Source organism: Elusimicrobiota bacterium, from assembly GCA_016721625.1.
Taxonomy (GTDB): Bacteria; Elusimicrobiota; Elusimicrobia; order FEN-1173; family FEN-1173; genus JADKHR01.
Genome location: JADKHR010000001.1, coordinates 2,709,456 through 2,758,065 on the forward strand (window position 1 = coordinate 2,709,456; position 48,610 = coordinate 2,758,065).

The following is a 48,610-nucleotide window of genomic DNA, read 5'->3' on the forward strand; positions in this document are numbered from 1 at the left end:
TGAGGTAGACGCCCACCGGCAACCAGACCGCGGTCGCCCCGATGAAAGGGATGAGTGCCATAAACGCCGTGGCGAAGCCGAGAACCACGGAAAAGCTGACGCCCGCGAGGGCGAACCCGACCCCGGCCAGGAGACCCTGGACCGACGCGGTCACGAACATTCCACGCACCACGGCGGTGAGCGTTTGGTTTAACCGGTTCAGGATGTGGGTTTTGTAGGCGGTTTCCATGGGGATCAGGCCGACTATTTTCTCGGTCAATCGATTACCGTCTCGAAAGATAAAGAAAAGCGTGAAGACCATGATCAGGGTTTGAAAGACAAACAAGATCAAATTTTTGACGATGGACGCGCCCAGGGAAGACACCTTGTTTCCAATGCCTTCCATCGTGCGGAGGAGCGTGTCGCGGGGATTGACCCCCGCCTGGATCAGAAGTTCTTGCGAGCGTCTCCACACCTTCTTCACGGGCGCCGGAAGCCGTTCCTCCAGGGTGGCGCGGGGGTTCGTTCGAACCTCTTGAACCTGTTCTTGGGCCCATGGATAGATGGCCGCGGCTTGCCGGCCCAGGAGGGCGAGGAAAAACAAGGTCGGCACCACCACGATCAGAAAAAGAGTGGCGACGCTGGTCCCCGCCGCCAGGTTCGGCCGGCCGCGGCTCCAACGGAGAAAACGCGTGTGGAGGGGGTAAAAAACCAACGCCAAGGTGATGGCCAAGAGGATTCCTGAAAGGAAGGGGGCGACGATCCGGAGGAGCTGATACAAGAGAAACCCGAAGGCCGCGAAAAAAAAGACCCGAAACAAAATGGGACGAGCTTCACTTCTCCGGTCTGGGACGATTGGAATCACTGGGGTTCCCTCCATTTTCCATGCTCCTTTATCAATGAGACAAGCCGGTCTTCGGCCAGTGAGGCCGAGAGTCCTTTTTCCACGCACTCTTTGCCCACATACAAATTGATTTTCCCCGGGCCTCCTCCGACGTAGCCGAAATCCGCGTCGGCCATTTCGCCCGGCCCGTTGACGATGCATCCCATGATGGCGATCTTGACGTTCACCAGATGGCCCGTTTTTTTCTTGATTCGGTCCGTCGTGGTTTGGAGGTCGAACAGCGTCCGGCCGCAGGAGGGACAGGAGACAAACTCCGCTTTGGTGACCCGCGCCCCGGCTCCTTGGAGGATGTTCGCCGTGAGCTCCAGTTCCCGTTCCAGGCCCAAACCCGTTCGCAGGGTCAGGCTGTCGCCGATTCCGTCGGCCAACAGCGCACCGGCCAGGGTCGAGGCGGACAAGAGGGACGATTCTTCCTCCGCCGTCCAGGGGGCCACGATATGGAAGGGAAGTTTTGCTTCTTTTATCCAAGGTTGGGCGATTCCGTATCGGGCCTGATGCAAAAGTCGGGACACGTTCGTGTCTTCGAGCGCCAGGACCATGTTCGGGGTGTGTAAAAAAGCCGACCGAGCGGCTTTTAATAAATCCTCAACGGCCTCTCCAAAGAGCCAAAGGGGTTTCCCGGCCTTCGCGCAGGCTTTGGCGGTGTCCTCCGCCCCCTGGAGCCCCTTCGGGCTCAGGGCGATCCCGTCCGAAAGGGACAAGGCGCGGTCCAGATATTCTAACCCGTCGACGCGGGTCAAGAACCCCAAGCGGGCCGTTTCGAACCGCAGGGCCTTTCGGAAATGGTCCAGTGAAATGAGATCGTCCGTGGATCGGACGGGCCACTCGATGATCTCCGGAGGCAGGCCCCGGCCGGTCTTTAGGCGTTGTTCCAAAATGGTCAGAACGGCGGCGGGGTTCGCCGTGGCGGGGTTCAACCGCGCCACCGAGCGGGGCGGGTGGGCGCCGCCCACCCCCATCGGGCCCACTCGAACTTCGAGCGCCGGCCGCCGCGAGTAGTGAAAAGGATTGTCCGCCACGGCCTGGTTTCCGCTTTTGGCGTTCAAAAAACAGGTGGGGGGGCGGTGGTCGTAGGGGGCCGCCAAGCGGCGGGCCACGGGGATTTCCAGTTCGGGTTCTTCCGTCAGCGACACCCGTAGGGTGTCGCCGATCCCGTCTTCCAAAAGCGCTCCGATCCCCACGGCGGATTTAATTCGGCCGTCCTCTCCGTCGCCGGCTTCCGTGACGCCCAGGTGGAAGGGGTAGTCCATGTTTTCGTGGGCCATGCGGGCCGCGAGCAGTCGATAAGCGGCGATCATGACCTTGGGGTTGGAGGCTTTCATGGAAAGGATGATGTCGTGATACCCGTTCCGTTCGCAGATCCGGACGAATTCCAGAGCGCTTTCGACCATTCCCTCCGGGGTATCGCCGTAGCGGTTTAGGATGCGGTCGGACAGGGAGCCGTGGTTCGTGCCGATGCGGAGGGCTCGGCCCAGCCGCTTGAGTTTCAGAACCAGGGGGGTGAACCGTTCTTCGATGCGGGCGATCTCCTCGTCGTATTGGGTGTCCGTATACTCCCGGATTTTGAAGGCCTTGGCGTCGGTGAAGTTGCCGGGATTGATGCGAACTTTTTCCACGTGTTCGGCCGCCTCGAGCGCGGCCTCCGGCCGGAAATGGATATCGGCCACCAGGGGGACACGGAACCCCTTGGCGCGAAGGGCGGCCGCGATGTTTTTTAAGTTCGCGGCGTCGACTTCCGTGGGCGCGGTGACCCGGACGATCTCGCATCCGGCGCGAATGAGGCGCACCGCCTGGTCCACTGTCGCTTGGGTGTCCTGGGTGCGCGTCGTGGTCATGGATTGAATACGGAGGGGATTCTCCCCGCCGACGCCCACATCCCCCACGCGGACGACCCGGGTCTTCCGCCTATGGTAGGCGAAAAGATCAGGAGAAAAGGAAAGGTTTCCGGCTAGCTGCGCGACAGGGGTCATCGGTAAAATTATACCAAACCATGCGGGTGGGGCCTAACGGAGCCCCTAAGGCTTTGGTCATCCCGATAACAGCACGAACTTGTATTGGAAAAATTCCGGATCCTTCCGGATGGGGCCGACTATTGGATCCTCACGCCTAATGTAAAGTCCGGGGTAAACCTGCCTTTTCGTGAGATCACGAAAGTCGGCTCATGCCCGCTCACCCCTGATGGCATAGCCCTTTTTCGGCTGAGAGGGGGTGAGGTATTTGGCCGTACCATTGCATAAGTAATAATTCTAATTGAAATCGGCTTGGGTCTTGACAAGAGGGATGATTGAGCGCATATAACGATGGGAAGGAATATTGTAGTCTGAAGTGCCCTTCGTTTGGGGCCAACTTTTATGATAACTCTCGGCGATTTTAAATTTGTGGTGGCAACGACCCCGGAATTGTTGAACGGAGTCTTTCGGCTCCGTTACCAGGTCTATGTGGACGAATACGGTTTTGAGCACGCGGGGGACCATCCGGACGGGATGGAGAAAGACGAATGGGACCCCTGTTCCATTCACATGGCCGCACTAAACTCCGAGGGCGACGTGATCGGGACGATTCGTTTGGTTCTGAACTCTTCGGCCGGGTTGCCGACCTTGCAAGCCGTGGCTCCTTTTTATTTCGACCAGAACCCCCATTCCCAGCACATCGGCGAGGTGTCGAGGCTGGCGGTGGCGCGATCTTTCCGACGCCGGGTCGAAGATGGGTTCTACGGGGTTCAAGCCTTGGCTTCCCCGAAAGGGAGCATCGCTTTTCACCGGGCGGAGGACGGGGATTTCCCGAGCCAGGAGCGGCGTCGGCGGTTCGCGGTGGTGCTGGGGCTCTTTAAGATCATGTACCACGTGAGCAAGCGCATCAATCTCAAGGACTGGTATATGGTTTCGGAAAAACGGTTGTGGTACCTTCTGAAACGCTACCACATCCTTTTTAACCCGATCGGTCCGGAGATGGAATACCATGGGATCCGGATCCCTTACATCGGTCACATCAAAGACATCGAATCCCACATGATGAAGGCGAGCGCTTCCCTGGCCGAATCTTTTCAGGAGGGGCTCGATGCGACCGACGGGGCCGCCAGTGTGGCGCCGGAAGAATCGTCGGTCAAAAAAACCGACGTCAACCCGGTTCCGCCGGTCTCGTCGGTTTTTTCGGAAACGGAGGCCGAACAAAAAGCGCGTGCGGCGGCCCAGGCGGTGGCCGAGATTGTCTGGCCTCACCGGATCCCGCGGCGCCGGTCCTAATACCCCCCAAAAGCTCGCGTCCCCTATTCCCTCACCTTCCCCTCGCATCAGTGGCCCTGTCCCGTTCACCCCATCCGATATCGCCGGGACTGCACCGACAATCCGCAAAGGGCCGGACGGTGCGGCCGCTCCCGGTGGCGTGAACTCTGCGAACGGGCTCACCAGCGAAGAGGGAATTCTCTTTCAGAGAGTCAAAGAGACCCCGTTTTTTTTCGACGTCCTTTGTCGATGCTCGGAAACGCGAAGTCGGTTTTTTGTTTGAACGCGATCAATTGAGTTCGGGTGGGTTCGGGGCGGAGCCGCCGTGGAAAACCCGGGTCAGTTGTCCCACGGCGGCGGGGGAAGCGAGCACGGTGCCGATGAGACGGGAGGAGAGGCGGGGGAGGTTGAGGACGGACCGAGCGACCCACCCCAACCGTTGGCGCTTTCCGTACGTTTGGCGCCAGACGGATTCATAGGTCGCAACGGGGTCGGCGTTTTTTCCGGCGGCGCGGATCGCCCCGTGGATAAGAGGCCCGGCGCCCAGGGCCCGGCCGATGCCTTCGCCCATGAAGGGATCTCCGACGGCCGCGGCGTCCCCGGCCCGAAGGGTTCCGTCAGAGGGGCTGAGGCCGCGGGAAAAGGGCAACGGTCCGACCCCCGCCCAGGGACTCTCTCGGCGGGACCCTTCCATCAGGAAACGGAGAGCCTTGTTCAGGACCCAGGCCTCGGAGAACACTCTTTCCCAGTCCAGGGCCTCCCCGGTTCGCCGATGGAGACCGCAGAGGTTGGATGTCCCGTCCGCGAACGTGACGATCCCCACGTAGCCTCCGGGATAAAAGTGCAGGGACATCTCTCCTGAAGACTGGACCACTTTCGAAAAAGTCGCGTTCCATCCATACCAGCCCCGGCCATCCTTCCGGAGCCTTCCCCCTGAAAAACGTCCGTCCGCTCGGACCAGGAGATCGGCCCGGACCGTTTTTCGCAATCCCGGCAAATCCAACAGCCACCCCTCGCCTTCCCGGCGATGTTCGCCGACGCGAACCCCCCGTTGGACCTCTCCCCCTGCGGCCTCGGCGGCGGAGAGCAAAATTTCCTCCAGAACAGGCCGGGGGAGGGATAGGCCTGGGGCCGGAAGCGGTCCTCGGTGATCCGCGCCCCGGTTGGTGGTGACCCGGATGGTGTGGATGGGCACGGCCCGCTCTCTCACCTGGTTTTCCAACCCGAGCCAGGCCAGGTGGGCCAGGGCTTCGGCGTCCAGGAAGGCGCCGCAGACCCGATGCCCGATCGTGGTACGCTGTTCGACCAGCGTCACGGCGAAGCCGGAGCGGAGAAGCCCCAAGGCGGCGCTCGCTCCCGCTGGCCCCCCGCCGACCACGATGGCTTTTTTCAGGCCCGTTCTCCCGCCAAACTCACCCGGAACCACGATTCCCGACGCGCGGACAAATAGCCCAAACCGGCTTCCGCGGCCAGGGCCGCGAGTTCATTGACGCGAAAAGCCCGTCTCACCGAAAGGGGTCCGTCATGGCGGACCATACGGTCGCCCCAGACCCAACTGGAGAGACCGACCGCCCAATAGGACGGCAGGCTTCGCCGCAGGTCCGAAACCACCAACCCCCGCCGGGCGCGACGGTCCAGGCAGTGAAGCGTTTCAGCGCGGAGCGCGAGCGGCATGTGGTGGAGGAAAAGGGAGGCGGTCACATAATCAAAGGTCAATTCTTTCGGAATGTCTCGGAGGTCCCGGACGAGAACGGTGATCTCGGGGTAAGCGCGAACGGATTCTCGGGCCAGCTCAGCCACGGAGGGGTGCAGTTCCACGGCCGTGATTCGAAGCGAATGGCCAGCGGCCCGGCCCCAGCGGGCCAGGGCGACCGGTATATCGGCGCCGCCCGTCCCGACGTCCAAGATGCGCACGGGTTCCCCCGGGTGCCAGCGTTTGGACCATCTTCGAAAATGGCCCAGAACGGCCTCCGCTCCGCCGAAACGGCGGTTGGTGAGGGCGAGATAGGCCAGGGCGCGGCGTGCTTGGACGGGGTCAAAGGGACAAGTGTCCATCCATTCGTCTTCGTCCACGGGAAGGCGGAGGTCGGGGAATAAATTCATGGAAAACGCAGAAGAGCCGCGTGGGCTGAAAACCCCGCCCCGAACGAACCCATGAACGCCCACTCGCCCGGTCGGGGGGGGCGGCGCTTGAGGGACTCGGCCAGAGTGAAAAGAACGGCGGGGGAGGAGAGGTTTCCCGCGCGTTTCAATACCGCCCGCCCCGCTAAAAGGTCGGTGGGGGAAAGCCCCAGCTCTCGCTCCAGGGCCTCATGCACTCGGGCTCCGCCGGGGTGGAGAATCCACCGGCTTATGTCTGCTTTGGAGCCCCTGGCGGTGAAGGAGCTTTTGAAGGAGGGTGCGCGTGGCCCGGGCCGCCCGCATTGGAACTTCCGGAGAAAGGACGTTCCGGAGATGGCCCTTTTCGCTTCGAAACCGGAGGCCCTCCCTCCAGGCGGGGACGACGAGCGACGCCGTATCCACCAACGCGGGGCCTTTCCCTCCTCCGGACTGAAGCAGGACGGCGGCGGACCCATCTCCGAAAAGGGCGTTGGAGACGACGAGGTCCGGGGCGTCGTCGGACACCATGGCCGCCGAGCAGATTTCCGTGCAGACAACGGCGGCCAGCGCGCCGGGGTTCGCCAAGCAAAAGGAGTTCGCCGCCTGAAGGGCCGGCAGGGCCGCGCCGCATCCCATTCCAACCAGGTCCGCGAATGGAACGTCGTGCCGGAGCCCCGCCGCGTCGACCACGCGGGCCGCCAGCCCGGGACAAAGATACCCCGTGCAGGTGGCCGCGGCGAGGAAATCTACCTGGGAGGGGACTCTCCGCGCCAGCGACAGGACCCGTTTGAGAGATAGCGTTGAAAGGCGAAGAGCCTCGCGTTCGAACCGGGCATTTTTACGATCGAGATCCCGGTCTAGAATATCTTCTAGTTTCCGCACCGCGAAGTGCCGGGTCGCCACCGAATGGTGAGAGAACACGCGACGATAAAAAGCCCGGGTCCTGGCCCGAAGGTCGAAGTTTTTTAGGATGAACCGGAGGGCATCTTTTTGAGAAACCCGAAGCCGGGGCAACGCCGTGCCCACCGCAATCATTCGCGTCACGGGAGAACCGTTGCAAGCCGGAAGAGGACGGGGCATAGGGTGTGGGGAGAGCCTCTGGGAGATACTCTACCATTCCTTCCGGCGGTCGGGGGAGCAAAAAGAAAGGGGGCCCGACCGCGAAGGCCCGGGCCCCCCGCTTCCTGGGAGGGAAGAATTTATTGGATGAGGGTCACGCGGAAGGTACGACGGTCCCCGTCTTTTTCCGCCACGCCGAAATAAACGCCGGAGGACACCGAATGTCCGGATCCGTTGCGTCCGTCCCAGGAGGTGGCGCCGTTGGTCCCCGCAGGGTCCAGTTGCCGCACCAAGTCGCCGGCCGCCGTGTGGATCTTCACCAGGGTTCCTTCCGGCACGCCCCCGATCGTCACGGACGTTTGCCCGGTCCCCGGCCGAAACGGATTGGGATACACCCGCACCGTTTGAGGGGTCGCGGGCGGGGCTTGGAGCAGAGCCACTGTGCAAGGCTTCGACAGCGCGGCCGAGGGGCCCCACATTCGCCATTGACCCGTTTCCTCATCCAACGCGGCCACGGCAGACCGCAGGAGATCGGAACCGCGGTGGGCGTTGACCGTCACGGGCGTCCCATCCCCGTCGTCTCCCGAGATCCGCCAGATTCCGGCGCTTCTCCATGGGGACGGGGTGGGGGGAAGGGATTCCTCCACGGGATCCAGGTAAACCGCCGTCTTGTCCGTCCAGCCGCCCGGGGGCGGGGAGAAGGTCGGCAAAGCCGTGGGAGCGGAGGCGGGGGAATCACTGGTTTCGTAAATGGAAAGCGCCCCGAACCCGGATGTCTTCGGCCCTGTGGACACCGTCGCGTCAAAGGAGGTGACCACCCCGTTTCCATTTTGGGCGCGGACCTTAAAGGCATAGGGCGTTCCGGCGGCGATCCCGGTGAGGGGGGTGGACAGGCTAGGCCCAAAATAGACCCGTGCAAAAACGCCATTTCTAACGGAACGATAGGCTCCGTAAAGCGTGTTGGCCGGATTTCCGTTGGCGGACCAGGACAGGGTGAGCTGCCCGTTGACCTTGTTCAAGGTTGTCCCCATGGGCGGGTTGGCCAGCGTAAAGAACACGGACGAGTTTGGAGACGAGGCGGTTCCGTTTCCATTGAACGCTTCCACCCTCACTTGCTGGGGCGTGTTGACCCCGAGGCCGGATTGCGTCCAGGACACGGTATTGGCGGGCAAGTTGTCCACCAGGACCGCGATGTCGGCGGCCCTTCTCACTCGGTAGCCGGTTTCGTTTGTGGCGTTGTCTTTCCAAGACCAACGGAGGCTGTTGTTGCCGCGGGCCGCCAACGAGACTTGTGAAGGGGCCGCGGGCGCCTTGCCGCCCACAGAACTTTGGGCCGATGTGACCGATCCCCCCGCGTTTGAAGCGGCCACATACCGGAAAACCGTTTTACCTGGAAGAATACCGGTTTCCTTGAAGTTCGTCGCGTTCGCGGGAAGATTCGCGATGAGGGCAAAGGGGCCCTGGGCGCTGGTCGATCCATAGAGGCGGTAGGCCGTCTCGTTGGAGGCTCGATCGGTCCAGGTCCATGTTACCGCGCCGGAGGCTAAAACTCCGGTCAGGCCTGTGGGGCCTTGGACGCGGCTGTTGGGTCCTCCGCCCAGCGGGGGGGCCGCACCGGTCTCCAGCCGGATGAGCCGGATCCGTCCGTCCGTCGATAGGGTCACCAGATGGGACCGCCCGAGAGCGTCCAATGTCAACGAGGCGGGGGCGCTCCACCGTTCGTCCTCCGCCAGGGTGGTCTCCGTCCAGCCGGTCTCGGAACGGACGCCATAAACGGTCCGGGTCATCGGAGGATTGTAATTGTAATGCAGAACGTAGAGCGCGTGCGCGACCCCGGCTCCGTCCAGGGCGAATCCGGGCGCAGGGGTGTCGGTGTGGTCCCAATCCGGCGAATCGGAATGGGCGTATTCACTCGCCCATCCGGCGGCTGTTCGCGCGCTGTAACGAACCCGCCCATCCCGGTTGTTCAGACAATCCAAAATGCGAGGTTGACCCTCCCCGTCCATCAGGAGGGTGGGTTCCACCCGGTAGCGCCATTCCTCGATGGAATCCGCCTGTTCCGGCGCGGACCAGCCCGCGGTGTCCCGGACCGTGTAGAAGAGGGCGTGGGAGTCTCCTATCGAGCCGAACGCCACGTTAAGCCGCCCGGTCTCGTCCAGGGCGAGGTGGCTCGTGTTCGCGGCCACGCCTCTCGCCACCGTTTCGATCAACCAACCCGCGCTTGTTCGTCGACCGTAGCGGAGTTCGGTTTCGCCTCCGGGAACGGACCAGACGACATGGGGGATCCCGCTCGGATCCACCGTCAAATGGACCACCACGTTTGGGTTCACGCCGGCGACGACCTCATTTCTCCAGGCGCCGTTTTCCCGCAGGGCCCAGCGAATATTTCCGTCCCCGCTGTAATAGACGACCTGGGGCCGTCCAAAGGCGTCGACCGCCAGGTCCTGGGCGGAAAGAACAATATGTCCGTCCCCTGTGGGGATTCCCGAGGCCGTCGGATCGATCATTTCCCCCGCGGTCCAAGCCGTCCCATTCCAAAGGGCGTAGCGAAGTCCCTGCCGGGAGGGATCGTAAAACGCGACGTGCAGTTGTCCCGCTTCATCCATGACGCTTCGAATCGTCCCATCCGCCGCCAGGGGACCATAGGAGGTGAACACCGCGTCCGTGGTTTCGGAGGCCATGGGGGAGGACGTTTCGCCCGCATCGTTCACGGCCGCGACGGTGCGGTAGTAGGTTCGGCCTGGGACGAGCCCCGTTTCCGTGAAATGGGTGGTATCTGCGGGGATCTCGGCTTTCAGGGTGAAAGGCCCGGCGGCCGATGTGGCGCCATACAATCGATAACCGGTTTCGTTCGCGGCGTTGTCCTGCCAAGCCCACGCGATCCGGTCCATGGCATGTCCGGTCGGAGCCAGGCCGGAGGGGGCCACGGGGAGGGCCCCCAATACGTTCTCGAAACGGGTTTCCAGGATGGAATACCCCCAGATGTTGCCGTTAATACCACCCCGTTGGCGGCAGAAAATGCGGAAGTAGCGGGCCGTCACGGCGGGGAAATCGGCGATGTCTTCGCCGCCATCACCGGCCGTTGTCGTAAAGACCTCCGTCCAGCGGGCCCCGTCGTTAGAATACTGGATTCCGTAACTCTTCGCGTGGGCGGTTTCCCATTGGATCGTCACCCGGTTGACCTTTTTCGGCGCCAAGAAGTCCATGGCGAGGAACTGGGGATCGGCCCAGGCCGATTCCCAGCGGGTAGCCAAAGTCCCGTCCACGGCGTAGCGGGCCTGGTTGCCGTTCAAAATCGAGGAAGCGAAGGCGTAGGGCTCGGTGTAGGGACGAAGGCCCAGGAGATTCATTCCCCGTTGCATATGGGGGTTTTTCATGAAGCTCTCCGTCACCGTTAACGGCGCGAGTTCCGTGAGTTGGTTGGCCAGGGCGATGACGAGGGGTCCGTTGTTGATGCCGAGGGTGATATTGGAAACCCCGGGGTTGGGCCGGACGCGGAAGGAGTCGGTGAACCCGTGGCGGCCCCAAATGGCGCTCTTGTATTGGAAATACATATGACGAAGGGCGGCCAGGGTGTTTTCATAGTTGGTGGAATGATAATGAGTGAGCCCAATGGACGTCCCCGCCGCCGCCGGGGCGACGGTTCCGTCGTGGTCGTCCACTCCGTAGACGTGGTAGAGATCGTCCGCCCCATAGGCCGCGGTCAAGCCCCAGCGGTTGTCGTCATAGCGTTTTTGGGGATCGTTCAGGCAGGTGAGGCGATTGACCTCCGTGGCGAGCAGGAGTTCTTCGAGTAGTCGCCGAAATCGTCGTGAAGCCCCTGGTCGAGGAAGTCGTTGTGGACGCCGCGCATGTCAAAGTAGAGGTGATGGAATTGGTGGTAAAAGAGAGGAGCGGATCCAAACCCGTGCATGTAATCGATCCCCTGACGGTTCTCCCACCCGCGGTTAAGGTTGTTCCAGGCGGCGGTGCTGATGGCGTGGGTCGGGGACCCGAAGGCGAGCGGGTAAATGAAGATGGATTCGGAATAACCGTCCCACAATGCGGGCAAGTAACCCGATTCATCCGTCCAGCCCATGGAGAGGAAAGTGTCCCGGAATCCGTCGCCGGTATGGCCCGTGAACGCGGTCCAATCCATGCGGCGGTAAAGCCGATCCGCTTGGTCGGCGATGTCCGGGTAGGTGTCCCGGAAATACTCACCTGCTTGGAGGGCTCCCATGATGAAAAGAGATGAATCGACCGTGGAAATTTCCGACCGGTCGTCTCCATCCACCCAACGGGCCGCGTCCGGCCCGTTCAAGAACCGGTAAAAAAAACCGTGGAAATTCGGTGTTTGGGATTCGAAGACGTTCAAAACCTTGACGATCCGGTCGTGGGCTTCTTGATTGGTGATCCACCCATTGGCAGCGCCGATGGTGTAAACGCTGAGCCCGAACCCCGTCGCCCCAATGTGGGCCTTGCGGGAGTGTCCTTCTTTGAAGCTGAAGGCGGTATCGCTCACGAGGCCGGTGGTGGGATCCGCCTCGTTCCAGAAATACCAGAACATCTTTTTGGACATCCATTTAAGGAATTCCCGCGGATAAAAGGCTGTGTTGGTGATCTGGATTCCTGAAATGAAGGCGTTGTCGGGGTCTGAATCGTCCTGGAAGCATTCGATTTCAATGCCGTTGTTATAAATGGGAAGGTTGACTTCTATGGAATAGGGTTTGTTTTTTCCACCCGCGGCTTTCCAAACGTCCAGTTTGCTCTGAACGACGGTGCCGTTTACTTTCACGCTGAACACGCGCTGCCCCTCCGCGTCCCAATAGGTCTCGCAAAAGAGGAGTTTAATGTTGTAGCCCCCGCCCGGGACCTCGATCCGGTAACGAACATTCCTCCCGTAGCGGTGGGATCGATAGACTTCGTCCAGATTCCCGATTTGCGGGTCCGCGCTTTCCGCGGGTTGGCCGCCAAAATAACCCCACCGGTAAAGACCATCAAAGGGTTCGTCTTTCATCCAGAGTTTTCCATCCAGGACGAGGTCCGTCGTCGTTCCGCAATTGATGCGGTACACTTCTTCCCCTGTGTCGGAGGCGGGAATCAGGTCGGCCCGCAAGGCCGCCGGAAGCGCCGCCGAAGCGGCCGCCAGGACGCAGAGAACCTGCCGTATGGATCGATTCATTGGAAACCCCTTTAAGGTCGTTGTCTTCATCCCCGGGCGGTGTATTTGCCCGCGTGGGCAATTTAACCAAGAAAAAAAACCCACGTCAAGTTAAAAAATAGGCCGCCTCGTTCAGGGAGGGGGAAAAACGGCTTGAAACGGCTTTGGGGCAAAAACAGTGGCGTGGGGATTATTTGGGCTATTCGTGTTCGGCGAGCCAGCGTTCGGTTTGGATGGCGGCCATGCACCCCTGGCCCGCGGCGGTGATGGCTTGGCGGTAGACGTGGTCCACGCAATCGCCGGCGGCGAAGACCCCCGGGATGTTGGTGCGGGTGTGGCCGTCGGTTTTGACGTAACCGACCTCGTCGGTATGGATTTGACCTTTAAACAGGCCGGTGTTGGGGTCGTGGCCGATGGCGAGGAAAAGGCCCGCGGCGGAGAGGGTTTCCAGGGCGCCGGTCTTGACGTTCTTGATCCTCAACTGCTCGAGGGTTTTCTCCCCGTGGGTGTCTTCCAGCGTGTAGGGGACCTTGAAGGTGATTTTAGGGTTGGCCTTGGCTCGGTCCAGCATGACGCGGGAGGAGCGGAACTCTTCTCGCCGGTGGAGCAGGATGACCTGGGACCCGAATCGGGTCAGGTAGAGAGCTTCCTCCATGGCGGTGTCGCCGCCGCCGATGACGACGATGGGTTTGTTTCGGAAGAGGGGAAGCGCGCCGTCGCAGGTGGCGCAGGCGGAAATGCCGCGGTTCCAGAACTTGGCTTCGGCCTCGGTGTGCAGCCGTTTGGCGGCCGCGCCCGTGGCGATGATGACGGCTTTCGCCGTGTATTCGGTTTCGTCCGTCGTTATTTTGAATGGGTGTGAGGAAAAGTCCACCGACTCCACGTCTTTGTCCAACACCTCGGCGCCGAACCGTTCCACCTGTTGGCGCATCCGGTTCATGAGTTCGGGGCCCATGATCCCTTCCGGGAAACCTGGAAAGTTTTCCACCTCCGTGGTGGTCATCAGCTGGCCGCCCGGTTGGCCGCCTTTCAGGAAGCCCCCCAGAACCAGCGGTTGGAGGTCGGCGCGGGAGGCGTAGAGGGCCGCGGTGAACCCCGCGGGGCCGGAACCGATGATGATGACGTTTCGCGTTTTCATGGAATATCCTTTGTGAGAAAGTTGAGAGGAAAGGGGTGGCTCAGTAGCTCTTCTTTGAGGCGGACAGGTATCGGAGGACGTCTCGGATGAGAAGGATGCTCACAGGGGTTCCGTCGGCCCGAAGCACGGGGACGTGGCGGTGCCCGCCGATGGCCATTTTGTTGACCGCGAAAGCGATGGGGTCTTCCGGGCGCACGAAGCTGGGGTCCCGGGTCATGACGTCCTCGACCTTCACTTTGGACAGGTCCGGGTGGAGGCCGGCGACTCGCAGGGCCAGGTCCCGGTTGGAGAGGATGCCCACCATTTTCTTGTTTTGGTAGACCAGGACGCACCCCTTCTTCTCTTTTTGAAAGATTTTGACGATTTTCTCCACCGTGTCGTCGGGACTGCAGACCAGGAGGTCCAAACCCGTCAGAAGTTCCGAGACCGGTTCCTTCAGAAGGGCGTCTTGGAAAGCGTTGTCCCGCCGGCGGACGGAGGGGATGTCCCGCTTCATCAGCGAGTGGAGGCACTGGGCGCAATGGTCGGCTTCGGTTCGGTTTTCGTAACCGCAATGGGGCAGGAGTTTTTCATTGGACCGTCCAGGTGTCTTCGTCGTAGAGAAGCGAGGTGAGGTTCCCCCGCCCTTTCTTTTTGATCACGGCCTGAATCTGCTCGTTCATCAGGTCGTCATACGTCGGTTTTTCCACACACCGGAACACACCGAAGGGCACGGGAAAATCCGGATACACCAGCTGAGTGAGGAGGTAAGCGTGGTTGGGCCGCGGGTCGGCTTCGTCATGGATCAGGAGGTCCCGGGGGTTGGTGGGGTCGTAATCCACGATCTCGGGGTAAAGGCCGTTCAGCCGGATGGACCGCTTTTTGTCGGCCCGCCCGAAAATCAGGGGTTTGCCGTTTTCCAGGTAGACCATGCGGTCTTCCCGGGTGTCCCGCCCCGTCACGGGCGCGTGGGTTTTGTCGTTGAAAATGATGCAGTTTTGGTAAATTTCGATGAAGGAGACGCCTTTGTGCCGCATGGCGCGTTCGAACATGGCGCTCATGTGGCGGGGGTCGGAGTCCAGGGTGCGGGCGATGAAGGTGGCTTCCGAGGCGATGGCGATGCAGAGCGGGTTGATGGGGTGCTCAATGGACCCGTAGGGGGAAGACTTCGTCACTTTCCCCGTGGGCGAGGTGGGGGAATACTGCCCTTTGGTCAGTCCGTAGATTTGGTTGTTGACCAAGAGAACGTTGAAGTTCAGGTTCCGGCGCATGGCGTGGAGGATGTGGTTGCCGCCGATGGAGAGGCCGTCCCCGTCGCCGGTGATCACCCAGATGGACAGATCTTTGTTGACGCAACGGAGTCCCGTGGCGATGGTGGGGGCCCGGCCATGGATGGTGTGGAAGCCATAGGTGTTCATGTAATAGGGGAACCGGGAAGAACAGCCGATCCCCGAGATGAACACATAGTTCTCCCGAGGGACGTCGAACTTGGCGAGGGTTTGCTGGACGGCCCCCAGAATGGAGTAATCTCCGCACCCCGGGCACCAGCGGACCTCCGCGCCCGAGACGAAATCATTCTTGGTGAATTTTGGACGAGAGGCGGACAGCGGAAGATGGATTTCCATTAGAGGATTTCCTCGATGGCTTGCCTTACTTCGGAAACGAAGAACGGGATCCCCCGCACCCGGTTCAGCCCGATGAATCGCGGCGCTTTGGAGAGCTCGCCGTCGTTGAATTGGTGCCGGAGAAGCAGGATCAACTGCCCCAAGTTTAATTCGGGGACCAACACCTTGTCGAAATTCGAAAGAAGCTCCCGGGTGTTTTTCGGGAAGGGGTTCAAATAACGCAGATGCGCCTGGGACACGGGGCCCCGCTCGGAAGCGTTCACTTCGTCCACGGCGGCGTGGATGGCGCCGTAGGTGGACCCCCACCCCAGGACGAGGATCTTTCCCCGGGCGGGCCCGCGGACTTCCAGCGGCGGGAGGTCGTCGGCAATGCGGGCGACTTTTTCCGCCCGGAGCTTCACCATCTTTTCGTGATTGTCCGGATCGTAACTCACGGACCCCGTGACGTCTTGCTTTTCCAGACCGCCGATTCGATGTTCCAAACCTGGGGTTCCGGGTTTGGCCCAGGGCCGGGCGAGGGTTTCGGGGTTCCGGGCGTAGGGGGTAAAAGGTCCCTTCCACTGGGTCGGGTGGGTCACGACGATCTTGGGCAGGTCCTGAACCGCCGGAAGCTTCCAGGGTTCCGCGCTGTTGGCCAAATAGCCGTCGGAAAGCACGACCACGGGCGTCATGCGGGTGAGGGCGATGCGGCAGGCCTCGACCGTGGCGTTGAAACAATCCGCGGGGCTTTTGGGGGCGATCACGCAAAGGGGGGACTCGCCGTTCCGTCCGAAGAGGACTTGAAGGAGGTCGGTTTGTTCCGTCTTGGTGGGCATGCCGGTGGAGGGGCCCGTCCGCTGGACATCGACGACCACCAGCGGGAGTTCGGTGATCACGGCCAAATTGAGCGCTTCCGATTTCAGGCAGAAGCCGGGGCCCGAGGTTCCCGTGACGCCCAATTCTCCGCCGAAACTGGCCCCGATGGCGGAGCCGATGGCGGCGATCTCGTCTTCCGCTTGGAAGGTTTTGACTCCGAATTCCTTGTGTTTGGACAGCCCTTCCAAAATTCCCGAGGCCGGCGTGATGGGGTAGGAACCGTAGAAGAGCGTTTTACCGGCCAGTTCCGCGGCGGCGATCAGTCCCAGGGCGGTGGCCTCGTTGCCCGTGATTTTTCGGTAGGTGCCGGGTTCCAGTTTCGACTTGCGGATTTCGAACCGGGTGGGCAGGAGTTCCGTGATGTCGGCGTAGTTGTATCCGGCTTTGAGCGCGGCGATGTTGGCGTCGACGAACTCGGTTTTCTTGGCGAATTTTTCGGAGATCCAATCCACCGTGTGGTCCAGGCTCCGGTCGTAGAGCCAGAACATGAGGCCCAGGGCGAAAAAGTTTTTGCACCGTTCTTTCCGAGTCGCGGATCGGATGTTCCTTGAGGGCGTTCAGGGTCAGGTCGGCCAGGGGAACCTTGAGGACCTGCCACTCCCTCAAGGTCCCGTCCTCCAACGGATTGGCGCGGTAGGCCGCTTTCTCCAAACCCTGAGGATCGAAGGCGTTCTCGTTCAAGATCAAGAGGCCGCCCTTTTTGACATGGTGAAGATTGACTTTGAGGGCCGCCGGGTTCATGGCGATCAGCACGTCCGCCCGGTCGCCCGGCGTGAAAATGGGGCCGTCGGAAAATTGGAGTTGGAAGCTGGAAACGCCGGGGAGAGTTCCGGCGGGGGCGCGGATTTCCGCCGGGAAGTCCGGGATCGTGGCGAAATCGTTGCCCATCGCCGCGGTGGTGTCCGTGAACTGGTCTCCCGTCAACTGCATCCCGTCGCCGGAATCCCCGGCGAAGCGGACGGTGACGGCGGGAAGGATCTTCTTTTCTTTCACCGGTCAGCCCCCCTCGGCCGTGTGGGCGACTTGGTGCGGATTGGGGGGGATGTTGTAGACCTCGCCGGGATAGAATTCCGCCAAAAAGCGAACCAGGGTCCGCACGCTCAGGACGTTCACCAGTTCCTGTTTTTCGTTCACCAGCGGGATGTGGTAGACGTCGTTGTCGGCCATCAGGTCCACCGCCCGGCCCACGGGGTCGTCTTGCCGGAGCACCAGGGGATCGGCGGTCATAAAGTCGCGGACGGGGCGGCGGGTGTCCACCTTCGTGTTGAGTATTTTTCGCGCCACGTCGGATTCGGTGAATATGCCGACCACGCGCTTCGCTTCGGCCACCACGAGGTAGGCCGAGTTATTTTCCCGCATCAATTCAATGGCGCGATCCACGGAAATGTCCGGGGGGGATTGGATCAACCGGGGGTTGATGATTTCACCGATCTTCTTGTCTTTTAGCCGTCGCTCAGAGGGAGTGGGCATGGGGTTCCTTTTGTGGATCGCCAAGTGGCCGCGGGAATATGATAGTTAAAACCTCTCGGTTCCACAACGTCGGCCCCGCCGTTTCGGAGGAACATCTTTTAAGGGGCTTCAAAGTTTGCTTGAATCACGCTACGATTCGACGTCAATCCAGGAGAATCAATGAAACTTCACGAATATCAAGCCAAACGCCGGATGGAGGAGTTCGGATTGCCTGTCTTGAAAGGACGGGTGATCACCAAGGCGGGGCAGGTGAAGGCGGCCTTGGGAAAATTGGGGACCGGTCCGTGGGTTCTGAAGGCCCAGGTTCACACGGGCGGCCGGGGGAAGGCGGGGGGCGTGCGGGTCCTGCGGGACGCGGCCGAAGCCGCGGCTTTCGCCAAGGGGCTGTTGGGAAAACCCCTCGTCACCCATCAAACGGGGCCCCAGGGATTGATCGTTCGATCGATTTTGGCCGAACCCGCCGTCCAGGTCCAGCGGGAGTTATACGCGGCGGTCTTGATGAACCGAAAGACCGGGAAACCGGTTTTGCTGGTGTCCGCCGAAGGCGGCATGGACATTGAGACCTTGGCCGCCACGGCGCCGGAAAAAATCGTGCGGGTGGACATCGATCCCCTGCGGGGATTGGAGTCTTTTCAAGCCCGCGACGTGGCTTTCGCCACCGGGCTGGCCGGAGAACAACTGAAAGAATCGGTCCCGTTTTTCCGGAACATGGTTCGGATGTTTCTTGCCTTGGACGCCAGTTTGGTGGAGGTGAACCCCCTCGGTGTTATCGCCGGGCCGGAGGGGAACCGGCTTTTGGCCATGGACGCCAAGATCACCATCGACGACAACGCTTCGTTCCGCCAGGAAGACCTCTTTAAAGAGGCCGATCGGGCCGACCTTTTGGACGCCGAGCGGCGCGCCATCGAGGTGGGCATTTCCTATATCCGGTTGGACGGCGCCATCGGTTGCATGGTGAACGGGGCGGGTCTGGCCATGGCCACCATGGACATCATCAAGCTTCACGGCGGGGAGCCCGCGAACTTCCTCGACGTGGGGAGGCGCCAAGGTCGAGCAGGTGACCGAGGCCTTTAAGATCATTTTGTCGGACGCCCACGTGAAGGTGATTCTGGTGAACATTTTCGGCGGGATCATGAAATGCGATGTCATCGCCCAGGGCATTGTGCAGGCCGTCAAAAGCACCGGTTTGGACCGCCCCTTGGTCGTTCGGTTGGAGGGGAACCGGGTGGAGGAGGGGCGAAAGCTTTTGGCCGAATCGGGCCTCGCGATTACCCCGGCCTCGGACCTGGCCGACGCCGCGCGGAAGGCCGTGGCCCTTTCATCGTCGTTGGCCTAGCCCAAAAGCTCCCGTTCGGGGCGTGCCGGAATCCAAGCCATGGAAAACAAAAAGGAGTCTTTCTTGATGAACCCATACGAAAGTCTGATGAAAATCCCGCCCAATAACGTGGCGGACGTTCTGCGGCGTTTGACGGGGCTCGCTTCGGGCAAGCCCGAGGAAGCCCCGCTTCTGACTCTCTATCTGTCCAACGGGGCTTCCGTGGCGGGGGTTCTGCTTCAGTTTAGGAAAGACCACGCCCAACAGTTCGTCGTGACGGTGGGACATTTCAAGAACACCGACGGAGCGGCGGAGGCCCTGAGTTTCGTTCCTTTGTCCCAGATCTCGGCGGTGACCATTCATCACCCGTTGCGACTGGCCTCGGTGTTGACGGAACCGACCGCCGCCGACACCCAGGAACCATGAGCATCCTGATCGATCGCGACACCCGGGTCATCGTCCAGGGAATCACGGGGGCGGCCGGGTCCTTCCACGCCAAAGCCTGCCGGGACTATGGCACCCAGGTGGTCGGAGGGGTGACGCCGGGGAAAGGGGGCTCCAACCTCGACGGCATCCCTGTTTTCAATACGGTGAAAGAAGCGGTGAAGGAAACGGGAGCCACGGCCTCGATCCTTTTTGTTCCGCCTCCCTTCGCGGCCGACGCCGTTCTGGAGGCGGCGGACGCGGGGGTAGGCCTGCTCCTCTGCATCACCGAAGGGATCCCGGTGTTGGACATGGCTCGCGTGAAGGCGACTCTCAAAGGGACCGGCGCCCGGTTGATCGGTCCCAACGGCCCGGGAGTCATTACCCCGGGGGACGAACGGCGGCCCGGTTGCAAGATCGGGATCATGCCCGGGTACATCCACAAACCCGGGCGCATCGGCGTCGTTTCCCGGTCGGGCACTCTGACCTACGAGGCGGTCTGGCAATTGACCCAGCGCGGCATCGGCCAATCCACGGTGCTCGGGATCGGGGGAGACCCGGTTCAGGGGTCTACGTTCGTGGACATTTTGGAGCTTTTCGAAAAAGACGCGGACACCGACGCCGTCTTGATGATCGGGGAGATCGGCGGGTCGGCGGAGGAGGACGCGGCGATGTTTTTCAAGAAAAAAATGTCCAAGCCCCTTTTCGCCTTCATCGCCGGGCGCACCGCCCCGGAGGGCCGGCGCATGGGACACGCCGGGGCCATCGTGGACGCGGGCGACGGGCAGGCCTCTCACGGCTCGGCGGCGGAAAAGCGCGCGACGCTGGAAGCGGCCGGCGTCAAAGTCATCGACTCTCCGGCGGACATGGGAGAAATGGTTTTAAAAATGGTCCGAGGGTCTTGACGGCCCGCATGCCTCCCGCCGGGCCGCCCATCGTTTCTCTCGGCCGCGCCGTTTGCGGCACCTACGCGGAGGCGAGCGAGCGGGAATGGTTGGAAACCAACGGGCGGGGCGGTTACGCCATGGGCCCCGTGTCGGGGGGGACCACGCGCCGTTACCACGGGCTTCTGACCGTCGCCCGCCGTCCCCCCCTGGACCGTTTCCAGCTCGTCAACCGGGTGGAAGAAGCGGTGATCCGGGGCGGGAGCCGCGTGGACCTCTCCTGTCAGCAATACCCCGACGTCGTTCACCCCCAAGGCGCCGAACGGCTCGAATCCTTCCGCCTGGACCCTTTCCCGACCTGGACCTACGATTGGGGCGAAGGAAAACTGGAAAAATCTTTTTTTCTCCGCTACGGCGAAGACACCGGGGTTTTGACCTACCGGCTCCTTTCGGGACCGCCCGTGGAACTCGAGGCCCGGCCCCTCCTTTCCTTTCGGGACCACCACGCTTTGGGACGCCAGGACGGCCGGTTCGAAGGCCGGGTCCATGCCACGGAACGCGCCTTTCACGCCGACGTTCCCGACGGCGGAACCCTTTCGGTGACGACCGCCCGGGGGCGGTTCGAGAGCGCCCCTTCCTGGTTCCGGAACCAGGTCTACGTGCAGGAGGAGCGGCGCGGCCTTGAAAAACCGAAGACGTTTTTTGTCCCGGTTTTTTCCGTTTGCCCCTCGAGGTGGGGACCCCGGCGCGCCTGATGTTTTCCGTGGTTCCGGGCCTCGCGTTCCCGGCGGAGGGCTGGGAAGAGGAAGAGCGGGAACAACGGCGAAAAATCGTCAAGGGGTCCCTGGTTCGCGGGGCCCTGGGCGGCGCCCTCTCCCTGGCCGCCGACCAGTTCGTGGTCTCCCGGGGGGAGGGCTCCAGCGTCATCGCGGGGTACCCCTGGTTCGGCGATTGGAGCCGAGACGCGCTGATTTCCTTCCCCGGCCTTTTCCTGGCCACGGGGCGATGGTCCGAAGCTCCCGGGCTCCTGAACACCTTTGCCCGCCACGTCCGCCAGGGGCTTTTACCGAACCTTTTTCCGGAAGGCGGTTCCTCCGTCGCCTACAACGCGGTGGACGCTCCGCTTTGGTTCATTCGCGCCGTCCAGGCCTATCACAAAGCGACCCACGACGACGCCTCCGTCCGAACCTGGTTGCCCGTCATGCGGGACATCGTGGACGCTTATCAAAACGGGGCGGGGTACGACATTCACATGGACGGTGACGGTTTAATCGTGGCGCCGGCCGCGGACGTTCCTCTCACGTGGATGGACGCCCGGGTGGACGGTCAATCGGTCACCCCGCGCGGAGGAAAGCCGGTTGAAATCCAAGCCCTTTGGTACAACGCCCTCCAGTTTTTGGTCGAGATCCAGTTGCGGCTAAAAGAGGCCGGGCGGGGCTACGATCAGTTGGCCCAGGTGGCGCAAAAAAGTTTTAATGAAAAATTCTGGAACGAGGAGGACCAGTGTTTGTATGATGGGCTGGATGGAAAACACCGGGACCCCGCGCTTCGCCCCAACGCCCTGCTGGCGGTCAGCCTTCCCTACGAGATTTTGGAAGAGAAACATTTTCGTCCCGTGGTGGAGACCGCGTGGTGGGAACTTCACACGTCGCGGGGGCTCCGAACGCTGGCTGGACGGTTTCCTGAATACCGCGGCCGTTGCGAAGGGTCGCCCCACGAAAGGGACGGCGCCTACCACCAAGGCACGGTCTGGCCTTGGCTTCTGGGACCCTTCATGACCGCCTACGTCAAGGCGTTCGGATCCACGGAGGAGACCAAAAAACAGTTGGTTCGATTTCTCCAGCCCTTTCTCCATCACTTGACCGAGGCCGGGGTCGGCCAAGTGTCCGAAATTTTCGACGGAAACCCGCCTCACACTCCGCGGGGCTGTCCCGCCCAGGCGTGGAGCGTGGGGGAACTCCTGCGGGTGATGTGGGAGGAAGGGGTCACGCTATGAGGTTGCGCGCGCTCTGTCTCGCGGTCGGTTCTTTGTTTTTGTCCGTTTCTTCGCGGGGGGGCTTCGATGTTCAGTTCACGCCCCAGGGGCCCGTGCGCACGGAAACGCCGACCGCTCCGCCGGTTCCGGCCGATCCCCCCCAGGAGGGCATCGTCGCGATTCCCCTGGCGGATCTCCGGCGGGAACCTCGACTCGTTTCGCCTCAGGCGGTTTCCCAACGTCCCTACGCCGTCGATGATCAACAGGAAACACAGCTTTTATTCGGCGAAAGCGTCCAAATGTTCGAGGAGCGGGACGGGTGGATTCGGGTGGAAGCGCCGGAACAGGTGGAATACACCCACAGCGACCGTTGGCAGGGTTATCCCGGGTGGGTTTTGAAAGAGGCGATCCTTCCCCGGCCCGGAAGTTTTTTCCCCAGCGCCGTCGTCACCGCGCGCTATGGCCGCGTGCGGCAAACCACGAAGTGGCATTCCCCTTTTATGGAGTTCCCCATGGGCTCCCGGCTGTGGGTCGTTTACGTTGAAAAACCCTGGGCCCGGGTCCAGGGACCCAGCGGCACGGTGGGCTGGATCCGCACCACGGAACTTCGCCTGGACCGCGACGTTCCCCGGAAAAGCGACGGGGTTCGGGAGGCCATCCTGGTGGCCGCGCGGCAGTTTTTGGGGGAACCCTATTATTGGGGGGGGCGGGCGGGCCATGTCAAAGGGGGGGCGAATCCCTCCGGGGTGGACTGTTCGGGCCTGGTCAACGTGGCCTACCGCGCCGTGGCGCTGAACGCGCCCCGGGACGCTCACGAACAATTTATGGCCGCCCATCCTTTGGAGAAAGCCGACGCTCTCCGCCCCGGGGACCTGGTTTTCCTGGCCAAGAAAGAGCGCTCCGACCGCATCGCTCATGTCATGCTTTTTGAGAAAGGGGAAACCCTGATCGAGGCGGTCCATGAATTCAACGTGGTTCGCCGGGTGACCTTCAAGAAGAAGTTCGGGGTACGCCGCGCGGCGCTTCAGGCGGGAGGCGTGGCGGCAGGCTACGTCGTCCGTTTCGGTTCCTTCCTCGAGCAGTAGGCCCCGGGCATAACCCCCGGTCGAGTGGAGCGGGTGGAAGTTCGCCCGGTCCGTCGGTCTCTTCGCCATCCCTTCGTCACTGCCCTCGGACAAAAAAGCCATTCGGACAACGTGGTCGTGGGCGTTACCCTCTCGGGCGGCCGGCGCGGCCTGGGCGAGGCGTCTTCCTCCTTGGCCATGCCGTGGCAAACGGGGCCTCTCCTGGCGGCCTCGATTCGTCGGCTCGGGCGGCGGTTTCGGGGACGCGACGTCCGCGACATCGAACGGGTGGTGGCGGAATCGTGGCGGGTCGAGGGGGACTGGCCCACGGCGGTGGGGGCCTTCGAAGCCGCGCTGTGGGACGCCTTGTCCCAAGCGGAGGGGATCCCTTTGTTCGCCCTGTGGGGCGGCGTCCAGCGGGAAATCGAAACGGTCCTTTCGATCTCCGCCGTCGCGCCGGAGGTCGTCGGAAAACGGGCCCGGGCGGCGGCTCGCGCCGGTTGGCGATTTCTCAAACTCAAGCTGAACGGCCACGAACCCCAGGCCCTCAACCGGGATCGGGTTCGCGCCGCCCGCCGGTCCGCGCCCCGGGCGCGCCTCTTGTTGGACCCCAACCAAAGTTATGACCCCAACGGTTTAGAACAACTTCTTCGGTGGGCTCGCGCCGACGGGATCGCCATCGAATTGATCGAGGAACCTTTTCCGAAAAGGGACTGGAAGGCGTTGGCGGAGGCCCGGGCGCGGGAGCTGGGGCCCCTCTTGGGAGATGAGTCCGTCCAAACCGCCGAGGACGCCAGGCGGGCCTGTCGGGGGGCGTTGCTTCGGGGACCCAACATCAAATTGGCCAAGAGCGGTTTGCTTCGGAGCCGGGCTATTCTGGACGTGTTCGACCGGGCGTTCAAAGGCCGGGTTCTGTCGATGATCGGGTGCATGGCGGAATCCCGCATCGGGTTGGCCGCCGCCGTCCATTTCGCGCTGGGCCTCGGGGGTTTTCAATACGCCGACCTGGACGCGGACCTGCTTTTGAAACCCACCGAAGCCCGTGGCGGCTACCTCCGCCGGGGCCCATGGATTTCTCTTCCGAAAAATCCGCCGCCCGGGCTGGGTCTTCGATGAGGTCCGGTTTTCCGCCGGCCCTTCTGGCGTTGGTTTTGCTGGGGCTCACCGCGGGGATCCTTGCGGCGCGGCGGCAGAAATCCCTCTCGTTTCTTTTCCGTTGGTTGCCCGTGCCGTTTTATTGTTATTTCCTGCCGACCTGTTTGGCGGCCGTGGGCCTCCTCCCGGCCGAAAGCGCGCTTTACGGCTGGGCGGCCCGGTTCCTTCTCCCGGTTTGCCTGGCCCTTCTTCTGATCAATGTGGATCTCCCCGGGTTGGCCGGGCTCGGTCGCCCGGCCCTCGTCGCCATGGCCTGGGGCGTGGGCGGGATTCTGGGCGGCATGGTGGCGGCGTATGGTCTCTTTCACCCTTGGCTTCCCCCGGAGGCTTGGAAATCCGTGGGGGCTCTGGCCGGAAGTTGGACGGGAGGGAGCGCCAATCTGATCGCCGTGAAAGAGGCGTTGGGGGCGCCCGAGAACGTGTTCTCTCCCGTGATCGTGGTGGACACGGTGTTCGCCTACAGCTGGATGGCTTTCCTGATTTGGCTGGCGGGGCGGCAGGAGATCATCGACCGCTGGAACCGCGTTCCAGCGGAGGGCCTGGTTCTTAAAAAACAGAAGGAAGACCACCGGGTTGTTCGCGGACGCCCCTGGCCCTGGGCGGGGGTGCCGGTCACGGCCCTGGCCCTGGCCGCGCTTTCCTTGGCCTTTGGGACCCTGGCGGGTCCCTCTTTGAGCCAAGCGGTGGGACGTCTTTTTCCGTCTCTGGGGAACAGCCTGAAGCCCGCCACCTGGACCGTCATCGCCGTAACGACGGCCAGTCTCGGGGCCGCGTTTTCGGGGCGGTTCCGGGCGGCGCCGGAGCGGACGGAGCGGATCGGAAACTTCCTTTTATTTTTCCTCTTGACGATTCTCGGTTCCCAGGCATCCTTTAAGGCGTTGGGGGAAGCGCCGGCCTTTCTGGCGGTGGGGGCGGCGGCCCTGTTGGTTCACGGGGCGGCCCTGGCGGTGGGCGCGCGCTGGTCGCGCCTTCCACTTTCGCTTCTGGCCACCGCCAGCCAGGCCTGTGTGGGCGGGGTGGTGTCCGCCCCCATGGTCGGGGCGGTCTACCGGCCGGCGTTGGCCGCCGTGGGGCTTTTGTTGGCGATATTTGGAAACGTCGTCGGAACGTATCTGGGGCTTCTGACGGCTCAGCTCTGCGCGGGTCTGGGAAATTGAGGCGAGGGCGGGGAAAATGACGAACCAAGAAAGGGTGATCAAAATGAAACGAACGTTTTGGGCGGGAATGGGGGTCTTCCTCCTCGGGCTCGGGGTGGCGCGCGGCGAAATGACGGGGTGGCAGGAGGAGGGCGACGAACTCCCTTCCGGGCCCCTGTCGACGGCGCCCGTCTCGGTGGCCCCGGTGGCGGGGACCACGGAACCCCCGGGGGCGCGGCCGCCGCTCATGATCGTGCATCCGCCGGAGGGAATGGCGATCCCGGCGGTCAAATCCTCTTTCGTCTACGGCTGGGCCGACCCCGCGGGAACCCTGACCGTGAACGGCCGCCCGGTGATGATCTATCCCGGGGGCGGTTGGCTGACGATGGTCCCCTACACGCCGGGTCCTTTCACCTTGCAGGCCGAACTCCGCTCGCCCACCACATCCTACGTGACGTTCCGCCGCGTGACGGTGGGGGGAGGTGGGGGGCCTTCGACGGTTTTCTCCCTTCTGCCGGTTCAGCCCGACCAGGATCTTCTGCTTCGGGCGGGGGAGACGGTGGTGGTTCAAGCCCAGGGGCCGCCGGGGTTGGAAGGGTCGTTCCAGTGGGAAGGTTCCAAGAAACGCTTCCCCCTGGGCGAATACGGTTCAAACGGTCGGGGAACCTATCGGGGTTTTTTCACCATTCCCGGCGACGGAAAATTGGAGAATGCATCGCTCCGAATCACGCTCCTGGATAAAAAGCGCGGGACCAAACAGAGCGCCAACGCCCCCGGGCGAGTCTCTCGGTTGGACCGGGGTTCGCCCTGGGTGGTGGAAGTGACCACCTCTCCGGCGATCCTTCGCGCCGGGCCGGGCCTGACCAAAGGGGACAAGGGTGGATACGTGATGTTTCCTCCCATGGGAACGCGCCTCCTGGTGACGGGCCGACGGGGGGGGGAACTTCGGGTGTCCCTTTCCGCCTCGAGAGAAGCGTGGATCGGCGTCGATGAGGTGAAAGACCTTCCGGAGACCGCGCTGGCGCCCCGCACCACCGTCACCGCGATCTCGGTGGAGACCGCCGGAAAGCACACCCAGGTCCGGGTATATTTCGGCACGAAGGTTCCCTTCGAGATCCGACCCTCCGAGGATGGGCGAACCATGGACGTCCTTTTTTTTGGAGCGGTGTCCAATACCGATTGGATCCACTACCACGATCCCCAGGGGGCCGTTCGGCGGGTGGAATGGTTTCAGGACGACACCGACACCTACCGTCTTCGGGTCCACCTTCATCCCGGCCGGTGGTGGGGCTACGACGCGCGGTTCGACAACGGTGGGTTTGTCTTGGAGCTTCGGCGTCCCCCGCCGAACGCCAAATCCCCCTCGTCCTTGGCGGGCCTCACGATCGCGGTGGACGCGGGCCATTCGGCGGACCGAGGCGCCATCGGGCCCACGGAACTATTGGAAAAAGACGCGAACCTGTCGATCGCGGCCTGCCTGGAGAAAAGGCTCAAACAAGCGGGCGCCGAGGTCGTGATGATCCGGAAGGGGGACGAAAACGTGGCTCTTTACGATCGGCCTAAACGGGCCTGGGAGGCGCGGGCGGACATCTTGATCAGCGTGCACAACAACGCCCTCCCCGAGGGAGCCGATCCCTTTGAGCGGAACGGGTACGGGGTTTACTATTTCCATCCCCAGAGTTTCGCGCTGGCCCAAAGGGTCCACGAAGCTTACGGCGAAAAGTTCGGCGGGAAAGGGAAAGGTTCCCGGTCCGCGGCTTTACGGGACGACGGTCTCCATTACGGTAACCTGGCCCTTCCCCGCACGGGCCAAATGCCCGCGGTGCTGACCGAGTCGGCCTACATGATCCTGCCGGAGGAAGAGGCCCTCCTCCGGACGGAAACTTTTCAGTGCGATTGCGCCGAAGCCATGTTTCGCGGGCTCACGCGGTTCGTGGAGGACACGCGGAAAAAAGACACCCCGTAGGGGTTTTACACCGCCTGGGTTTGGGCGGGCCGGCGTCGGCTGTCGAGTCGGCGGGAAAGAAGGTAAAGTGGGAACCCGACGGCGGCCACGGCGATTCCCAAGAGGGACTCCCGGGGTTGCTCCCAAATGCCGTTCACCGCGATGGCCACGTTGAGCGCGATGAAGAGGAGCGGGGTCCAGGGGTAAGCCCACACTGGATAGATCCCCGCCGGGACGCCCCCTTTCCGCCGAAAGAGGAACAGCGAGATCCCCGTTACCGCGAAGAATAAATAGATCACGACTTCCGTGTAGGTGACGATGGTGTCCAAGGTCCCGGTCCAAACCAGGACCAACGTGATCCCGGCGTTCCCGAGCATGGCCAGGATCGGGGTTTGGGTGATAGCCGACCGTCGGCCGAAAATCCGAAAAAGTCCGTGGTCCTCGCCCAAAGCCTCCAAGATCCGCCCCCCCGAGAGAATGTAGCCGTTCAACGCCCCGAAGGTGGAGATCATCACCATGGCGGCCACCACCCGTCCCACGGTCCCCGGGAAGAGGCGGTCCATGGCCCCGGCCGCCACGAGGTTCGTTTCCCGAAGGACGGGGAGCGGAAGATAATAAAGGTAGACCACGTTGACCAGCAGGTAGACGACCGTCACCGAGAGGAGCCCCCCGACGATGGCCCGAGGAAGATTTCGTTGCGGGTCCCGCACTTCCCCGGCCACGTAGGCCGCCTCGTACCAGCCGCCGTAGGTCCAGAGGACCGGGATGAGCGCCAGTCCCAGTTGGGAAATCCAGTTTCGGCCCGAACCCCAGAGGGGGGCGAAATGGGCCGTGTCTCCTTTTCCGGCGGCCAGGCCCACCGCGATGATGCCGAACAGCGCCAAAAGTTTCAACGCGGTAAAAACGTTTTGAATTCCTTTCCCGAACCGAAGTCCCAGGATGTTCAATCCGGTCAAAAGGAGGACGGCCGCCGTGGCCAGGGGCTTCACCGCGGACGGCTCCAGCCGGCCCACCTGGACCGCGTGTTCGGCGAAGACGTAAGCCAATATGGCCAAGGTCCCCGTGCGGCTGACGAACAGGCGCGTCCAACCGTAAACGAACCCCCAGGCCGGGCCGTAGGCCTCCGTCAAAAAAACATATTCTCCGCCGTTTTTTGGGAACCGCGTGGCCAATTCCGCCCAAACCAGCGCCCCGCAGAGGGACAGGAGCCCGCCGATCACCCAGGCCGCCGCGAAAAGGCCCACCGAGGAGGAACAACGCGCCACCGAGTCGGACAAACGAAAAATTCCCGCTCCGATGATACAGCCGACCACGAGGGCCGACGCGTCGAGGAGGTTTAACCGGGGGGCCGACTCTTTCGGGTTCATGCCGGGGAGCGTACCATTTCCGATTTCCCAATGGAACCGCCGATGACGGGAGGGTTGACAAAGAATTGTTTGTCTGTTAAGTTTACCAGACCATGGCAAACCCCCACCCCCACTCAGCTGGTCCAACGAACCCTGATCCCTTTCAACCGCCGCGCGTGAAGCGGAAAATCATCATCATCAAACGCGGCATGCAGATGAAGTTCGTCTTGCTGGTCTCTTCTTTCGTGGCGATCGCCATCACGGCCATCGGCATCGACTTCTATTACCACTTCGGCCGCGAGGTTCAGAATTTCATGGACCCAAGTTTGTACGAGCTCTTCCGCACCGACAGTTACGTTTTCTTGGTGAAACTCGCCCTCTACATGGTGGGCGTCACCATCTTCGCGGTTTTCGCCTCCCACAAGGTGGCCGGGCCCATTTATCGGTTCGAGCGGTCGGCCCGCACGGTGGGCTCCGGGGACCTCACCCACCGGGTGCGGCTTCGGGTGGGCGACGAGATGGAAGAGTTTCAGGACGAGTTCAACCTGATGGTCGAATCGATCCAACGGCTGGTCTCTCAAGATTCCCACGTGGCCATGCGCGTCTCGAAAACCATCGGGGAACTTCTCAACGACCGTCACGCGGGCCCTGAATTTCATCGCCGTTTGGAACAGGTAAAAGCCGATGTGGATCATCTCCACAAGGGCTTTAAAATTTAATCTCCTCTGACGTTTTGAACTCGTCGGCCGCGCTCCGTGAACCGGGCGCGGCCGATTTTTTTTCCCACCTCCTCCGCCGTCCACTGATCCCTCTCGTGCTTTTGGCGGGAGGGGCTTTCGCGGCCTTGTCTTTCTGGTCCCCTCCGAAGGCCCCGCCGGGCCCCCTTTTGGCCGCCTCAGGCCGACCGGCGGTTTTGGTGGGGCGCGTGGCCGGTTATCCTTCGGGGCGGCCGGGAGGCGACTTTTTTCCACTGCGGGTCCGTTGGGTCCGCTTGGCCGGGGCGCCGGCGTTTCGCGGGAGAGGGGAGGTCTCGGTGTTTCGGAAAAAACCGACGGAGGCCTTCGCCTGGGGCGATTCCGTTTCCGTTTGGGGGCCCCTCGTGTCGACGGAGGGGGGCCCGCGCGGGCCCGGCCGGGCCTTGGCGCGGATTTTCGTTCCGGAGGGGAGAAGCGCCCTCCTCGGGCGGGCTTCGCCATGGAACCCGATCCGCTGGGCCGCCGCGCTCCGGACCAGGTTCCACGAATCCTTCCAACGCCATTTGCCCGGGGTCTTGGGGGACCTCCTGTGCGGGGTCGTTCTTGGCGAGCGCCCTCCCGGCCTTTCGGAATTCGCGGAAGATTTTCGCCGGAGCGGGACCTATCACCTCCTCGTGGCTTCCGGGTCCAACGTGGGGTTTGCGTTGGGGGTGTGGTGGATTTTCTCGCGCTGGGTCCTGTGGTGGCCGCGCCGATGGACCCTCGTCACCGCGCCCTTGGCCGCTTTCCTCTACGCGTTCATGGCGGGGGGGGACGCCCCCGTTCTTCGGGCGGCGGTTATGGCGTCGGCCATTTCCGTGGGCGCGCTCCTGGGGCGCTGGGACCGTTTGGAACAACCGTTGTTCCTTTCGGCGGGAATTCTTTTGCTGTGGGACCCCTCTTCCCTCTTTAACGCGGGATTTCAAATGTCCTATGCCGCCACTCTCGCCATCGCCATGGTGTGGCGCGGGTCGGAGCCGGACACTCTGGAGACCCGTCCAGGCCCGCGTCACGGGGTGGCGCGGGTGGGCCGATGGCTTTTGGACCTCTTCGTGACCAGCCTGGCCGCTCAAATAGCGTTGGCGCCCCTTCTCCTCTATTACTTCGGCCGTTTTTCTTGGGTCGGTCTCGCCGCCAACATGCTGGCCGTCCCCCTGGCCGGCGTGTGTCTTTCGCTCGGGGTCGGGTTGGCGTTTTTGGACGGGTTCTGGCCCGCCGCCGCCGGTCTCTGGGCCGTCCCCACCCGGTGGGGTGCGGAATCGCTGACGGCGTAAGCGCGGCTATGCGCTCGGTGGCCAGGGGCGGAATGGCATCACACCCTGAACGGCCCCCAGGCTATGGCCCTGGCGGTGGGGATAACGGCAGGGTTCATCGCCCTCAAATTTAAGCGGCGCCGGTGGGCGGTCCTCCCCATCCTTTCCCTGGGGAGCCTGATCGTTGTTTCCGGGCTGGCGACGCCCGTCGGCCCGGAGGCTCTGGAACTGTCGTGGCGGGGAGGGAAGGCCCCCGGGGTTCGAATTCAAACGTCCGGTCGGTCCACCGTGATGGAAACCTCAACGGTTTTCCGCTCGATGGGGGATCCAGGCTCCGTCCGTCGGGTTCCATGGACATCCCACGGGTTCGACCTGGACCCGAGGTGGGTGGACGGTCGGGTGTGGACGGAGGGCGGCACCCGTTGGGAAGTGGTGCGCCCCGGCGGAAAAGACGGGTTCGCCTTTTGGTTGGAGCATGGGGGGACGAGCGCGTTCCTGAATTTCGGTCTGACCGCGCGTCAGCAAAAGGCCTGGCTCCTCGGCCCTCCGCGCGGAGCGGACCTTGTGTCTTGGTTCGGAGGGAAGGGCGGTCCCCCGACCGACCGGATGCTGGCGGTTTTGCGCCCGCGCTGGATCGTGACGCCGAGTTCCCGCGTGCCGCGGTCCGTGCGTCGGGCCGGGGTCGCGCTTTATCACCCCCGGGGCACCGACCTTCATTGGCGGGCCGAAGAATCCACCGCCGGGTTTAGACCACCTCCGCAAAATTGGTAGGATGTCTCCCATCATGGGTTTTTCTATCGGGGTGGATATTGTGGAGGTCAAACGCGTGGCGCGGCTGGTGAAGAACCCCCGCTTTGTCGATCGCGTTTTTTCCCCCCGGGAGGTGGCCTATTGCCGGGGAAAGAAGAATGCGGCCCAGCATTTCGCTGTCCGTTTTGCCGCGAAAGAGGCGGTGTATAAGGCGCTGGGCCGCCCGGGCGTGGCGCACAAAGAAATCTCGGTCAAAAACGACCCCACGGGTAAACCCCGCGTTGAGTTGGCCCAGCACCTGAAATCTTTTGAAAAGCGGGTGAGCCTCACCCTCTCGCACACCGCCGAATACGCCGTGGCGGTGGCGCTCTTTCAGCCCGTTCGGCGTTCCTCTAAAGGGTCCTGAGCGATGGCTCCTTCGGTGACGACGTTTCGTTCCTGGCTCCCGCCCCGGCGGCCCGACGCCCACAAAAATAATTTCGGTCACGTGCTCGTGCTCGGCGGTTCCAGGGGCCTGATGGGCGCGCCTCGCCTGGCCGCCTGGGGCGCCCTCCGGGGCGGAGCGGGCCTGGTCACCATGGCGGTGCCGGAATCTTTGGAGCCCATTGCGGCCGGGGGTCCTTGGGAGGCCATGACGCTTCCGCTTCCGGAAAAAAATGGAGTCCTGTCGGTTCGGGCCCTCCCGATGGTTCGGCGATGGATCGAGGCCCGGCGGGTGTCGGCCGTGGTTTTGGGCCCGGGTTTGGGGGGCGGGGCGGGGGTCACCGCCTTTGTGCGCGGCTTTCTCGCCACCCTCTCCGTCCCGACGGTGTTGGACGCCGACGGGTTGAACGCGCTGGCGCGCGGCGGGTTCCGATGGATCGCGGCTCCCTGGATCCTCACGCCCCACGCCGGGGAAATGGCGCGATTGCTCGGGACCTCGGCCTCCGAGGTTCAAAAAGACCGGCGCGGTTCGGCCCTCTCGGCGGCCCGTCGATTCAAAGCCGTGGTGGTCTTGAAAGGCCGCGGGACTCTCGTCACCGACGGCGATCGGGAATTTAAGAATTCCACGGGCAACCCGGGAATGGCCACCGGTGGCACGGGCGACGTTCTGGGCGGTCTCACGGCCGCGCTCCTGGGCCAGGTGTCGGCCAAAGACGTTCCCGAACGCCTTTGGCGCGCCGCCGTTTTGGGCGCCCATCTCCACGGTTTGGCCGGCGACCTGGCCGGCGCGAAAACAGGCCGGGTTTCGCTCATTGCGGGCGATGTGGCCGCCCACCTCCCCCTGGCCTTCCGCCGGACCTTCTCCGTCTGAAAAGAGGGAGGATATTCCCCTCCGGTCATCGTTTCGAATTGGATTTTTCCCAGGAGCGGGGGGGCCGAAACAGACCTCCCCCAGCCCCCTCCTAGAGAAGGAGGGGGAACCAAGCGGAAGGAACTCGAGTTGGCTTGTGAATGGGATTCCCTCCGACGACTTGGTCTCTCTGGAGGGGAGGCCCATGGACCCGCGCGGTTTCTCTTAATTTTGTAGAATAACACATCCTTCATGCGCCGACCTTGCCTTCTCCGCCCCCGATCGTGAACGACCGAGAGACGCTGGCCATCGCCGTTTCTCTCCGACGTAGAATTCACCAGTGTCCGGAACTGGGCGGTCGTGAATTTGAGACGACGGCTCATGTGGCCCGCGCGCTGAGGCGCGGAGGGATCCCCTTTAAAGCGCACCGACCGACGGGGCTGGTGGCCCGCCTCGAAAATGGGTCCGGCCCCTGCGTGGCTTTGCGGGCGGACCTGGACGCTTTGCCACTGACCGAAATCCCAGCCCTTCCCTTTCGCTCCCGCCGCCCCGGCGTCATGCACGCTTGCGGGCACGATGCCCACACGGCCATGATGGCGGCGGCCGCCCTTCGGCTGAAGGCCGAGGGGCTGGGCGAGCGGGGCACCGTCAAATTTTTGTTTCAACCGGACGAAGAGGGGTCGGGCGGAGCGCGGCAACTCCTTCGGCAGGGGGCCTTCAAGTCTCCCTCGGTGGACTCGGTGTTCGGTCTTCATGTGAACCCGCGGCTTCCCGCCGGCACCATCGGACTTCGCCCCGGGCCTCTCATGGCGGCGGTGGATCGGTTCACGTTGACGGTGACGGGGCAGGGGGGCCACGGCGCCTACCCCCACGAAGGGCGGGACGCCATCGCTATCGCGGCGCAGATCATCTCTTCGCTTCAATTGATCGTGTCCCGCCGGGTGGATCCCGTGGAGCCCGCGGTTCTGACCGTGGGAACGATCCATGGCGGAGAACGGTTCAATATTTTGGCTTCAACGGTGACGCTCACGGGAACGGTGCGGACCCTGTCGGACGACCTGCACGCCCGCCTGCCGCGCCTCATCCATGAGGTGGCCGACGGCGTGGCGCGCGCCCACGGGGCCCGCGTGGACCTAACCTACGAGATGTTGGGCCGCCCGGTGGTCAACGATCCGCGCATGACCGCGCTGGCTCGCCGCGCCGCCGTGGACGCGGTGGGAGAACGGCGCGTGGTGGATTTGGACGGGCCCTCCATGGGCGGGGAAGACTTTTCGGAGTATCTTTATCGGGCGCCCGGGTGTTTCGCTTACCTCGGCACGGGCGCCGGCCCGTTGACCCGCCGCCCCTGGCACCATCCGTCCTTCGTTTTGCACGAACCCTCTATGTTGTCGGGCGTTAAGTTTTTAATGGCGGTGGCGCGCCGGGCCTTGAACGAAAAAGCGTGACGGGGGGAACGGTATGGCGGGAGCGGCGGCCGGGGATCCACCTTTCGCTTTCATGGGGCGCGTGAGCCGAAAAGCCGTCGGCACGGTGGGGTCTTTGGGCGAGTGGGGGTTTTTGGCGCGGCTTCTGCCGAAGCTGTCCAAGGGACTTTCGGGTCGGGTGGCGTTGGGACCGGGGGACGACGCGGCCCTTGTCCGGGTGGGCCGGGAAACGTGGGCCTTGACGACGGACATGCTGGTGGAGGGGGTTCATTTTCGGAAGGAATGGACCACGGGCGAAAATTTAGGGCACAAGACCCTGGCCGTCAATTTGTCGGATCTGGCCGCCATGGGGGACGTGGCGCCTGCCGTGGGCGTTCTCTCGGCGGGGATGCCGCCGAAGACGCCGGTCCGGTTTATCGAGGGGTTTTACCGGGGCTTTGCGCGGTTGGCTCGGGAGCACGGGTTCGAGCTGGTGGGCGGGGACACGGTTCGTTCGGATCGGCTGGTCTTCTCTCTGGCCGCCTTCGGCCGGGTGCGGGGACTGGTTTTTAAACGGTCCGGCGCTCGCGTCGGGGACGCTCTGATGGTGACGGGAACCCTGGGGGACGCGGCCGCGGGGTTGATCCTTCTGGAAAAGGGGGGGCGGCGCCGGGACTCTTTTCTCGTCCAGCGCCTCCTGCGCCCGGAACCGCGGCTGGCATGGGCCCGGCGGCTGGCGGGGACCGGGGGCGTGACGGCGGGAATGGATTCCTCCGACGGTTTTTGGCGGAGCGTGAAGGTCCTCGGGGAATCTTCGCGCGTGGGCGCCGAGGTGTGGGCGGACCGGTTGCCGGTCTCCCCCTCGCTTCGGACCTGGGCGAAGGGTCGGGCCGAAGATTTTGCGCTGGTGGGCGGAGAGGACTACGAGTTGGTTTTTACCGCGCGGCCCGAGGCCGTGCGCCGAATTGAGAGTTTTGGTTTTGCCCGCGAAGTGGGAAGAATCCTTCCCTCTCGCCGGGGATTCACCGCGTTGCACGACGGACGCAAACGGGAGGTTCCCTCTGGCTTCGAGCATTTTAACGGTTAAGAAAACCCCGGCGCTTTCCCGGGAGACAGGGAGCGAGGCCGAAACCATGGCCTTCGCCCGTGAGTTGGGCGGCCATTTGAAGCCCGGCGATTGGGTGGCGCTCATGGGGGAATTGGGGAGCGGCAAGACGGCTTTTGTTAAAGGTTTGGCCGAGGCTCTGCATTTGGAGGGTGTGCCGCGGAGTCCCACCTTTTCCATTGTCCAGGTCCACCGCCCCAAACGGGGAGGGATCGCCCTTCGACACGTGGACCTCTATCGGCTCGCCCCGATGGAAATCCCCGCTCTCGAGTGGGAGGAGCTTCACCAGGATACGGGCGTTACCGTCGTGGAATGGGCGGAGAAGTGCCAATACCTATGGCCTTCCCAATGCCTTCCGATCCGACTGACCCACGAAGGTCAGGACGCACGGCTTATCGAACTCTACATCTACGGCGCTCGCTCGGAAGAACTCGTGCGGCGGCTGAAAGGCGCAAAATGAAAATCCTCGGCATAGAAACCACCGGCGTTCACTTGGGGGGATGTCTCTGGGAAGATTTCCGCATCCGCTCGGAGAAGTCTTTTTCGGACGGCGTCTCTCACAGCCAACGGCTGATGCCGGCTTTGGACGACATATTCAAGAAGGTGTCCTTCGGTCCCCAGGATCTGGACGCCCTGGCGGTGGACGTGGGCCCCGGCCGGTTCACGGGGATCCGGCTGGGCGTCTCCGCCGCGCGGACACTGGCTCAAACGCTCGAGAAGCCCCTGGTGGAAATGACGAGCCTGGAGGTTTTAGCGGCGGAAGGGTCCGGCTGGCAAACGGGGAAATCCTTCGTTTGGAATTTCAAGGAGGACATGCTGTGCGTTCTTCTGGACGCGCTCCGGGGCGACGTCTACATGGCGGTCTGGCGGTTTCATAAGTTGACGGAAAAAAGCCGCCGGGGGATCCCTTCCGGCCGGTCCTACCACACCTTCAGCCATCACTTCAAATTGGTCCACGCCCCCACGTTGTTCCCGTTCGACCGTTTCCTTCATTTCTTCCAAAACTGTTTTCAGACTCAAAGTCTCCTGTTCCTCGGGTCCGCGGCCAGCCGGTATAAGAAGGAGCTGTCCAAAGCCTTTGGCCGCCGCGCTCGTTTCCGCCCGGACGTGATGGAACCCAAACCCTTCTGGGTGGCCGCCCTGGGGTCCGAGAAGTTCTTCCGCCGCGAAGTCAAATCCTTCGCCCAGGTCCGCCCCCTCTACCTCCGCCCCTCCTACGCCGAAGAAGCCGCCGCCAAAGCCGCCCGCCCGTAAAACGATCCCGGGGCCGGTCCACAAGACAAACCGCTACCTAACTCCTAGAAAACAAAATAGTTTAAAAGTTTAGGAAGTCCCCTTCCTTCCACAGGCCGACCTGACCGCTGACGGGCCCGCACGGCGGGCCCTTTTCCTCCCATCAGGTCGGCGCGGTCAGGCGTTCAAGTCCCCTGTTGGTTATTCTCTCTCATGTCCAGCGTGCGCGGGGGGCTTGTCTTCCAGGCCGGCCTGACCGCTGACGGGCCCGCGCGGCGGGCCCTTTTCCTCCCATCAGGTCGGCGCGGTCAGGCGTTCAAGTCCCCTGTTGGTTATTCTCTCTCATGTCCAGCGTGCGCGGGGGGGGACTTGAACCCCCACGCCTCTCGGCTTACGCACCTCAAGCGTACGCGTCTGCCAATTTCGCCACCCGCGCACGCTGGACACGAAAAAAAAAGAATCTATTTCTTTGCGGGGACCGCCGCCTTTTCAACGGCGGGTGCCGTCTCGGGCTTGACCGGGGCCACGGGGGCCGCGGCGGGCGAAGAGATGGGCGCCGGAATGGAGAATTCCCGGGTGACGCTCCGCACGCCCCGTTTGGAGCCCAGGTAAGTGAGGAGAAGAGACGAGATGAAAAAGGCCACGGCGAAGCCGGTGGTGACTTTGCGGATGAACTGAGAACCGGAGGGCGCCGAGAAAACGGCGTCGCTCCCGCCTCCCCCGAAAATTCCCGAAAACCCCGCGCCTTTCCCGGACTGCAACAGGACCGCCAGGATCACCAACAGGCAGGCCACCACGTGGACGGAAAGCAAAACGCTGTATAACATGAAGTCTCCTCTAGTTGAGCGCGGTCACGCCGGGGAGTTCCTTGCCTTCAAGGAATTCCAGGGACGCGCCGCCGCCCGTCGAAATGTGTGAAATTTTGTCGGCCAGGCCCGTGGATTGGACGGCGGCCACGCTGTCGCCCCCGCCCACCACCACGGTGGCGCCCTTCGTTGCCGCGTCGGCGGCTAGTTTCGCCACTTCCCGGGTGCCCCGGGCGTAACGATCCACTTCAAAGATGCCCATGGGGCCGTTCCAGAAAATGGTTTTGGCCGAGGACAACGGCAGGGTCAAGCTCTGGATGGTTTTTGTCCCGATGTCCACGCCGATGGCGCCGGCGGGGATGGCTTGGTCGGCGGTTTCCCGGGCCGTTTCCGGTTTGTCGATGGCGTCCACCACGGTGTGGTCCCGAGGAAGGATGATGTTGACGTTCAGCTTGGCCGCTTTTTCCATGAGAGTTTTGGCCAGGTCCAATTTGTCCTTCTCCACCAGCGAATTGCCCACCAAAATGTTTTTTGCGAGCAGGAAGGTGTAGGCCATGGCTCCACCGATCACCAGGGTGTCCACCCGGTCGATGAGTTTGTCCAAAACCTCGATTTTGTCGGACACCTTGGCCCCGCCGACCACGGCGACAAAGGGTTTAACAGGGTGATCCTTCACTCGGCCCAGGTACTCCAATTCTTTCAGTAACAAAAACCCCGCCGCGCTGGGCAAAAGTTTGGGCACGCCGGCGGTGCTGGCGTGGGCCCGATGAACGGCGCCAAAGGCGTCTTGAACGAACAGCTCGCCCAATCCGGCTAAAGATTTGGCAAAGGCCGGGTCGTTTTTTTCCTCTTCCGCGTGAAAGCGCAGGTTTTCCAAAAGGAGGACGTCGCCGTCTTTCAGGTTTTTGACCGCAGCCTCCGCCGCGGGGCCCACGCAGTCCGGGGTGAAGGCCACGGGTTTCTTCAAAAGCTGGGACAGGTGCTGGGCCACGGGGGCCAGGCTGTATTTCGGGTTCGGAGCGCCTTTGGGGCGGCCCAGGTGGGCCATCAGGATCACCCGCGCGCCGTTTTGGATCAGGTGGTTGACCGTAGGGAGTGAGCCTCGCACGCGGGTGTCGTCCGTGACGACGCCCTTTTCCATGGGGACGTTGTAATCGACGCGCACCAAGACGCGCTTGCCTTTGACGTTTAAATCCTTGACCGACTTAAGAGGTTTCATAAAGGGGCTCCTCATCGAGAACCACAGCGAGAGTTCGACATGGTACTATTTCCCAACGGTAATTGTAAAGGCGGGCGCGAAGGCCCCAGGGAACGCTGACGCAAAGTCCTGTTGGAAGAAATCATCTTGACGAAAAGGTCGCCCCATAAATGGGGCAGCTACAAAAGGCATGGCCTGTCGGTTTCAGCGGGCGGTTCAAGGGGCACGCCGGAACAAAGTCCATTGAGGTGCTAAATTTTGAATCTTGACGGAAATGTCATATATTATGTAATATACCTACTAGAGAGTAAGATATCCGTTTTTCAGGAGCTGGTTTATGCGCGTCACCGCCATGCAGGAGTATGGGCTTCGTTGCATGCTTCAGCTTGCCGCCCACAAAGAACCGTCCCCTCTGCCCGTGCGGGAAGTGGCCCGACGGGAACGGCTGACGCCCGTCTATGTTGAGAAAATTCTTGTGAATTTACGGCGGGCGGGGCTCGTCAAGAGTCTTCGGGGGGTGAACGGGGGTTACCTTTTGGCGATGAGCCCGAAAGACGTTTCCGTGGCGGGCGTTCTCTCGGCCCTGGGCCAGGTGGATTTGGGGAAAGATCTTTGCCGACGGTTCACGGGAAACTCGAATGCTTGCGTGCACGCGGGGGGCTGTTCGATTCGCCCCGTCTGGGGGCTCTTGACCCGCTACATCTACGGGTTTTTGGAAAAGATCACGCTGGCCCAGCTCCTTCAGGAAGAGGCCCAGGTGACGGGCGATATTAACAAAATCGGCGCCAAAGAGCCCCATTTGCTTGGGGCGAAGGCTTAACCATGACCGCTCCCCTCTTTGAAATAAAAGATTTGCACGTTTCCGTGGAAGGGAAAAAAATCCTCCACGGTTTGAGCCTTTTGGTTCGCGCCGGAGAAGTTCACGCCATCATGGGCCCCAACGGGTCCGGCAAAAGCACGCTTTCCTACGCCGTTTTGGGGCATCCTCGATACGCCATTGAATCAGGCGATATTTTGCTGAACGGGGAGAGCCTCCTGCCGCTCAAGACCAACGAACGCGCCATCAAAGGCCTCTTCCTGGGGTTCCAATATCCCGTGGCGGTTCCGGGCGTGAGCGTGGTGAACTTCCTTCGCACGGCCATGAAAAACCGGCGGGGGAAGGACGTGCCTCTCAAAGAATTCAAAAAAGAATTAAAAGAAAACATGAAGGCTCTCCAGATGGACACCGCCTTCGCGAATCGTTATTTGAACGAAGGGTTTTCGGGCGGAGAGAAAAAGCGGCTGGAGATTCTCCAAATGGCCCTTCTTCAGCCGTTGATGGCCATACTGGACGAAACAGATTCGGGCTTGGACATCGACGCTCTGAAGATTGTTTCCGAAGGAATCAACCGCTTGTCGGCGCCTACCCGTGGAATGCTGTTGATCACCCACTACCAGCGCCTGCTCGGCTACGTCAAGCCCCATTTCGTCCATGTCCTGGCCGGAGGGCGGATCGTTCGGTCCGGCGGGCCGGAACTGGCGTTGGAACTGGAAAGCAAGGGCTACGAGGGAGTCGCCGGCGGCTCCTTGGCCGCGTCCCACGCGTAACGCCGGGTCATCCGGCGGCTGTCAGCGGTAAACCAAGAGGAATCCCATGACGACAAAACCCGACCTCAAGTCGCTCGGTCAAGAATACCAGTATGGTTTTCACGACTCCATGGAAAACTACACTTTCCAATCGGGCCGGGGGCTCACGCGTGAAATCGTGGAGAGCATTTCCTCCATGAAAAAGGAGCCGCAGTGGATGCGGGATTTTCGGCTGGACGCCCTCGCCACCTTCCTGAAAAAACCCATGCCGACCTGGGCCAACTCGGACCTCCTTTCCAAGATCGATTTCGACAACATTCACTACTACATGAAACCCACGGACAAACAAAGCCGCACCTGGGAAGAAGTTCCGGAGGGAATCAAAAATACGTTCGACCGATTGGGCATTCCGGAGGCGGAGCGGAAGTTTTTAGCCGGGGTCACCGCGCAGTATGAGTCCGAGGTGGTTTACCATTCGCTTCGCGCGGACCTGGAAAAGTTGGGCGTCCTTTTCCTCGGGATGGACGATGGTCTTAAACAATTCCCCGAGATCGTGAAGAAATATTTCGCCACGGTCATCCCCACCGCCGACAACAAATTCTCCGCCCTCAATTCCGCGGTTTGGTCCGGCGGTTCGTTTATTTATGTGCCCAAGGGCGTCAACGTGCCGATTCCTCTCCAGGCTTATTTCCGGATCAATTCGGAAAACATGGGGCAATTCGAGCGCACGCTGATCGTTGCCGATGAAGGGTCTTTCGTCCACTACATCGAGGGGTGCACCGCCCCGACCTATTCCTCCAACTCGCTTCACTCCGCGGTGGTGGAACTGATCGCCCTCCCGGGCGCCAAGATTCGCTACACCACGATCCAAAACTGGTCGAAGAACGTCTATAATCTCGTGACGAAACGCGCCATGGCCCATCGGAACGCCACCGTGGAATGGATCGACGGAAATTTGGGGAGCCTCCTGACCATGAAATACCCCGCCATTTACCTGGTGGGGGAAGGGGCCCGGGGGGAAGTGTTGTCGGTGGCGTTTTCCGGAAAAGACCAACACCAGGACGCGGGCTCCAAAATCGTCCATGTGGCGCCCAACACCACGAGCGTGGTGACGTCCAAATCCATTTCCAAGGACGGCGGGCGGTCCAGTTACCGGGGGTTGGTGAAGGTCCATCGCGGGGCCACGGGGTGCAAGTCCAATGTTCGGTGCGACGCGCTTATTCTGGATGACACGTCCCGCTCCGACACCTATCCCACCATTGAAATTGATGAGGAAGACGTGTCCATGGGCCACGAGGCCACCGTTTCCAAAATCGGCGAGGAACAGCTTTTTTATCTTCAGAGCCGGGGCTTGAGCGAACACGAGGCAACGCTCATGATCGTGAACGGATTTTTCGAACCGTTCACCAAGGAACTTCCCATGGAATACGCGGTGGAGCTCAACCGGCTGTTGGAGATGGAAATGGAGGGATCCGTTGGCTGAGGGAAAGACCATGACGGAAACGCTTCCGGCCGCCTCGGGGTTTTCGCGGGAGGTGTTGGCGGGTCTCGCGGCAGGGAGGCGGGAGCCCTCCGACCTCGCGCCGGTTCGCCATCGCGCCTGGGAGTTCTTTGACCAGTTTCCATGGCCGACCAAGGAAGATGAAGCTTGGCGGCGCACGGATCTTTCGAGGCTTCACCCGGACCGCTTCACGCCGATGGCGGCCACCGAGGGCCCTTCGCTCAATTTGCCTTCGGCCTTCGAGGGGTTTGTTTCCCCGGAGGAGGCGCTGACCCTGTGGGGCCCGTCGGGAGTGTTTCGGCGGGTGCCGCCCGCCATGGAAGAGAAGGGCGTCGTCTTCATGGATTTGACCGAAGCCCTTCGCCGATTTCCGGACCTGGTGTGGCCCCATTTGGGCCGCGTTCTTTCCCCGGAGAGCGGCAAGTTTCCCCGCGCTCTCCATGGCGTTTTGGAGCCGGGGCCTTTTCGTCTATGTTCCCAAAGATGTGGACGCGGGGGTTGTTCTGCGGGGCGGATACGCGCCGCGTTTGGCGGATGGCCAGGCCGTGGTGACCCGGACGCTGGTGGTGGCCGAACCCGGCGCCCGCCTCACGTTTATGGAGGATTACGCGGCGGAGGGCCCGGAGGGGGAAGGCGCCGCCCTGGCGGTGGGCGGGGTGGAATTGGTCTTGGGGGAAAACTCCCAGGTCACCTACGTGAACCTTCAGCGCCAAGGCCGAAGCGTCAACCATTTTCTTTGTCAAAGCGCCCAGTTGGCCCGTGACGCGCGTTTAACCACGCTGGCGCCGGCTCTGGGCGGGGGCCTCTCGCGAGCCGATTTTGGGTCGATCCTTCAGGGGGCGGGAGCGGCGGCGAATTTGTACGGCCTGGTGTTTGGCGACGGGAAACAGCGTTTCACCCACCACACGCGCCAGGAGCATCAAGCGCCGCGCACGTCCAGCGATCTTTTGTTTAAATCGGCTCTGATGGACGAAGCCCGTTCGATCTTCACGGGTTTGATTCGGATTGAAAAAACGGCCGTCAAGAGCGAGGCCTACCAAGCGTCCAAGAACATCCTGCTTTCCAGAAACGCCCGGGCCAACGCGATTCCGATGCTTGAAATTTTAACCGACGATGTGAAATGCGGACACGGGGCGGCCGTCGGCGGTTTGGACGATGACCAACGATTTTATCTGATGAGCCGGGGCCTGGGCCGCCGCGAGGCGGAGCAGGCCATGGTGGAAGGTTTCTTCGAGGACGTTCTTCAGCGGGTGCCGGTGCCGGCCTTGCACGAACGGTTGAGGTCCGCCATCGACGAAAAACTGGCTCGGGAGAAATAAAATGAACGCCAACGGCCGCGTACCATCGCCTTTCGATCCCGCCGCCATCCGCCGGGATTTCCCCATTCTTTCCCGCCGGGTGCATGGGAAACCCTTGGTTTACCTAGACAACGCCGCCACGACTCAAAAACCCATGTCGGTCATTATGTCCATGACGGCCTATTACGAACGCACCAACGCCAACGTGCATCGGGGCGTTCACACCCTCTCCCAGGAGGCCACGTCGCTCATGGAAGAGTCCCGGGCCCGGGTGGCCCGTTTCATCGGGGCCGAGGATCCGGCCACGGTGATTTTCACCCGGAACGCCACGGAGTCCATCAACCTTGTGGCCTGGGCCTGGGGGCGGCGAACGCTGAAGGCCGGGGACGAAATTTTGTTGACGGAGATGGAACACCATTCCAACCTCATCCCCTGGCAGATGGTGGCCCGGGAGACCGGCGCGGTTCTGCGGTTCATCCCTGTGACGGGTCGGGACGGTTTTTTGGATCTGGACCTCCTCCCCAAACTTTTGACGTCTCGCACCAAGATTCTGGCCGTCACCCACATGTCCAACGCCCTCGGGACCTTGAACCCCGTGGAAGAACTGGTCCGGCGCGCGCGGGCCCAGGGGGCTCTGGTTTTGGTGGACGGGGCCCAATCGGCGCCGCACTTGCCCGTGGACGTGAAAAAATTGGGGTGCGACTTCTTCGCTTTTTCGGCCCACAAGATGCTGGGCCCCACGGGGTTGGGCGTTCTCTGGGGACGGCGGGAGCTTTTGGAATCCATGGACCCTTTTATGGGCGGGGGGGACATGATCAAGGAGGTGTGGACCGACCACGCCACCTGGAACGACCTGCCCTACAAATTTGAGGCCGGCACGCCCAACATCACGGGCGCTATCGCCTTCGGCGCGGCCATCGATTACCTGGAACGCATCGGCATGGCCCAGGTCCGCGCCCATGAGATCGATCTCACCCGTTACGCCCTCCAACGCCTCAAGGAACGGTTTCCGGACATCTTTCTCTATGGTCCAGCGGACCCGGCCCAACGGGGCGGCGTGGTGAGCTTTGAACTTCCAGGGATTCACGCCCACGACGTGGGGACCATTTTGGACCGGGAGGGTGTGGCGATCCGTGCCGGGCACCATTGTTGTCAGGTTTTGATGCGGAAATTCGGGATCTCCGGAACGGCCCGCGCCAGTTTCTACCTCTACAACACGCGGGAGGAAGTGGATTCTCTCGTGAAGGCTTTGGAAGAGGTGGAACGCCTTTTTAAAGTGGGAACCCGATGACGGACGATTTATACCGTGAAATCATTCTCGACCACTACCGCCATCCCCGGAACATGGGGAAACTCGCCACCCCGGATATCTGCGTTCACGGGGTCAACCCGCTCTGCGGAGACGCCATCGAGCTGACTTTCCTTGTGCGGAACGGGCGGATCGATGACATTAAAATGGAGGGCAACGGCTGTTCGATTTCCCAATCGTCCGCCTCCATGATGACGGAGGCTTTGAAAGGTAAAAGCTTGAGCGAGTCCGCCAGCCTGACGTCCGCCTTCAAAAAGATGATGCTGGACAATGCTCCGGCGGATCAACTTCCGGAGGATTTGGAGGAGTTGGCCGCCCTGGAAGGGGTTCGCAAATATCCCGTGCGTATCAAATGCGCTTTGCTGGCCTGGAACACGCTCTTGGAAGGGCTGAAGGAATACGAAGGTAAAAAGGGCGCGGCTTAATCGCCGCCGGAGGTCCTATGTCGGTAACGGTGGAACAAGTGCGCGGGGTCTTGAAAACAATTTTTGATCCGGAGATCCATTTGAGCATCGCGGATCTGGGGTTGATCTACGGAGTCGAGGTCGCGCCGGACGGAAAGGGGAAAGACAACGTGACAGTCCGCATGACCCTCACCACACCGGCTTGCCCCTACGGTCCCGCCCTCCTCAGCAAAGTCCACGCGGACCTGGCCGCTGTTCCCGGGGTTTCAGACGTTAAAGTGGACCTCGTGTGGATCCCGCCGTGGGATCCCCGCACCATGGCTTCCGACGAAGCCAAACTCCAAATGGGTCTTTTTGAACTGAATGACGAGGACGACGAGGACCAACCCGAACCGGCCCCCTCTTCTTCCAAATCAACAAAGTAAGGTATAATGGCGGCCTGCGGTTGCTCTTGTTGGTGCAGGACGCCGCAACTAGAAGGAATCAAAGCGGGCGTAGTTCAGTTGGTAGAACGTCTCGTTGCCAACGAGAAGGTCGTCGGTTCGAACCCGATCGCCCGCTCCATCTTTAAATAAAAGACCCCGGCCTTTTCGGCGGGGTCTTTTGTTTTATGGCATCAAGAAAAACCGAGCGGCGGGTTATTTTCCTTCGGCGCGGCGGGCGATGGTTCGCAACATGCCGCCGAAGATCCAGGCGTGGGCGGGGAAGAGCGCGTACCAATAGGCCAGCCCCCAAAGGCCCAGGGGATCGAAGATCGCGGTTTGGTGGATTTCCGAACCTCCGGGGATGGGTTTGACTTGGAATTCCAGCCAGGCGCGACCGGGGAGTTTCATTTCCGCTCGTAGACGAAGCCGTCGGCCGGGTTCGACGGCTTCCACGCGCCAATAGTCCAAGGCGTCCCCCACGCGAAGGTCTTCGGGATCCCGCCGGCCTCGCCGGGGGCCCACACCCCCCACGAGGGCGTCCATCCACCCCCGTAATTGCCAGAGCGGGTTTAGAAAATACCAGCCGTTTCGCCCACCGATCCGCCGGATCGGGACGAAGGCCTGGTCGGGGGTGGCGGAGGTTTTCGCCACCCGATGGTCCACGATTCGGCTCCCCCAGGGGGCGTCCCGCCAGGCGCGTTCGTTGGCTTGGGACGACACGGCGTCCGCCCAGCGGGTCATGTTGAAGTGCCGTTCTTCGCCCAGGAGAACCCGCGAGAGGGCTTCGGCCACGCCGATGGGCCGAATGGGAAAATCCCGGCGGGCGCTGTCCTCCTGCACCACGGTGGCGTAACGGATGCTCTCCACGAGCTTTCGGCCGATGCGGGCATACACGGGAGCGACCAGGTTCAACCAGATGCCGGAAAGGCGCGGGGTCAAAACGGGCACCGGAATCATCCACCGTCGAAGTCCCCGTTGGCGGGCGTACTCGTGCATCAGGTTTCCGTAGGACATCACGTCCGCCCCCCCGATCTCGTAGATTCGGCTTTCCGTGATAGGGATTTCCAGGCTTTGAAGCAGGTACGCCAGAACATCGTCGATGAAGATCGGTTGGGCGTTGATCCGGACCCAGCGAGGGGTCACCATGAGGGGAAGCCTTTCCACTAAACTTCGAATGATCTCAAAAGAAAGGCTTCCGGACCCCAGGATGATGGAAGCTTGAAACTCGATGGTGGGAACCCCGGATTCGCGCAGGATGCGCCCCACCTCCTGGCGGCTTCGAAGATGTTGGGACAGGACGGATTCCCCGTGAGGACAGAGGCCTCCCAGGTAGATGATCCGCCGAACTCCCGCCGCTTGGGCGGCCCGGGCGAACACCCCCGCCAGGCGTCGATCCTCGCTTTCGAAATCCACCGGCGAGCTCATGGCGTGAACGAGATAATAGGCCGCGTCCACGCCCCGCATGGCCTGGACCAAGACCGTATAATCCGAAAGGTCGCTGGCGATGATTTCCGTCCCCGGGCCCACCCGGCCTTGAAGCAGGTTCACCCTTCGAGCGAGGCACTTGACCCGGTGCCCCGCGTTTTCAAGGTCCAGGAGCAGGCGACCTCCCACGTAGCCGGTGGCACCGGTCAATAAAATGGTTTGGGATGGACTCATGGACGTTGGGACTCCTCCTGGAACGGCCTTCAGTTTACAAAATCAAAACGCCTCTCATTTTTGTAGAATCGTTGGGTTCAAGAAAGTCGTTTTTCCGTAGGTTGGTCCTGGGCCCCCTGTCGCGGACCGTGGGCCATCGTTGCATCGAAAGGAGCCTTTTATGAATCGATCGTTCACTCTCTCTGCCGCTGTTATTCTATCGGTGGTTCTGGGCGGTTGCGTCACCACCTCCCGCTACAAGAAATTGGATTCCGCCAAGACGGCGCTCCAAGCGCAGGCGGACGGTTTGGCCGCGGAAAACGCGAGGTTGAAGGAGGACGTTCAAAAACTGAACGCCGACCAGGAGGCGCTCAAAGCCCAGACCGCCGATCGGGAAGCCCGCTACAATGATCTCGTGGGCCAACTTTCCTCCGAAGTGGCGCAGGGACAGTTGCAGGTGACGAAATACAAGGACATGCTCACGGTGGATGTGGCTGAAAAGATCTTTTTCGCCTCAGGGAGCGCCAAACTTAAAAAAGACGGGGAGGCCGTTCTTAAGAAAGTCGGGGTGGCACTGGCTCAGTTTCCGGACAAGACCATCCGGGTCGTGGGGCACACCGATAACGTGCCGGTGGCCGCGGGGTCCCCCTTCGCCAGCAACTAGGAACTGTCCGTTCTACGGGCGACCACGGTGGTTCGCTTTCTTCAAGATCAGGCTCAGTTGCCCCCGGATCGCTTGATTGCCTCCGGCCGAGGAGCATTCCAGCCCGTGGCTCCGAACGATACGCCGGAGGGGAGGCAGAAGAACCGGCGCATTGAAATCATGCTTCTGGACAAGTCCGTGGTGGACGGCGTCGACAAGACGGACGTGAAGAAATAGAAATTTAAATTCCCCCACTCCTTTCGGGGTTAGCGAGGGGTGGGCGAAAAATGATAAAATCCGCCCCCGGGCCTTCGGCGGGAACGTAGGGCCTTGTATTGGTTGTTGCCGGGGAGTACGCGAAAGAGGAAACAGTCGAACAGTAACCAGGGCCTTCGGCGGGAACGTAGGGCCTTGTATTGATTGTTGCCGGGGAGTACGCGAAAGAGGAAACAGTCGAACAGTAACCAGGGCCTTCGGCCCGTCCTTGACGCGTGCCGAATGGCACGCAGGACCCCATAGCTCAACTGGATAGAGCGTCTGCCTACGGAGCAGAAGGTTGTAGGTTCAAGTCCTACTGGGGTCGGATTTGATGAATCCCGACGGATCTTTGCGGATCCGTCGGGATTTTTTTTAGGGGTTGACGCGAAGCGGTTTCTGTGTTAAACTGATAATGAAAATCAATCTCAATATGGATCCTCTCCTCCTTCTTCGTCAAGAGATTAAGACGCGGCCTTCGGGATACCTCCCAGCGGGGAGGGGATTCTTCGTTTTTGGAGGGCGCCAAACGGCACCTGACGTTGGAGGAGATTTACGAAGGGTTAAAGAAGGCTCAAACGGGGATCGGGCGGGCGACGGTGTTTCGAACCGTTAAACTGTTGGAGGAAATCGGATTGGTGACCCGCGTGACCTTTGCGGACGGGCTTCCGCATTACGAATATTCCCATGGCCGGCGTCATCACGATCACATGATTTGCGTGGATTGCGGGGAGGCCTTGGAGTTTTCCAGCCCGGCCATTGAGCGTCTTCAGATCCAGGCGGCGGAGTCGCGGGGGTTTGAACTGCTTTGGCATCGGCACGAAATGTTCGGGCGATGCGCGGGATGTTCGAAAAAAATCGATGGAAAGGGAAAATGAAGATTTGGCGGAGGGCCCTCTGGATCGTGGCGCTGGCATCCCCTGTTTTGGCGAATCGTCCGGTTTCTGTGGAGGGCGTCATGTCCGAATTGGCCGACAAGCAGCATCGCGTGGGGGTTCTATTAAACCGGGGGCCCCAGGGAAGCGAATTGGCGGCGCAGTTGGAAGCCTTGGACATGCTCTTTCGGACTGGAAGGTCTTTACGATGGGGTCTACGATGGTGAT

General features: G+C 62.0%; 46 protein-coding genes, 3 tRNA genes and 2 pseudogenes (1 of these 51 running past the window's edge). 32 read left to right on the forward strand and 19 right to left on the reverse strand.

The features are described 5' to 3' along the window. Positions 1 to 844 carry the 5' portion of an AI-2E family transporter gene (locus IPP35_11875; GenBank protein MBL0059771.1) on the reverse strand. The gene continues 308 nt to the left of window position 1, outside the view, so the window shows 844 of its 1,152 coding nt (coding positions 1-844); the start codon lies at positions 842 to 844; its stop codon lies off the left edge, out of view. Continuing rightward, positions 841 to 2,853, reverse strand: coding sequence for a (E)-4-hydroxy-3-methylbut-2-enyl-diphosphate synthase (gene ispG, locus IPP35_11880; GenBank protein ID MBL0059772.1), 2,013 nt, complete (start codon positions 2,851 to 2,853; stop codon positions 841 to 843). The genes IPP35_11875 and ispG overlap by 4 nt, the downstream gene beginning before the upstream one ends. A 381-nt stretch (positions 2,854 to 3,234) precedes the next feature. On the opposite strand from ispG, the gene IPP35_11885 reads away from it, so the two are divergent. Further along, a complete protein-coding gene (locus IPP35_11885; protein ID MBL0059773.1) occupies positions 3,235 to 4,125 on the forward strand; it encodes a PEP-CTERM/exosortase system-associated acyltransferase in 891 nt (296 codons plus the stop codon). Between the two features lie 268 nt (positions 4,126 to 4,393). On the opposite strand, the gene IPP35_11890 is transcribed toward IPP35_11885, so the two are convergent. The 11 genes and pseudogenes from IPP35_11890 to IPP35_11940 form a co-directional block, all read right to left on the reverse strand. Next, a complete protein-coding gene (locus IPP35_11890) occupies positions 4,394 to 5,530 on the reverse strand; it encodes an FAD-dependent monooxygenase (protein MBL0059774.1) in 1,137 nt (378 codons plus the stop codon). After that, on the reverse strand, positions 5,494 to 6,207 hold the full coding sequence (locus IPP35_11895; GenBank protein MBL0059775.1) for a methyltransferase domain-containing protein: 714 nt from the start codon (positions 6,205 to 6,207) through the stop codon (positions 5,494 to 5,496). Before IPP35_11895 ends, IPP35_11890 begins: the two co-directional genes overlap by 37 nt. Then, positions 6,204 to 6,422 carry a hypothetical protein gene (locus tag IPP35_11900; GenBank protein MBL0059776.1) on the reverse strand — a complete coding sequence of 73 codons (219 nt, stop codon included), beginning with the start codon at positions 6,420 to 6,422 and terminating at the stop codon, positions 6,204 to 6,206. The genes IPP35_11895 and IPP35_11900 overlap by 4 nt, the downstream gene beginning before the upstream one ends. After that, on the reverse strand, positions 6,415 to 7,248 hold the full coding sequence (locus IPP35_11905) for a hypothetical protein (GenBank protein ID MBL0059777.1): 834 nt from the start codon (positions 7,246 to 7,248) through the stop codon (positions 6,415 to 6,417). The genes IPP35_11900 and IPP35_11905 overlap by 8 nt, the downstream gene beginning before the upstream one ends. Before the next feature lie 155 nt (positions 7,249 to 7,403). Next, positions 7,404 to 10,970, reverse strand: coding sequence for a discoidin domain-containing protein (locus IPP35_11910; GenBank protein ID MBL0059778.1), 3,567 nt, complete (start codon positions 10,968 to 10,970; stop codon positions 7,404 to 7,406). Between the two features lie 38 nt (positions 10,971 to 11,008). Beyond that, on the reverse strand, positions 11,009 to 12,424 hold the full coding sequence (locus IPP35_11915; GenBank protein ID MBL0059779.1) for a hypothetical protein: 1,416 nt from the start codon (positions 12,422 to 12,424) through the stop codon (positions 11,009 to 11,011). Between the two features lie 178 nt (positions 12,425 to 12,602). Next, positions 12,603 to 13,541, reverse strand: a complete 939-nt coding sequence (trxB, locus tag IPP35_11920; GenBank protein ID MBL0059780.1) for a thioredoxin-disulfide reductase — start codon at positions 13,539 to 13,541, stop codon at positions 12,603 to 12,605. A 40-nt stretch (positions 13,542 to 13,581) separates the two neighbouring features. Beyond that, positions 13,582 to 14,037 (reverse strand): CBS domain-containing protein, encoded by a 456-nt coding sequence (locus IPP35_11925; protein MBL0059781.1) that lies wholly within the window; start codon positions 14,035 to 14,037, stop codon positions 13,582 to 13,584. A 73-nt stretch (positions 14,038 to 14,110) separates the two neighbouring features. Then, positions 14,111 to 15,145 carry a 2-oxoacid:ferredoxin oxidoreductase subunit beta gene (locus IPP35_11930; GenBank protein MBL0059782.1) on the reverse strand — a complete coding sequence of 345 codons (1,035 nt, stop codon included), beginning with the start codon at positions 15,143 to 15,145 and terminating at the stop codon, positions 14,111 to 14,113. Further along, positions 15,145 to 16,930 (reverse strand): annotated as a pseudogene (locus tag IPP35_11935) (2-oxoacid:acceptor oxidoreductase subunit alpha). The gene IPP35_11930 and the pseudogene IPP35_11935 overlap by 1 nt, the downstream one beginning before the upstream one ends. Before the next feature lie 66 nt (positions 16,931 to 16,996). Continuing rightward, entirely contained in the window at positions 16,997 to 17,470 is a 474-nt protein-coding gene (locus tag IPP35_11940; GenBank protein MBL0059783.1) for a CBS domain-containing protein, read from the reverse strand. Between the two features lie 159 nt (positions 17,471 to 17,629). On the opposite strand from IPP35_11940, the pseudogene sucC reads away from it, so the two are divergent. The 9 genes and pseudogenes from sucC to IPP35_11985 all read left to right on the forward strand — a co-directional run bounded on the left by sucC (position 17,630) and on the right by IPP35_11985 (position 27,388). Then, positions 17,630 to 18,806 (forward strand): annotated as a pseudogene (gene sucC / locus IPP35_11945) (ADP-forming succinate--CoA ligase subunit beta). A 66-nt stretch (positions 18,807 to 18,872) separates the two neighbouring features. After that, positions 18,873 to 19,211: a hypothetical protein gene (locus tag IPP35_11950; protein MBL0059784.1), complete on the forward strand. Its 339-nt coding sequence runs from the start codon at positions 18,873 to 18,875 to the stop codon at positions 19,209 to 19,211. Further along, positions 19,208 to 20,113 (forward strand): succinate--CoA ligase subunit alpha, encoded by a 906-nt coding sequence (gene sucD / locus IPP35_11955; GenBank protein ID MBL0059785.1) that lies wholly within the window; start codon positions 19,208 to 19,210, stop codon positions 20,111 to 20,113. The genes IPP35_11950 and sucD overlap by 4 nt, the downstream gene beginning before the upstream one ends. A gap of 8 nt (positions 20,114 to 20,121) precedes the next feature. Continuing rightward, positions 20,122 to 20,847 carry a glycogen debranching enzyme N-terminal domain-containing protein gene (locus tag IPP35_11960; protein MBL0059786.1) on the forward strand — a complete coding sequence of 242 codons (726 nt, stop codon included), beginning with the start codon at positions 20,122 to 20,124 and terminating at the stop codon, positions 20,845 to 20,847. Next, positions 20,847 to 22,088, forward strand: coding sequence for a hypothetical protein (locus IPP35_11965; GenBank protein ID MBL0059787.1), 1,242 nt, complete (start codon positions 20,847 to 20,849; stop codon positions 22,086 to 22,088). The genes IPP35_11960 and IPP35_11965 overlap by 1 nt, the downstream gene beginning before the upstream one ends. Beyond that, on the forward strand, positions 22,085 to 23,152 hold the full coding sequence (locus IPP35_11970) for a C40 family peptidase (protein ID MBL0059788.1): 1,068 nt from the start codon (positions 22,085 to 22,087) through the stop codon (positions 23,150 to 23,152). Before IPP35_11965 ends, IPP35_11970 begins: the two co-directional genes overlap by 4 nt. A gap of 33 nt (positions 23,153 to 23,185) precedes the next feature. Next, positions 23,186 to 24,247 carry a hypothetical protein gene (locus IPP35_11975; GenBank protein ID MBL0059789.1) on the forward strand — a complete coding sequence of 354 codons (1,062 nt, stop codon included), beginning with the start codon at positions 23,186 to 23,188 and terminating at the stop codon, positions 24,245 to 24,247. After that, positions 24,244 to 25,443: a DUF819 family protein gene (locus IPP35_11980; GenBank protein ID MBL0059790.1), complete on the forward strand. Its 1,200-nt coding sequence runs from the start codon at positions 24,244 to 24,246 to the stop codon at positions 25,441 to 25,443. The genes IPP35_11975 and IPP35_11980 overlap by 4 nt, the downstream gene beginning before the upstream one ends. A 43-nt stretch (positions 25,444 to 25,486) precedes the next feature. Continuing rightward, positions 25,487 to 27,388, forward strand: coding sequence for an N-acetylmuramoyl-L-alanine amidase (locus tag IPP35_11985; GenBank protein ID MBL0059791.1), 1,902 nt, complete (start codon positions 25,487 to 25,489; stop codon positions 27,386 to 27,388). A 5-nt stretch (positions 27,389 to 27,393) separates the two neighbouring features. On the opposite strand, the gene IPP35_11990 is transcribed toward IPP35_11985, so the two are convergent. Then, on the reverse strand, positions 27,394 to 28,734 hold the full coding sequence (locus tag IPP35_11990; protein MBL0059792.1) for an amino acid permease: 1,341 nt from the start codon (positions 28,732 to 28,734) through the stop codon (positions 27,394 to 27,396). Between the two features lie 155 nt (positions 28,735 to 28,889). On the opposite strand from IPP35_11990, the gene IPP35_11995 reads away from it, so the two are divergent. From IPP35_11995 to tsaB, 9 genes are all read left to right on the forward strand, one after another. Next, on the forward strand, positions 28,890 to 29,432 hold the full coding sequence (locus IPP35_11995; GenBank protein MBL0059793.1) for a methyl-accepting chemotaxis protein: 543 nt from the start codon (positions 28,890 to 28,892) through the stop codon (positions 29,430 to 29,432). Between the two features lie 14 nt (positions 29,433 to 29,446). Next, positions 29,447 to 30,721 (forward strand): ComEC/Rec2 family competence protein, encoded by a 1,275-nt coding sequence (locus tag IPP35_12000; GenBank protein ID MBL0059794.1) that lies wholly within the window; start codon positions 29,447 to 29,449, stop codon positions 30,719 to 30,721. A gap of 63 nt (positions 30,722 to 30,784) precedes the next feature. Further along, on the forward strand, positions 30,785 to 31,471 hold the full coding sequence (locus IPP35_12005) for a hypothetical protein (protein ID MBL0059795.1): 687 nt from the start codon (positions 30,785 to 30,787) through the stop codon (positions 31,469 to 31,471). Positions 31,472 to 31,484: 13 nt separating this feature from the next. Next, the gene (gene acpS / locus IPP35_12010; GenBank protein MBL0059796.1) at positions 31,485 to 31,856 is read left to right on the forward strand and encodes a holo-ACP synthase; all 372 of its coding nucleotides are present in this window, start codon (positions 31,485 to 31,487) and stop codon (positions 31,854 to 31,856) included. Between the two features lie 3 nt (positions 31,857 to 31,859). Then, positions 31,860 to 32,744 (forward strand): NAD(P)H-hydrate dehydratase, encoded by an 885-nt coding sequence (locus tag IPP35_12015; protein ID MBL0059797.1) that lies wholly within the window; start codon positions 31,860 to 31,862, stop codon positions 32,742 to 32,744. Between the two features lie 242 nt (positions 32,745 to 32,986). Then, positions 32,987 to 34,168, forward strand: coding sequence for an amidohydrolase (locus IPP35_12020; GenBank protein ID MBL0059798.1), 1,182 nt, complete (start codon positions 32,987 to 32,989; stop codon positions 34,166 to 34,168). A gap of 13 nt (positions 34,169 to 34,181) precedes the next feature. Beyond that, positions 34,182 to 35,213: a thiamine-phosphate kinase gene (gene thiL / locus IPP35_12025; protein ID MBL0059799.1), complete on the forward strand. Its 1,032-nt coding sequence runs from the start codon at positions 34,182 to 34,184 to the stop codon at positions 35,211 to 35,213. A 46-nt stretch (positions 35,214 to 35,259) separates the two neighbouring features. Beyond that, positions 35,260 to 35,691, forward strand: coding sequence for a tRNA (adenosine(37)-N6)-threonylcarbamoyltransferase complex ATPase subunit type 1 TsaE (gene tsaE / locus IPP35_12030; GenBank protein MBL0059800.1), 432 nt, complete (start codon positions 35,260 to 35,262; stop codon positions 35,689 to 35,691). After that, complete coding sequence (tsaB, locus tag IPP35_12035) at positions 35,688 to 36,485, forward strand: tRNA (adenosine(37)-N6)-threonylcarbamoyltransferase complex dimerization subunit type 1 TsaB (protein ID MBL0059801.1); 798 nt, start codon at positions 35,688 to 35,690, stop codon at positions 36,483 to 36,485. Before tsaE ends, tsaB begins: the two co-directional genes overlap by 4 nt. 333 nt (positions 36,486 to 36,818) lie before the next feature. On the opposite strand, the gene IPP35_12040 is transcribed toward tsaB, so the two are convergent. From IPP35_12040 to IPP35_12050, 3 genes are all read right to left on the reverse strand, one after another. Next, positions 36,819 to 36,900, reverse strand: a tRNA-Leu gene (locus IPP35_12040). Between the two features lie 25 nt (positions 36,901 to 36,925). Next, positions 36,926 to 37,291 (reverse strand): preprotein translocase subunit SecG, encoded by a 366-nt coding sequence (gene secG / locus IPP35_12045; protein ID MBL0059802.1) that lies wholly within the window; start codon positions 37,289 to 37,291, stop codon positions 36,926 to 36,928. Positions 37,292 to 37,301: 10 nt separating this feature from the next. Further along, entirely contained in the window at positions 37,302 to 38,489 is a 1,188-nt protein-coding gene (locus IPP35_12050) for a phosphoglycerate kinase (GenBank protein ID MBL0059803.1), read from the reverse strand. 316 nt (positions 38,490 to 38,805) lie between these two features. On the opposite strand from IPP35_12050, the gene IPP35_12055 reads away from it, so the two are divergent. From IPP35_12055 to sufB, 3 genes are read left to right on the forward strand one after another with little or no spacing between them, the layout of a single operon-like run. Continuing rightward, positions 38,806 to 39,288, forward strand: coding sequence for an Rrf2 family transcriptional regulator (locus IPP35_12055; protein ID MBL0059804.1), 483 nt, complete (start codon positions 38,806 to 38,808; stop codon positions 39,286 to 39,288). 2 nt (positions 39,289 to 39,290) lie between these two features. Continuing rightward, positions 39,291 to 40,055 carry a Fe-S cluster assembly ATPase SufC gene (sufC, locus tag IPP35_12060; GenBank protein ID MBL0059805.1) on the forward strand — a complete coding sequence of 255 codons (765 nt, stop codon included), beginning with the start codon at positions 39,291 to 39,293 and terminating at the stop codon, positions 40,053 to 40,055. Between the two features lie 46 nt (positions 40,056 to 40,101). Then, positions 40,102 to 41,517, forward strand: a complete 1,416-nt coding sequence (gene sufB / locus IPP35_12065; protein ID MBL0059806.1) for a Fe-S cluster assembly protein SufB — start codon at positions 40,102 to 40,104, stop codon at positions 41,515 to 41,517. Between the two features lie 192 nt (positions 41,518 to 41,709). On the opposite strand, the gene IPP35_12070 is transcribed toward sufB, so the two are convergent. Continuing rightward, positions 41,710 to 41,877, reverse strand: coding sequence for a hypothetical protein (locus IPP35_12070; protein ID MBL0059807.1), 168 nt, complete (start codon positions 41,875 to 41,877; stop codon positions 41,710 to 41,712). A 98-nt stretch (positions 41,878 to 41,975) separates the two neighbouring features. Between IPP35_12070 and sufD the strand changes: the two genes are divergently transcribed. The 5 genes from sufD (at position 41,976) to IPP35_12095 (ending at position 45,110) form a co-directional block, all read left to right on the forward strand. Beyond that, positions 41,976 to 42,854: a Fe-S cluster assembly protein SufD gene (sufD, locus tag IPP35_12075; GenBank protein ID MBL0059808.1), complete on the forward strand. Its 879-nt coding sequence runs from the start codon at positions 41,976 to 41,978 to the stop codon at positions 42,852 to 42,854. Position 42,855: 1 nt separating this feature from the next. Further along, on the forward strand, positions 42,856 to 44,124 hold the full coding sequence (locus IPP35_12080; GenBank protein ID MBL0059809.1) for a cysteine desulfurase: 1,269 nt from the start codon (positions 42,856 to 42,858) through the stop codon (positions 44,122 to 44,124). Further along, positions 44,121 to 44,567 carry an SUF system NifU family Fe-S cluster assembly protein gene (locus IPP35_12085; protein ID MBL0059810.1) on the forward strand — a complete coding sequence of 149 codons (447 nt, stop codon included), beginning with the start codon at positions 44,121 to 44,123 and terminating at the stop codon, positions 44,565 to 44,567. The genes IPP35_12080 and IPP35_12085 overlap by 4 nt, the downstream gene beginning before the upstream one ends. A gap of 17 nt (positions 44,568 to 44,584) precedes the next feature. Further along, on the forward strand, positions 44,585 to 44,971 hold the full coding sequence (locus IPP35_12090; GenBank protein ID MBL0059811.1) for a DUF59 domain-containing protein: 387 nt from the start codon (positions 44,585 to 44,587) through the stop codon (positions 44,969 to 44,971). Between the two features lie 63 nt (positions 44,972 to 45,034). Beyond that, a tRNA-Gly gene (locus IPP35_12095) sits at positions 45,035 to 45,110 on the forward strand. Positions 45,111 to 45,184: 74 nt separating this feature from the next. Here IPP35_12095 and IPP35_12100 read toward each other — a convergent pair. Then, the gene (locus IPP35_12100) at positions 45,185 to 46,630 is read right to left on the reverse strand and encodes an SDR family oxidoreductase (GenBank protein ID MBL0059812.1); all 1,446 of its coding nucleotides are present in this window, start codon (positions 46,628 to 46,630) and stop codon (positions 45,185 to 45,187) included. Between the two features lie 160 nt (positions 46,631 to 46,790). On the opposite strand from IPP35_12100, the gene IPP35_12105 reads away from it, so the two are divergent. From IPP35_12105 to IPP35_12125, 5 genes are all read left to right on the forward strand, one after another. Further along, positions 46,791 to 47,273, forward strand: coding sequence for a hypothetical protein (locus IPP35_12105; protein ID MBL0059813.1), 483 nt, complete (start codon positions 46,791 to 46,793; stop codon positions 47,271 to 47,273). Between the two features lie 27 nt (positions 47,274 to 47,300). Further along, positions 47,301 to 47,489 (forward strand): hypothetical protein, encoded by a 189-nt coding sequence (locus tag IPP35_12110; GenBank protein MBL0059814.1) that lies wholly within the window; start codon positions 47,301 to 47,303, stop codon positions 47,487 to 47,489. A 272-nt stretch (positions 47,490 to 47,761) separates the two neighbouring features. Continuing rightward, positions 47,762 to 47,835: transfer RNA gene (locus IPP35_12115), tRNA-Arg, on the forward strand. Positions 47,836 to 47,932: 97 nt separating this feature from the next. Continuing rightward, entirely contained in the window at positions 47,933 to 48,385 is a 453-nt protein-coding gene (locus IPP35_12120; protein ID MBL0059815.1) for a transcriptional repressor, read from the forward strand. Further along, on the forward strand, positions 48,382 to 48,609 hold the full coding sequence (locus IPP35_12125) for a hypothetical protein (GenBank protein ID MBL0059816.1): 228 nt from the start codon (positions 48,382 to 48,384) through the stop codon (positions 48,607 to 48,609). The genes IPP35_12120 and IPP35_12125 overlap by 4 nt, the downstream gene beginning before the upstream one ends. Position 48,610 lies beyond the last annotated feature (1 nt).

What these genes read in the sequence shown, in the direction of transcription:
- IPP35_11930 (MBL0059782.1), bottom strand. Translation starts at nt 15,145, where the DNA reads ATGGAAATCCATCTTCCGCTGTCCGCCTCTCGTCCAAAATTCACCAAG.
- IPP35_11925 (MBL0059781.1), bottom strand. Translation starts at nt 14,037, where the DNA reads ATGAAGCGGGACATCCCCTCCGTCCGCCGGCGGGACAACGCTTTCCAA.
- sucD (MBL0059785.1), top strand. Translation starts at nt 19,208, where the DNA reads ATGAGCATCCTGATCGATCGCGACACCCGGGTCATCGTCCAGGGAATC.
- IPP35_12080 (MBL0059809.1), top strand. Translation starts at nt 42,856, where the DNA reads ATGAACGCCAACGGCCGCGTACCATCGCCTTTCGATCCCGCCGCCATC.
- trxB (MBL0059780.1), bottom strand. Translation starts at nt 13,541, where the DNA reads ATGAAAACGCGAAACGTCATCATCATCGGTTCCGGCCCCGCGGGGTTC.
- IPP35_12015 (MBL0059797.1), top strand. Translation starts at nt 31,860, where the DNA reads ATGGCTCCTTCGGTGACGACGTTTCGTTCCTGGCTCCCGCCCCGGCGG.
- IPP35_11895 (MBL0059775.1), bottom strand. Translation starts at nt 6,207, where the DNA reads ATGAATTTATTCCCCGACCTCCGCCTTCCCGTGGACGAAGACGAATGG.
- ispG (MBL0059772.1), bottom strand. Translation starts at nt 2,853, where the DNA reads ATGACCCCTGTCGCGCAGCTAGCCGGAAACCTTTCCTTTTCTCCTGAT.
- sufD (MBL0059808.1), top strand. Translation starts at nt 41,976, where the DNA reads ATGGCGTTTTGGAGCCGGGGCCTTTTCGTCTATGTTCCCAAAGATGTG.
- IPP35_12050 (MBL0059803.1), bottom strand. Translation starts at nt 38,489, where the DNA reads ATGAAACCTCTTAAGTCGGTCAAGGATTTAAACGTCAAAGGCAAGCGC.
- IPP35_11990 (MBL0059792.1), bottom strand. Translation starts at nt 28,734, where the DNA reads ATGAACCCGAAAGAGTCGGCCCCCCGGTTAAACCTCCTCGACGCGTCG.
- IPP35_11980 (MBL0059790.1), top strand. Translation starts at nt 24,244, where the DNA reads ATGAGGTCCGGTTTTCCGCCGGCCCTTCTGGCGTTGGTTTTGCTGGGG.
- IPP35_11950 (MBL0059784.1), top strand. Translation starts at nt 18,873, where the DNA reads ATGAACCCATACGAAAGTCTGATGAAAATCCCGCCCAATAACGTGGCG.
- tsaB (MBL0059801.1), top strand. Translation starts at nt 35,688, where the DNA reads ATGAAAATCCTCGGCATAGAAACCACCGGCGTTCACTTGGGGGGATGT.
- IPP35_12055 (MBL0059804.1), top strand. Translation starts at nt 38,806, where the DNA reads ATGCGCGTCACCGCCATGCAGGAGTATGGGCTTCGTTGCATGCTTCAG.
- IPP35_11965 (MBL0059787.1), top strand. Translation starts at nt 20,847, where the DNA reads ATGTTTTCCGTGGTTCCGGGCCTCGCGTTCCCGGCGGAGGGCTGGGAA.
- IPP35_11885 (MBL0059773.1), top strand. Translation starts at nt 3,235, where the DNA reads ATGATAACTCTCGGCGATTTTAAATTTGTGGTGGCAACGACCCCGGAA.
- IPP35_12090 (MBL0059811.1), top strand. Translation starts at nt 44,585, where the DNA reads ATGTCGGTAACGGTGGAACAAGTGCGCGGGGTCTTGAAAACAATTTTT.
- sufB (MBL0059806.1), top strand. Translation starts at nt 40,102, where the DNA reads ATGACGACAAAACCCGACCTCAAGTCGCTCGGTCAAGAATACCAGTAT.
- IPP35_12105 (MBL0059813.1), top strand. Translation starts at nt 46,791, where the DNA reads ATGAATCGATCGTTCACTCTCTCTGCCGCTGTTATTCTATCGGTGGTT.
- secG (MBL0059802.1), bottom strand. Translation starts at nt 37,291, where the DNA reads ATGTTATACAGCGTTTTGCTTTCCGTCCACGTGGTGGCCTGCCTGTTG.
- IPP35_12100 (MBL0059812.1), bottom strand. Translation starts at nt 46,630, where the DNA reads ATGAGTCCATCCCAAACCATTTTATTGACCGGTGCCACCGGCTACGTG.
- thiL (MBL0059799.1), top strand. Translation starts at nt 34,182, where the DNA reads ATGGCGGGAGCGGCGGCCGGGGATCCACCTTTCGCTTTCATGGGGCGC.
- sufC (MBL0059805.1), top strand. Translation starts at nt 39,291, where the DNA reads ATGACCGCTCCCCTCTTTGAAATAAAAGATTTGCACGTTTCCGTGGAA.
- IPP35_11970 (MBL0059788.1), top strand. Translation starts at nt 22,085, where the DNA reads ATGAGGTTGCGCGCGCTCTGTCTCGCGGTCGGTTCTTTGTTTTTGTCC.
- acpS (MBL0059796.1), top strand. Translation starts at nt 31,485, where the DNA reads ATGGGTTTTTCTATCGGGGTGGATATTGTGGAGGTCAAACGCGTGGCG.
- IPP35_11985 (MBL0059791.1), top strand. Translation starts at nt 25,487, where the DNA reads ATGAAACGAACGTTTTGGGCGGGAATGGGGGTCTTCCTCCTCGGGCTC.
- IPP35_12070 (MBL0059807.1), bottom strand. Translation starts at nt 41,877, where the DNA reads ATGAAGACGACGCCCTTCTCTTCCATGGCGGGCGGCACCCGCCGAAAC.
- IPP35_12125 (MBL0059816.1), top strand. Translation starts at nt 48,382, where the DNA reads ATGAAGATTTGGCGGAGGGCCCTCTGGATCGTGGCGCTGGCATCCCCT.
- IPP35_11960 (MBL0059786.1), top strand. Translation starts at nt 20,122, where the DNA reads ATGCCTCCCGCCGGGCCGCCCATCGTTTCTCTCGGCCGCGCCGTTTGC.
- tsaE (MBL0059800.1), top strand. Translation starts at nt 35,260, where the DNA reads ATGGCCTTCGCCCGTGAGTTGGGCGGCCATTTGAAGCCCGGCGATTGG.
- IPP35_11915 (MBL0059779.1), bottom strand. Translation starts at nt 12,424, where the DNA reads ATGAATCGATCCATACGGCAGGTTCTCTGCGTCCTGGCGGCCGCTTCG.
- IPP35_12005 (MBL0059795.1), top strand. Translation starts at nt 30,785, where the DNA reads ATGGCCCTGGCGGTGGGGATAACGGCAGGGTTCATCGCCCTCAAATTT.
- IPP35_12085 (MBL0059810.1), top strand. Translation starts at nt 44,121, where the DNA reads ATGACGGACGATTTATACCGTGAAATCATTCTCGACCACTACCGCCAT.
- IPP35_11940 (MBL0059783.1), bottom strand. Translation starts at nt 17,470, where the DNA reads ATGCCCACTCCCTCTGAGCGACGGCTAAAAGACAAGAAGATCGGTGAA.